The following is a 54,577-nucleotide window of genomic DNA, read 5'->3' on the forward strand; positions in this document are numbered from 1 at the left end:
TCAGAACGCGGCGTAGATTGAAACTACGGCGAGCCTGATCCTCCTAAGCCAATCAAACGCTCGTGTTCCAAATCATTCGATGACGGACAGACCACGTCTGCCGGGCACTCTACGGCTCTTAGACGATCCCGCATTGAGTGCCTGAAACCGTGCATGGTGTATCCCGCTGGGACAAGTTCCCTCATCCACTTGTTCAAGGCGGCACTAGCCGCATTGGCATTGGTGGTATCGGACCTGTTGTATCTTGGGAATGCGAACCGAGACGAGCCAGCTTCTTTGAGTATGCGCTGCGCTGCCCATCTAGCGTTTCCTTCAAGTGGTACATCACGCTCACTGTCCTGCGTCTTCAAACGACGCCATGGATGGTGGCGAACGCGAATTGAGAGAGAACCATCGTCCGCACAAATGAAGTCTTCTTTTCCCAGCCCAGCAGCCTCCGCAAGCCGCATGCCTGTGTCTGAAACCAAAGCCACCAACCAACGCAAGTCGTCATCAAGTTCCCTGCATTTCGCCTGAACGGTCACTATCGCTTCTCTAGGCAATGGGTTGCGGCCAGAGACTCCGGCGGAGCGGTCGTAGTAAACTCCTGAGAAAGGGTTGTGCAGCGAAAACCCCTGCTCACTCGCTGCGAAATTGGTTACGGCTCTGACTGTACCGAAAATCCTTGTGAGGCTGCTACCGGCGAGACCACGCGCGATGAGTGCGTCGCGGAACTTATTCGCGTCCGCTTTGGTATAGACTTCGAGGTGTTTGTCGCCACAGGCATCAATCACGTAGCCACACGCTCTCTGAGCGCCCCGGTGAAACGTCACGGGGCGTCCTTGGCCCTTTTGTGTAAGATAAATCTCGACTGCCTCAGACAACAGTACAGAGGCAGCAGAAGTCTCGTTCAGAACAACTGGTGTTACGGCGGAGTTGGCTGCGCCAAGACGCAACATGTGCTTTCCAGGCAGTTCTGTATCCTGCGACCTCAGGTGAAACCAATACTCATCCAGTTGATCAGCCGCTCTTCTTGCTCTCGTCGCCGCTACGTTTGCCGAGTGAGTACGCAAGGAATATGCGATCCGAGAAGACGAGTAGTAGCGGCAAAGCTCCTTGGGGATGCGGCGACTGAAGTAAAAAACACCCTCTTTCACGAAGGTGTACTTGGGTGAAATGGTCTCTGACATGGTCTGCGGCTCCAACCTGCTGTTAAAAGCTGGAGTGAAACCAAGGGTTTACCTGAGGAAGTGGTGCCCGGGGGCGGAATCGAACCACCGACACGAGGATTTTCAATCAGTCTGGTTTGACCCACATACCGCCACAAGCCGCCTCATCCAGCCACACTAACTTCTTGGCTTGATTGAGCTTCTAACTTGCATATCACCACATGCTGCCACAACGCTCCACACCTAACCACACGGGTGTCTGTCACCCATATGCTACCCAGACGCGCGTTCATAAACCAAAAGCGGACGCTCAGATAGACTGCGGCGAATGACTGCAACGAGCCCATTTTGACCGATGCTGCGCGATGTCCCAATGACAGCAATGCGCAGAAAGCGGACTTCGCAAATTCGAGAATAAAGGCCCGTTGTAGACGTTCCATCGCTGTCCTGGGGCTGCCTGGCATCGGTCGGGTGGCTGTCGTTACAGCACGTTTAGAAGTTTCGAATACTCAGCGCTCAAAACAAGAGCCGCAAGTGACCCTGTTATCGTCGCCGGTATACCCTGCTTCCAAGTATCGTACACTAGATGGCAAAATATCGCTCCGACAGATGTGCTTAGCAACGCAAGTGCTCCTAGCGGCCCGATCCAGGACGATTGAAACCAGATGGCGATTGCCCCGAAAAGTTCTCCGCATCCGACGAGGAACATGATCTGCCTGTTGAGGCCATAGCTTTCGAACATGCCCAACTGGATTTCAAAAATCTTCTTTTGCCACCCAAAAATCTTGATGGATGAAGCAAAGAGAAAAAATGCAGATAGAAGACCGATGGCGATGTTCAGGAGCAATGCTAGTCCTTCCGGTTTGATTTCTTGTAGGCTGCCGGAGATAGGCCCGTCCATTTACGAAACGCCCGAGAGAACGCTGTGGGGTCGGCATACCCGAGCCTTCGCGCTGTTTCGCCTACGGAAGTGTTGCCGTCGACGAGAAGGTTTTCAGCGGCATCCTGTCTTAAACTCGCAATCACCTGCGAGGCCGTCAGTCCATAGGGTTTCAGCCGGTTGTTAAGCGTTTCGCGATGAAAGCCACAAAGGCCGGCCAAGGCATCGACACCAAACTCCGGTTCAGCCAAATGCACCCGTATCAGTCCTTCTAATCCGGCAAGGAAATCCAGCGGCGCAGCCAGATCATCGTCCTTGACCCTGAGGCTTGACGGGTTTTCCAATGCCTCCTGTGTCAGTCTGTGGTTTAACCACTTGGACGGAAACCTGATTGAAAACCCCTGCGGCCCACACTGGATTGCTTTGACGCCATGAAATTGTTCGGGGAGCGTATCCGGATCACTGACTTGCAGAATGATCTGGTGGGGGTCCCATCTGAAATCCAGAACCCGATGCAACAGAGATATCCAGACGCTGGCCAGAAACGCATCTGCCTGTGCCGGCGAAACCGAGACAACAAAGTTTCGTCTGGCGTGGAAATACGCGTGCTCGTCTTCGACAAGCAGCGATTGGGTAACCGCATTGGATTCCTTGGAGACCGCCTGCGTGAACCTTGTGAAGAAGTCTCCGAGAGTCAGCGCGTCCTCCAACATGTCGCCAAGTGGCAGAAACCGAACAAGGTCGACGGATTGACCGACTTTGGCGCAGAACACCGGTGATGTGGCATCGGCCACAGCCTGAAAAATCCGGTAGACAGTGTCGTGTGGTACGAAATTCTGACGGTCCATCACCTGGGCTTCATTTAGTCCCAGAGAATCGAGGACGAACGCCGGTTCGATGCTCACATTGCGAAGGGCAGCGACAACGGGACCCGCAACGGACGCCCTGACGAGCGGCAGTGTCTTGTCCGATTTCTTGATACGTTCGCCGGTCATCGCGCCTCCTGTTCGTTGAAACTAGGACAGAGGCGCTGGAAACTTCCACCGAAAACGCGTCGAACCTTGCAGATTGCCAAAACTAATTTTCAACCGCTGACAAGGTGTCAGGCAATTTTTTGGCTCAGTCCCTAAACTCACATTGGGAACCCGACTTCTTTGATTCGCCGAAAGGAATGCAACGATGCTGTCGAAACTGGCCCAAGTTCTGAAGACGACGATCCTTGTCGCAGGTCTTTTATCTTCAACCCAAGCCGTTGCACAGGAGGAAAGTTTCCCAATCCTGTTTACCAACGTCAACGTTTTTGATGGTGTGAATGAGGCCTTGATCGAAGACGCAAATGTTCTGGTCGTCGATAACCTGATCGCCGAGGTCTCGACTGAGCCGCTTGCCGTCGCCAATGCGCAAATCATCGACGGTGGTGGGCGCACGCTGATGCCCGGAATGCATGACCAGCACGTTCATCTCTTGGTCTTCAATCCGCTCAGCGACGGATTGCGCCAGAACATCACTCCATTCCATCTTGGCGGCGTCGCCACTATCCGGTCCGAGCGCATTCTTATGAACGGGTTCACAACCGTGCGCGACCTTGGAGGACCGGCCAAGTCCATCGCCCGCATCATAGATACCGGAATGTTCCCAGGCCCGCGCATCTATTCCTCCGAAGCGTTTATCACCCAGACGTCCGGCCACGCCGATTTCCGCAAGCTGAACGACCGGCATCCGACACTCTCTGGACAAGGGCCGTCGCATTGGGTCGAAACGGACATGAGCTTTATCGCCGACGGACCTCAGCAAATCCGAATGGCCGTGCGTGAAAACCTGCGTCGCGGGGCAACCCAGATCAAGATCATGGTCAGCGGCGGGGTTACGTCCGAGTTCGACCCGCTGCACTCACTTCAGTACCAAGCTGACGAGATCCAGATGGCGGTCAAGACTGCCGCGCAATGGGGCACCTATGTCACCTGCCATGTGTTCACCGAACAGGCGATCCGCAACTGCATCGACAATGGTGCCAAAACGGTTGAGCACATCCCGTTCCTGACCAAGGAGGCTGCCGAGGTTATGGTCGAAAAGCAGATCATGTTCGCAACGGCGGTGGCCCCGGTCTACTCGGTGACGACTGAGCAGGCAGAAGCCTTTTACACTCCGGCGTCATTTGTGAAATGGAAAAGCGTGCGGGATGCTGCCGCCAATATGATCGAAGTGATCCAGACGACGCCGGGCATGATAGATCTCTACACTCTGGGCACAGACCTTGTGAACAATTGGGACCAGACGCTTGAGCAAGACAAGAAAATGAACGACGAAATCGGGTATCTGCACGAAGCGGGCTTTAGCCCGTATGACATATTGCGCATCGCAACTTCAAACGGCGCGCGCATGAACCGTCTTACAGGTTTGAACAATCCTTATCAGGACGGCCCGTTGGGTGTGGTTGAAGAGGGTGCGTACGCCGATCTTCTATTGGTCGACGGGAACCCGCTGGAGGACATCCTGCTGCTATCCGATCCCGACACCAATCTGAAGATCATCATGAAAGATGGCGTGATCTACAAGAACACACTCGACTGAGTGTCGCGTGGGGTGAACTTACCTCGGCACCCCGCGCACTAAATTTTAAAGGAGAGAAGGACATGAGTATTTCGACAAAGACGGCTGCCGTCGCGAGCCTCGTTTTTTGCACGGCCACTGCCGCATTTGCACAGGATACCCTACCGCAAACCCTGTTCACCAACGTCCATGTCTTTGACGGAGTAAATGAGGCGCGGATCGAGAACGCCAGCGTTCTGGTTGAAGGCAACTTGATCAAAGAAGTGTCCACCGAGGCAATCAACGCGCCTGGCGCGATTGTTGTGGATGGAGGTGGTCGCACATTGATGCCCGGGCTGATCGACAGCCACGTCCACCTGAACCTGACCGGTCTTTTCACAAGCTTTGGCGGCGCGGAATATGCGAGTTGGGACGGCGTCGGCGCGATGGCGGTCGCAAACGCGTGATTACCTAATGGATGGGTACACAACGGTTCGCGATGCCTGTGGCCAAGGCGATGCTATGAAAAAGCTGATCGATCAGGATGTCCTTGTCGGGCCTCGGATTTACCCGAGCGGTGCGTGCATCGGTCCACAATCTGGCCACACGGACTGGCGCAGCCCTCGTGCCCGGGCTGAAGGTGGCCCCGTCGCGCAGGTGGAAGAACTCAATCTCGCGGTCGTTGCAGACGGCGTAGACGAAATCAGAACAGCCGCGCGCCGGAACCTCAGCTATGGGGCCACGCAAATCAAGCTAACCGTCGGCGGCGGTGTTTCCTCGGAATTAGACCCGCTTTGGTCTGTGGGATACGGCGTGGAAGAAATAAAGGCGGCAGTCGACGTTGCGGCTTTTTTTGACACTTATGCTTTCACGCATGCCTACACGGACGAAACTGTCCAAATGGCACTGGATGCGGGCGTCAAGGTCATTGAGCACGGCCAGATGGTCACAGAAGAAACCGTGAAGCGCATGGCTGATGAAGGGATATTCTGGTCCCTCAACACCGCCGGGTTCTCACCGATCCTGTTTGAGCACCCCAACTTTGCACCGGGTACGCCAGCAGGCATCAAGCTTGCGGTTGCACATGACCAAAGCAAGGATCTCATCGCGCTTGTCAAGAAGTACAAACCCAAGGTCGTGCACAACGTTGATACAGTGCTGTCAACGCTCGATCAGGGGCGCGCGCATCGCGATTTCGAAAAGTACCAGTTTGCCGACTGGTTCGGGAATCATGCAATGCTGGTTTCGGCCACCTCGACGGCGGGCGAGTTGGCCCAGCTGACGGGGCAACGCAATCCTTATCCCGAAAAACTGGGCGTGATTCAAGCAGGAGCCTATGCCGATATCCTGATCGTTGATGGCAACCCGTTGGAAGATCTGTCCGTCTTAGGGGCCCAACCGAAATGGTTTGACGCGGAACCGCGTGAAGAAGGTTTCGATACCATCCGTGTCATCATGAAGGACGGCAAATTATACAAGAATACGCTGGAATAAATGGAAAGTAGGCTGGTCTATCTTTGATAACCCCATACGTCAGCCAGGAAACCATCCCTGAAAGGAAAGACTGTGAAACATCTCAGCCTTGGCGTCATTATGGCGTTCTGTGGTTCAATTGCCGCTGCTGAAGACGCCGAAAGCATGCGTACGTTTTTATTCATTGGCACGTCGAACAGTGCGGCCTGGGAGATGCAGATTGCCAATCCGGGGGATCGCGCTGCCTCGGTGAAGGGCGGGATCGAAGCGCTCGGCGGAGAGCTTTTGAGCTATTACTGGGGGCTTGGAAACGGGAAGAACTACATCACCGTTTCCCTGCCAGACGATCCAACCTTTATCCAGGCCTTCTATGTCAGCCGCCTCGGCGATGGCTTGTTGGATGACTACCAGATGATCGAATTGATGAGCAGCGCCGACATGGCTGTGGCGCTGGAACGTGTTCCCGAAATCAAAGCTGTGGATGACGTAGAGTGATTGGAGGTTTGTCGCACCAGAGATCGCACCTTCAACCACGACCGACCCTTGCCGCCGCGTATTTGAGCGCTTTTGCACTTTTTTGTGGTGCTGCTGATGCCCAGGAAAATGCTGCTCAGGCGAAACTGGAGGCCGCAGCCCAGGTTTCGTTGGGTGGCCCGGGATCAGCCAGTGCGCAACAGGAGCAAGACAGGCTGCGCAGACTTGAAGACTCACGATGGCCCGGTTTGGACCGTGCCATTGATCCAACCGAAACCGCTTTGGGTCGATTTCGGGAAAACACCGGATTGGCGCTCAGCTTTGATTACCAGGCGCTATACCAACGCAGTTCTCACAGCCTGACCGGGCAGGACGAATCTGCATCCGGTCAGCTCAGGATGATCGGGACGTGGGAATTGGTAGACCGGGGTGGTGAAAACTCGGGTAGCCTCGTCTTTATTTTGGAGAACCGACACCGGTTGGGCCAGTCCATTGCACCTTCAGCGCTTCCTGCGCAAATTGGATATCAAGGGGCAACCGCGGTCACGTTTGGGGACACGAACACGACCTTGTCGGTAGCTTACTGGCAACAAGCCTTCGCAAACGGACGCGGAGGAGTGGTGGCGGGTCGGATCGATCCGGGCGACTACTCTGACATTCTGGGTTACGTGAACCCACGAACGACCTTTTCGAACTTTTCAATCCTGTTTAGCCCGGTGTTGCCAATCCCCGATCCCGGTTTTGGTGTCACGGTCGGCGGCTATCTGACGGATCAGATTTACGCGTTAGGGGTGGTCAGCGACGCCAATGGGTCTCTCACAGACATTGAGTGGTTTTCCGGGGGTAGCGAATTTTACAAATACGCCGAGATCGGCTGGACGCCCGAAAAATCAAAACGATTTCTGACAAACGTTCATCTGGGGATGTTTCACACGGATGCGCGCCAACAAGTTGGCGTACCGGAAACATACGGAGCCACACTTTCTGCCAACCATACATTCGACAACCAACTGATGATCTTTGGACGGCTGGGATGGTCCAATGGCGGCGGTGCGTTGGCCAGGCGGGCAGTCAACGCAGGTTTGATGTGGCGACCTGGCACCTATGATGATCTCTTTGGCATAGCGGCCACTGTTGCTGAGCTGACGACACCAGGATTGCCCAATCAAACGACACTTGAAGCTTTCTACCGTTTGGACCTGGCTGACAATCTGGCGCTGACGGCAGACGTGCAATACTTGAAAAATCCCGGATCAAATTCGAACGATCCGCTGGTCTTAGGATTGAGACTGAGGGTTAATCTTTGATGCATGCCGCGTAGCAGTTTCCGTTCTGGCTTCATTTTGGTCGGAATGGCAGGGGGCGGCACGTGAGTGGGTTGCCCCCAACTATTAGGGCAATTGTAGGCTCAGCCGTTGCAAACAGAACAGGACGAAATTTCCGCATCTCGAAAATTGCAAAGTCTAGTTTCGAATGTCCGGTTTGGGCTGAGACCAGTCATCAGAAAGCGATGAGCCTACGGCAACTTTGTCCCCTGAAGCGGTCGTTGCAACCAAGCAAAACGACTGTCCGCTTTTGGTGTTCGAAGTCCGACTAATCGCAACAGACAACAATGTTAGTAAAGTCGTATATTGATCAGAATTCTTAGACCGTGACGCCGTGTGGACAAAATACCCCCATTTCTACCCCCGAAATTTTTTGCTTCTACTTTCAGGGGGTTCGGTGTTTAGTTTGATTCCGTGTTTGGGAAACGAATTGAGAGCACTGTTGTCGCGGATAAACTTCGATAAGCGCGCTTATGTTAACTGCTGGAACGGTTTCGCAGAAACTAAACGCACACGCCATTCGGCCCATTGAAACGGCCATTTTTTAAAGGCCCAAAAGTCCATCGAACTCTCCCCACAGATTTGTCCGTAGGTCACGGCAGGAATTTCCAAAATTTGAGAATCGGGTCTTGTTTAGCCAAGGCTATGTCCCTTTTGTCCTGATCTGACGAACTCCACATTCCGCCACATACCACCACATCCCGCCACATCTGCGGCGCAGACAACCCTATGTTTTTTAGAATATAATTTTGACTGTCACCCATGAGATTAGGCGACTGTCAGATTATATATCTTGTATGAAAAAGAAACTCACTGCCCGCTTCGTCGATACCGTCACAGCCCCCGGCCCCAAGCGCCTTGAAGTGTACGATCAAACACTCTCTGGCTTCGGTGTCCGGGTATCGACATCGGGTCACAAGACTTGGTTTTGCGCTCCTCGAGTGAACGGTCGCGTTAAACGGGTGAAGATTGGCACCTACCCTGCCCTGTCGCTGTCCGAGGCGCGTCAGAAAGCGCAGGAAACACTGCGCGACATACAGCTTGGGATCGTTCAAGAGCCTGCATGCCCAACGCTCGGTGAAATCGTTCCACAGTTCATCGATCTTTATGCAAAGCCGCGTAATCGAGGCTGGCTCACGCAACAACGTCTGCTGACACACCACTGGAAACCACTATTCGACATGCCGGTAGATCAGATCAAACGCCAAGACGCAGTACGTGTTTTGGACAATCTTGTTGCCGGTTCATCGGCTGGCTCCGCGAACAATGCGATGGCCGTTTTCAAGAAGCTTATGAACTGGTGTGTCGATCGTGGCGTTATCGCGAGCAATCCAATTGCTGGTCTGAAAACACCGCGCAAACCAGTGGCGCGCGATCGCGTGTTGACCGACGACGAATTGCAATTGCTTTGGGCTGCAACAGAACGCGATCAATATCCATTCGGCCCGCTTGTGCAGTTGCTCATACTCACCGGCCAGCGTCGCGCCGAAGTCTCCGAGATGCGATGGTCTGAAATCAACCTGAACGATGCGATGTGGACGATTCCTGCCGAACGCGCGAAAAACGGAATTGCGCATGATGTACCACTGTCGCCGCAGGTCATTAGCATTCTTCACGGCTTGCCCCGCTTCACCGGTTCCGACTATGTGTTTACGACGACTGGCACCACTCCTGTCTCGGGGTTTGGGCGATTGAAAAAGCGCCTCGATCGCGAAGTCGGCTTCGACGATTGGTGGTTTCACGATCTGCGCCGAACGGCTGCTTCAGGCATGGCGCGCATCGGCGTTGCGCCACATGTCATCGAAAAAGTGCTCAACCATAAATCAGGTATCATTTCTGGCGTCGCTGCCGTGTATAACCGTTACTCATACGCAGATGAAAAACGCGAGGCACTCGAGCAATGGGCTCAACAGGTAATGCAGCCTTTCCCAAACTCTGGAGGCAAATCTGCGCGCAACATGTCAACGAATATCGCGTTCGACTCCGCGTGGCCGCAAACCTAATCGGGTTCTTTGAATTTCCATACGGGTGGACGTGGGATGAGTACCGTAGCCTTAGTAGAGAAGACTCGGCGAGCTACGAAGAAAATGCCCGGAAAACTCTGAGAGACATTTTAACTGCAGAGACGAATACTGCGCGAGACGATCGCCTGGTAACCAATGCTAAGCACTTCCGCCGACATCGGGCGGAGCACATATTGAGGAAAGCATTTGATCGAGGATCCACAAGAATCTACGAGGGTTCTCTTGCCGTTCCTGATGCGCCCTCGGAATTCGGGCGAAAAGTGCAACCGCTTGATGCAAAGGATCGACAAGTCTTCCGCATCGAGGAGTCCCAAATTGGGTTCCGCCAGTGGTCACGTCGAGTTTGCCTAGTGGATGCGATCGACTTGATCGAAATGCTAGAATCTTCCCACGAAAAACGTGGTACTCCGAAAAGGTTTGATCATGCGAGCATAGAGTTGTGGCTGCGGCGATCAATTGAGGCTTGCGGCGTACCGGTCAACGGCGCGGAACGAATTCGCGCGCTGCAAGAATGGTATGCGGCAAAACTTGACCGGGAGGGCAGAGAGCCACCTGAGAAGCACTGCCGCGAAACGCTGACTCGGCTCGGCAAGGAGTACAGTTACGTCAAAAAAAATAACACTTTTCGACTTTGATCTTAAGCCGACCACCGACGCATCCTTGTGCCATGGAAAATTGGAACTGGCACAGCATGGGAGAAGGTGAACACCACCCACTTACCCTCATCGATCACGACGGTCTTCGCGCGCTTGGGCTCAAGTACTCTAAGTGGACGCTCAAGAGATGGGAAAACCAAGGAATGTTCCCGAAGCGCTATCGAATCAACGGTGGCAGAGCACACTGGCGGCTCTCGGAGATCGAAAAGTGGATGGCGTCGCTGCCAACTGAGTGATCGCAAACATGCGTCCTGATGACTGGTATATGGCACATCATGGCACTGCGCATTTCATCGAGTTGAGTGGTTAATCGTCATTGATTAACGTTTCAACGTCACATCGACACTAATCTCGGGCGATTACCCTGTAAGTCACTGAAACTAAAGGAGTACGAACATGCCTCGGCGCATGAACAATGAAGCTCGTCTTCGTGGCTGGAAAGCCAAAGCGTCCGAATTCTTGTTGTCTACCTGGGAGGATCACGAGAATGGCAACTGCGTTTTTGTTGGGACAAAGGACGTGCATTTTGGAAGGTGGCGCGAGCATGCATTTGAGCTTCCAGTCAGTCGTCAAAAACTCAAAGACTTCCTAGACAAATATCCACGCTCGGAGTTCGATCTTTATTTCTGTGCCAATCCGTTTGACCGTAATGCGCGCAATCGTGCGAATGCCCTGCCAACGTTCTATGCTTGTGTCGATGTCGATGAGGCTCCGCTCGAGAGCTTTGAGCCACCACCATCAATCGCTTGGAGTACTTCGCCGGGGCGCACCCAAGCGATATGGAAGTTTGAGCGACCGTTAGCTGTCCCTCACGCAGAACAGATTGCCCGTAATCTCGCCTATGACTTTGGTGCCGATCGGAACGGCTGGAGCGTCACGAAGTACCTCCGCATACCAGGCACGTTCAACCACAAACCGCAATATGCAAAACCAACAGTCCAGCTTGTCAAAGGTCTGCATGCTTTACCCAAAGATGGTCTCAAGCCCCCAGATTTTGTCGAAGGGCCAACCCGGATGATCCGCAAAAGTAAACCCACTGCTCGCTCCAGTGGAAAGTATCGGGCCCTTCCCGAAGGCGACCAGTATCGCCGAAAGGTTCAGGCAAAACACTCCGGTGCTTTGACCATGATGCCACGCGTGCTTCTTGGGCACGACAAAGTGCTTTACCCAGACAAAAGCGACGCCATATTTGCAATGGTAGTAGGTCTCTTTGAAGCCGGTGCCAAGCGGCGCGAGATTGCAACCGCAATCTGGAACAGCGTCTACTTCATCAACAAGCATGGTCGCAACCGGCCGGCTCTGGAGGCCGAGCTTACCCGTATCATTGATAAGCTGGGCTCAGATAAATGACAAAGCCGAGCCATTCATCGAGCGCGCGCCCAAAGGCAACAACGCGCCAAAAACGAAAGCGCAAAAAGCCAGCGCAAACAGACCTACAGCAATACGGATTCGAACCGACGTCCGCACAGCAACTGCAATCAAAGGAGTTTCCTCCTTTGCGGTTTGCGGTCGATGGTTTCATTGCAGAGGGGGTAACTATCTTGGCGGGTAAGCCCAAAGTCGGCAAATCTTGGATGGCGCTTGACCTAGGCCTGGCCATTGCATCCGGGAGAGATGCATTTGGGTCGGTAAAATGTGATCATGGCCACGTGCTTTATCTCGCATTGGAGGACAACGAGCGACGTCTCCAGCGGCGCATACAAGATCTCACAGAAAGTGGCGAGGTTTGGCCATCGAAATTGGAGCTTGCAACGGTTGCCCAACGCCTCGACGAAGGCCTGATTGAGGGCATCGAAAGCTGGATCGTCGCCCATGATCCGGCACTGATCATCATAGACACGTTTGCGAAAGTCAGGCCTCCGACGGGAGGTGAAGGAAAGTACGACGCTGACTACGCCGCGCTTGCCCCGCTCCAAAAACTTGCCGGAGAAACGGGAGTTTCCATTCTTGTCGTGCATCATCTGCGAAAACTGCCCGGCGAAGATCCCTTTGACATGATTTCAGGCAGCACCGGCCTAACTGGTGCAGTCGACGCTGCGCTCATACTCTATAGAGGTTCGCAGGGAACAACGCTTTACGGTCGCGGACGAGAGATCGAAGAGATCGAGAAAGTGGTTGAGTTCGATCGCGGCAAATGGCGCGTCTTGGGTGATGTCGACGACGTCAGACGCTCGGCGGAGAGAAAGGAAATCATTGAAGTTCTAGAGAACTCCGACGAGCCACTTGGACCCAAAGAAGTTGCAGAAGAGTTGGGAAAGGATCCAGGAAACATCAAGCAACTCCTCTTCAAGATGGTTAAGTCCGGCGAAGTCAGTAAAAAGGGACACGGGAAATATGTCACCGCCGCAACGTCTTCGAAGCAGTGATAACATCGATAACTTAGTAACTTTCGCGTCGAATATTCGTTATCAAGTTATCGAAGTTATCGGGGTTCAATCGGCATTTGGTGCAAGGATTCTTGCCGGTACTTTTGAACCCGAAGCGTCTAAACGATGGCATTCCAGGGCCAATTTCAATACTGGCAAACGGTTTAGAGCGCACTAGCAATCGCTTATCATCCCTTCAATTCCTTTTGTGGTCACAAAGTAGGGACACGCGGGAGATGGCGATACCAGCGCATGAACCGACCGACGATCAACGGCACATTGTCGAAGTGCTGGTGGCGGGCGGCACACCCAAGACGATCATCGCGAAGGCACTGGGTATTGGTATGAAAACGCTACAGCGGCACTACCGAGAGGAATTGGACAGCGGTTTGGAACTAGCAAACGCCAAGGTCGTGCGGCGGCTGTTTCGGTTGATCGAACAGGGGTCAACGCCAGCGGCGATATTCTGGCTGAAGACTCGCGCGGGGTGGAAAGAAGGGCAGAAGGTCGAGATCGAGCAGAAAGAAACACCGCAAGCGTACGATTTCACAAAGCTATCGCATCAGGAACGCGCTGATTTACGCGCAAAGTTGGAAGCCGTTGTCGGGCGGAGGAACTAGGCATGAACGATTTCATTCAGCACATTATCTTGCCAGCCACAACGGGCGGCGACGTGATCCTTATCGCACAAGTTGAGAGTAATGAGTCCAAAACCAGCGTATCACTTGTTACAGCGGACAACCGGAAACCTAAAGTGAAGGCTACGATTGAGCGCGTATTGGTGCACTACCCTTTTGCGAAGAGGATACGCGTTATGTGTCCTACCGATCTCGGCCTTGTAGCTCGCTACACTTTTAAATTGATTGGCGGTACGTGGGTGGAACAAGCGCCCGCTCCAAGGAGATCGATTCGTCGGATAAGTTCATTAGAGCAACGAGAATTCGTGCTAAATCTTTTGCTTGGCGCAACTGAGCCGACGAACAGCGATTAATCTTTGGCAAATCTGCTGTTTAGCTATAGGCGCTGAGATCGCCGCTGAGACGCATCCCGGCAATTTGACGATCATACTCCTGCAAAGCAACGCTCCGGCGATCCTGGCGCGTTGGGATGGCGCAGATCGTGTAATCCGGTGGTTATATCGCTTCGCGCGCGACGACGTGCAAACGTTAGATCCACGTGCCGCTAATTGAGCGCATTCAATTTATCCATTAAAGGTACGCTACCCCTTACGCGCCATAATCTTTGCAAAACAGTGCGCTAGCGTTTCAAATCAGAATATCCGTTCGAGTCGCCGACTTTACTCGTCATTGGCTCGAAGCTTCATAGAACCAACCGCATAAGCCAACAGCGATAACAGTCAATCATGGACAAAGACGCAGAGAAGATCCTTAAATACTGGCGTGTTTCGCTGGCCGACAGTGCGTTGGGGGACGGCAAGTTCACCCAAAGAGACCGAAAGCGGTTCATTGAGGTATCCGGCGAGACGGTCCGTTCCGGAAAACTCCCGGACCAGGTGCTAGATAGGGTTTTTGGTGGACAGAAGTCAGCGAAGAGCGTCGCGGTACGATTTTGGCCACTTGTGATGGCTCGAAAGTCCTCTCACGCATCTTCGCGTGTCGATGGGCTGCCTGAGATCGTCGCGCCAGTTGTGACGGAAGCAACAGTTGAGCGTGATGGGCATATTATACCATTGCGAAACGCTCTCGCCCGAGATGTCTTGTCACCCCTTCCATCCGGCGAGTTCTCAATCGGTAGCGTCGAAGACCTCGATGATTTTCTAACCGAGACGCCATTGCCGGACATGATCGCAGAAGGTGCATGGCAAGAATACTTGGGCCATTGCCGTAAGATGGTTGATGCGGTTGCAGAGGGTTGGCCGAATGGCGACGAAGATTACCAGTCAATGGGCTTTGGTTTCCTCGAGTTAGCCGAAGATGCCAGTGCCACGATCCGCAATATTGTTGATCTGTACGACAAGTTGGCGAGTGACAAGCCGAACTTACCACTATTGAGACAAGTCGCTGCGCCTCGCACAACGGTATCCCCTGCGGACTCTAAAGTAGAGAGTGAATTCGGACGCCGCCTTGGCCATTCCAATCCGCACTTCCCACTATCCGAGCATCAGCGCCAAGTTTTGGCCTACCTTGATGCATCATCCACTGGAGAAGTTATCGCAGTAAACGGGCCGCCTGGGACGGGCAAAACGACAATGCTGCTATCCGCGGTCGCAAGCCTCTGGATCAAGGCAGCGCTCAAAGGCGGGGATGCTCCGATCATCATAGCAGCATCCACCAACAACCAGGCGGTAACAAACATCATTGACGCCTTTGGGAAGGACTTCGCCACGGGCGATGGACCATTTGCCGGGCGATGGCTCCCGGGTATCGAGAGTTTCGGAATCTTCCTTCCGTCGCATTCTCGCAAGTTGGAAGCAGCGAGGAAGTATCAAACAGAGGATTTTCAGACAGCATGCGAGAGCGTCGAGTATTTTACCCAAGCTAAGGAGAAATACCTTGAGGCGGCACAGGTCGCTTTTCCTGATCTGTTAGAAGCTCGCGTAGAGCTCGTTGTCGACGCCATTCAGTTTGAAATGGCAAAAGAGGCAAAGAAGCTGTCTGACCTGGACCAGGCCGCCGAAAACTTCACAGAGGCAAAAGAAGAGGTGAAGACTGTCCTGGGCGAGAACCCTCAAGAAGCGGAAAAGGGTCTAGCTGAAGTGGCTGCCGAAGCACAGCAATATGGCAAACGGCTCAAGTCAGCCAAAACTGCCTTGGAAGCGCATCTCGCAGCAGAGTCTACATTCTCAGCGCTTATCAGTTTTCTGCCAGCGATCAAAAAGAAGCGGGTGCTATCAGCCCAACAATCGATCCAAGAATTCATGCCGGATGCCGGCGGATTCAATCGTGTTGCGGATTTAGAAACTCATGTCACTCAAAGCCTTCGCTCTGCCGAGCTTTCTACGAAGCAGGCTAAAACAGACCTAGAAAAGGCTCGTCGTCTTCGTTCAGCGCTCGCGAAAGCTGATAACCAATTGGATCGCGCAAAAAAAGCTGTTGGCGATACCTTGGAAGACTTTAGTTTGGAGAGCGCCGCCGATCTCGGCATTCGCTTTAGGCTCTTTCTGTTAGCGACCCACTATTGGGAAGGACGTTGGTTGCTCGCTATGGAAGAAGACCTCGCGGGCATCACTGGATCATCAAACAAGAGGGGCAAGGCGACGCTTGTTCCTCGTTGGCACAGACGCATGATGCTAACACCTTGTGCCGTTGCTACATTCGCCAGCTTGCCAGGAAAACTAACGTACAGTCGCAAGACCGGAGGAAAATGGGCGAAAGACTATCTGTATGACTTCATAGATCTGCTGATTGTGGATGAGGCTGGGCAAGTCTTGCCGGAAGTCTCCGGGGCTAGCTTTTCTCTTGCGAAACGTGCTCTTGTGATTGGAGACACCCAGCAGATTGAACCCATCTCATCCGTACCGAAGCCCGTAGACGTCGGGAACCTACGCGAGGTTGGGCTGCTCCAAAACGATGAAGATTGGAGTGAGTTGTCGGATAGAGGCTTTTGCACGACATCTGGCAGCACCATGCGGATTGCACAGGAAGCCTGCAAGGTTTCACCATATGCCGAACTTGAGAAAGGACTGTACCTCTTTGAACATCGGCGCTGCTATGACGAGATCATAGGCTACAGCAATGCACTTTGCTACAAAGGCAAACTGCGTCCTCTTCGAGGCCCCGTTCCCGCTGACGCCAAATTGCCGGGATTGGGATACTTGCACGTAGATGGACGAGCAATTCGACTGGGAAGTAGTCGCGCAAATTTGCTTGAAGCTCGGACGATTGCTGCGTGGCTGAACGCCAATAGATCGGAATTAGAAAGCCGCTACCAGGCGCGCCTTGAGCAAATCGTAGGTGTGGTGACGCCATTTGGCCGACAAGTACGTGAAATTCGAACAGCCTGTGCGAACAGAGGTATCTCCGTCGATTTGCGCGATGGTATGACAATCGGCACGGTTCATTCACTACAGGGTGCCGAGCGACCAGTGGTTATTTTCTCCCCTGTTTACTCGAAACATGCAGATGGCAATTTCATCGACACCTCGGCTAGCATGCTCAATGTTACTGTGTCTCGCGCCAAAGACAGTTGTCTTGTCTTCGGCGACATGGACGTTCTGGCGACTGCCGCTCCGGGATCACCCCGCTCGATGCTTGGGGATTTTCTGTTCCGCTCAACAGACAATGCGCTTGAGTTTGAGACAGAGCCGAGGAGCGATCTGCAGGAAGAAAGTGGCGAGCTCCAGATGCTTCGCGATGCTGCTGAGCACGATGCGTTCCTAATAGATGCCCTCGCTGGTAACGGGCACCGATACTCGATCGTCAGTCCGTGGATCATTGCGCGTACAATGGAGAATGTCGGCTTTTTAACAGCATTCGAGAAGGCGGTAAGTCGAGGTGCTAGCATAGATATATTCTCAGACCCCCTTCTAAACTCCAATACAGCGAGTGATGGTCAAACCCAGATGTCATTGGCAAAAGATACCCTAACCAAGATCGGTGTACGACTTCACGAAGTACCTCGGTTGCATAGCAAGATTGTTGCAGTAGACGACGACTTGTTGGCAATTGGCTCCTACAACTGGCTCAGCGCAGATCGCCACGGCAAGTACGCGCGCCATGAGACTTCATTTGTTTACAGAGGTCAGCACTTGGAACCTGAGATCAAAACGATCTTTCAAAGCCTCGGAGGCCGAGAAAATAGCAACATGGACCGATAGGACCCATTGTTTTGATAAGCATTCGAGTGGAGACACGAAAATGTTAGATCCACGTGTCGTTAGATAGCCGAACCCCATTTACCCATTCTATTCAACCCACTAAGAAAGATAAGGTAGCTTCGCTGTTTCTCGTTGGGTGACGTATGGGTGACAATCTCTAGATTTCGATTGTCGCCAATTGCCAGCATTACAGACCGCAATAACCCGAACGCCTAGCCAAGATCTGACATTAGCCCTTGGCCAATGTATAAGCACCAGAAAGAAAGGCGTTCTTTAAATAGACCGGCAGCTTCTCGGGATACTCTTTCACTTCCTTCTTGGCGAAATTGGACAAAGCCACCGGATTGACGAACCTAGTGCGACATCCTTCTGTAAGTTGGATCAGAGTCTCGATTTTGAAAGAGACCGCACCGCCTGCCATACGGCCTTTCTTTGCGCGCGTTTTGATCGCAAATGTTCCAACCTCGTTTTCGCGAGCAAACTCATCAAGTGCGGCCATGAATGAACGCAAATCTGCCTCGGATGTATCATCCTCGAGTTCAATCCTTGTGGTCTTCGGTCGGAGCATCTTCACCTTGCCCTCGTCATCCAGGTCGACAACGGCAAGCCGAACCTCTTGTGCCGATATCTCGCAACCGCATACTCTCATACGTCATTCCTTTGTTTGACAGTTCCTCACTACCACCTTCCGGACCAGAATATATGCCACCGATACCGGTGTCCGCGCCTTATCGCAGTCTACAAGCTAAGTCACTCAGATCCGCAATGCCTGGCATAGGCAAGACGGTTGAAGGCAGTCATGCCGCGCCTAAGAGCCCAAAAGTCCAGCCCCCCCCCTACAAGGTTTTCCGTAGGTGCCGAGAGGATTTTCTTAGGCTTCGTAATCGAGCCCACACAAGCGAGTTTTAGGTTGGGTGTAGCTCGGAAGTCCGCGAAACAACAAAAACATCAAAGCAGACGTCAAAAAACCACATTTCGACTTGCACTAAGCCAACCTAAAAATTGCTAATTACACAGCATTGTCACAGTGTTTCTAAAATGATGTAAACGGCTTAGTGTGTGAGAAATTTGGAGAAAATTGAAACGTGTCCTTGTCGCCTGAAGAAAAGAAGAAGCTAAGCGAGTCGGACATTTGTGATTTGTACATTACCCCGGCTCTCAAGAAGGCGGGATGGGATCCTTTTACCCAGATCCGACGAGAGGTTACGCTAACTCCTGGACCCATAATTGTTCGCGGGAACATGTCCTCACGCAACAAGAAGAAGAAGAAGTTCGCCGACTATGTCTTGTCTTGGGAGCCATCCTTGCCGGTGGCCGTTTTAGAGGCGAAAGACAATAATCATTCGATCGGTCAGGGAATGCAGCAGGCTCTCGGCTATGCCGATATCATGAAGATTCCGACCGCATTCAGCTCAAATGGCGACGGGTTCGAACAGCACAACAAGAGCCCTGCGCATGGTGAAAGTATTGAGACTACGCTAGAACTAGGCCAGTTTCCGGGCCCAAAAACCCTTTGGGACCGATATCGATCATTTCGTGGAATTGAAGATGATGAGCAAGAACTGCTCATGGAACCTTACCACGACGACGGTTCCGGAAAAGAGCCACGATATTACCAGGCCGAAGCGATAAACCGGACAATCGAGGCGATCGCAAAAGGGGAAAGGCGTGTCCTCCTCGTCATGGCGACAGGAACGGGAAAGACCTACACCACGTTTCAGATTATCTGGCGGCTTTGGAAAGCTGGGGCCGCCAAACGAATTTTGTTCCTAGCGGACAGGAACATCTTGGTCGATCAAACGCTCGTCAACGATTTCAAACCGTTTGGCTCCGTCATGACCAAAATTGGCAATCGCAAGATTGACCCCTCATACGAAATCCACTTGGGTCTTTACCAATCGCTCACGGGACGAGATGAGATCGACAAGGCATTCAAAACGGTATCACCAGATTTCTTCGATCTTGTCGTGGTCGATGAATGTCATAGGGGCAGCGCTTCTGAGAACTCAGAATGGCGAGAGATTCTGGCGTACTTCAACGGCGCAATACAAATCGGTCTGACAGCCACGCCAAAGGAAACGAAAGACGTTTCAAGCAGCACCTATTTTGGAGAGCCAGTCTACACATACAGCCTCAAAGAGGGCATCGAAGATGGTTTTCTTGCACCCTACAAGGTAGTGAAGATTGATATCGACAAAGACGTTGAGGGGTGGACTCCGCCGCACGGCGCGATCGACGATTTGGGTAACCCGCTTGAAGTCCGCCAATACAACCAAAAGGATATGGATCGTATCCTAGTCCTGAACCAGCGGACCAAGCTGGTTGCGTCACGCGTTATGCAGCTGCTTAACGCCACTGACCCATTCAGCAAGACCATCATCTTCTGTGAAGATATCGACCATGCGGAACGGATGCGTAAGGCGATTGTCAACGCAGCTGGGCAGCTTGCAATCGACCACCCTCAGTACGTTCGCCGCATCACTGGAGACACGAAGGAAGATGGCAAAGCGGACCTAGACAACTTCATTGATCCCGAAAGCAAATTTCCGGTGATCGCCACAACCTCTGAGATGTTGACAACTGGCGTCGACGCGAAAACATGCAAGCTGATCGTTCTTGATAAGACGATTACTTCGATGACGACGTTTAAACAAATTATTGGGCGTGGGACCCGTGTCGATGAAGAGCACGGCAAATGGTACTTCACGATTATGGATTTCAAGAAAGCGACAGAGCTCTTCAATGATCCAGAATTTGATGGTGAAGCGGTCGTAATATACGAGCCAGATGACGACGATCCACCTGAGCCCCCCGATCCACCAGAAGACACGGATGATGATGGGAGCGACGAGTCAGACATACCCGGCTCGACCAAGCTAGTCGTTAGTGGCGTCGAAGTGGAGATCGTCGCTGAACGCGTCAGCTTCATTGGCCCTGATGGTACTTTGATCACAGAGTCCTACAAGGATTTTGCCCGAAAGCAGATATTGACTGAATTTGCCTCGCTCGACGACTTCATCCGCAAGTGGAATGACACTGACAAAAAGGCTGCGATCATCCAGGAACTGGAAGAGCATGGTATCCTAATCGAAAATCTCGCTGAAGAGGTCGGCAAGGACTTCGGCGACTTCGATCTGCTTTGTCACATAGCCTATGATCAGCCCCCGCTGACGCGCGCAGAACGCGCGAACAACGTCAAAAAACGTAACTACTTCACCAAGTACGGGGATCAGGCCAAAATGGTTCTCTCTGCGCTTCTGGACAAGTATGCGGATGAAGGCGTGAGAACCATCGAGGACGCCACCGTCTTGCGTCTCGAACCCTTCGATGAAATAGGAACACCTGTCGAAATCATCCGCGATGTCTTCGGCGGTAAAGAACAATATGAACAAGCCATAAGAGAGCTTGAACAACAAATCTACAAACAGGCGGGCGGCTAATGGGAGACCTGACGAGTATCATCAAAGCAATCCAGGACATAATGCGGAAGGATGTGGGTGTTGATGGTGATGCGCAGCGCATTGGTCAGATGGTATGGATGTTTTTTCTCAAGATCCTCGATGATCGCGAGCAGGAACTTGAACTCATTGATGACGACTTCGTATCGGCTTTACCCGATCACCTGCGCTGGCGGAATTGGGCAGGAAAACGCGAGGGCTTAACAGGCGAAGGGCTTTTCGATTTTGTCCAAGACACTCTGTTTCCCAAACTGAAAGCCCCTGTGCAAGTTCAGGGTCCGCAGCGCCAACAAGCGCTGATCATCCAGCGCGTGTTTGAGAACGCCTACAACTACATGAAGTCAGGCACGCTTCTCCGTCAGGTCATTAACAAGATCAACGAGATCGACTTCAACAACCGCGAAGATTGGCACACTTTCGGCAGCATCTATGAGCAAATCCTGCGCGACCTACAGAGCGCTGGCAACGCTGGAGAATTCTACACACCGCGTGCTGTGACGCGCTTTATCGTCAATCGTGTCGATCCAAAGCTCGATGAAATCGTGTTTGACCCTGCTTGTGGAACCGGCGGCTTTTTGACCTGCACCATCGATCATAAGAAAGAGAGATACGCTAAAACCAACGTTCAACGTAAGCTGCTTGCCGAGACCATAAGGGGCGTTGAAAAGAAGCCGCTGCCGTACATGCTTTGCATGACCAACATGATCCTCCACGGGATCGATACGCCATCAAGCATTCGGCTTGATAACACGCTCGCCAAGCCCTACCGCGACTATGGCGACAAAGACCGCGTTCACTGCATCATCACCAACCCTCCCTTTGGCGGGATCGAGGAAGACGGGATCGAGCAGAACTTCCCGTCGGGTTTGCGCACCCGCGAGACGGCCGATCTGTTCATCGCTGTAATCATCAAGCTGCTCAAGAAGCATGGCCGCGCCGCTGTCGTTCTGCCGGACGGCTTTCTCTTTGGCGAAGGCACCAAGACGCGGCTGAAAGAAATGCTGCTCTACGAGTGCAACCTGCACACCATCGTCCGTCTGCCCAATGGCGTCTTCAACCCCTACACGGGCATCAAAACCAACATCTTGTTCTTCACTAAAGGCGAGCCAACGACCGATGTCTGGTTCTATGAACACCCCTATCCGGAGGGCGTGAAGAACTACAACAAGTCCAAACCTATGCGGTTTGAGGAGTTCCAACCCGAGATCGACTGGTGGGGGGATGAAGCCGATGGGTTCAAGGCACGCAAAGAATCCAGGCAGGCGTGGAAGCGTAGCGTTGAGTACTTCGAACAACGTGGTTTCAATTTAGACGACAAGAACCCTTTTGAAGAGGCGAAGAAAGATCTGAATCCCGATCACCTTCTTGAAGAGTATCAGGCCGCGCAGGACGACATCCAAAATCTTCGCGATCAGTTAAAGGCCATCTTGGCAGATGCCCTGAACGGTACCCGAACATGACGGATGCGAACCAGCTCATAACAGAGCATCTGGATATCTGGACAGCAGCAACCGTGAAGAAATCCAGCGCAGGGCGTGGGGCTGGCGGTTCAGTCAGTTTGTACGGTGTCAAAAAACTGCGCTCCCTAATTCTCGAACTCGCAGTGCGGGGCAAACTGGTCCAACAGGATGAGCAGGAAGGTGCGGCCGAAAAGCTTCTTAGAGACTTGGGTCGGGGCAAGGCAGAATTGGTTGCAAAGGGCGAAATCAAGAAGCCGCGCCAGATCGAACATAGGAAAACACAAGAGCGCCATTCGTTGCCAAGTAGCTGGCTGTGGGTTCATCTGGACCAAGTGGGGGCTGTTGTAGGCGGAGGCACGCCGAAAGCGAGTGACCCTAAAAGCTTCAAGGAACCTGGCGACGGATTTCCTTGGCTGACACCTGCCGATCTAAGCGGGCACACCGAGATCTACATTGAAAGGGGTAGTCGAGACCTTAGCGAAATCGGACTTGCCAAGTCTTCGGCGACGCGGATGCCTGCGAATACAGTTCTCTTTACCAGTCGTGCCCCCATCGGATATGTCGCCATTTCAGCTTGCCCAATGGCAACGAACCAAGGCTTTAAGTCTGTGGTTCCTTTTCATATTGAAATGTCCAGGTACATTGCTCTGGTCTTACGTTGTTTCGCTCCTGAGATCGATGCTGCTGCACCAGGTACCACCTTTAAGGAAGTCTCTGGAAAGATCGTGGCTGGGCTTTCATTTCCTCTGCCACCACTCGCCGAACAAAAACGTATCGTGGCCAAAGTGGATGAGCTGATGGCGCTGTGTGATGCGTTAGAGCGGCAGGCCGAGGACAGCCTCAAGGCGCACCAAACCCTCGTCGAAACCTGCCTCGCCACCCTCACAAACAGCCAATCCCCAGAAGACCTCACCCAAAATTGGACCCGCATCGAAACCCACTTTGACACTCTCTTCACGACCGAGGAGAGTATAAAAGCGCTTGAAGAAGTAATTATCCAGTTAGGAGTATCTGGCCTAATGGGAACAGGAAATCCCGCCGACGAGGCCGCAGATAGCATCCTAAAGGAAATCGGTAGGCGGAATCCCAAGTCCAAGAATGGAAAGCGATCTGGGCTAAGAGGGCAAGTGTCGTTGAACCAATCTAACGGGTTAAATGGTGAGCTGCCCAAAGGTTGGGAACTCGTGGAGTTTTCCGAGCTTATCGAACCAAGTAAGCCAATTTCTTATGGAGTGTTGGTGCCTGGCAAAGACACCGATGGGGGGGTGCCATTCGTAAGGATCGCTGATCTTTCTATCTATAGTCCGGCAGAGCTCCCTGACAAATCCATCTCGCAAAAAGTAGACGATCAATATGCTCGCACTCGGCTAGAAGGTGGAGAGATACTGATGGGCGTCGTGGGGAGCATTGGAAAGCTCGGAGTCGCACCGAAAAGCTGGCGCGGAGCGAACATAGCGCGTGCGGTTTGTCGGATAGTTCCTGCGCAGGAGCTTTCGAAGAATTTTGTTCTCCTTCTGCTGAGGAGCAGAATGATGCAGGAACGTTTTCGTGGTGACACTCGTGTCTTGGCTCAACCGACTTTGAACATCGGCTTGATACGGTCTGCGCCAACGCCGTTGCCGCCGTTGGCCGAGCAACATCGAATTGTCGAGCGAGTTGAAGAGCTGCTCAAAGTCAGCGCCAGACTGCGCTCATTGATCGAAACTTCCCAATCAACCTCTTTGATTCTTGCAGACACACTTACCTCAAAAATTCATTGATAAAACATGCGCTTAAAATCTATTGAACCACGTAGCCCGAAAACTCCTTGCGAACGAGCCCTTTATGCCGTGGCCTGACTTCACCGAACTGACCTTCGGCTTCGCTTTCCTGCGCGAGCTGGAACAAAACTACGTGCTTGGTGGCAAATTTCCAAAAGCACCGGATTTCATCAGCCAAGGTGCCGAGGCGACGAAAGGCTATGATGTCGAGGTTACCCTCGATGGATCGACTCCGGTCTTTATCCAGCTGAAGCGCTCTTACGTTCTGGTACGCAATAGCGCACGCGAGATACAGGACGGTCTTTACGCGGCCCCGAAGGTTTACCGCATGAGCCTGCATAAAAATGGCAAATACCGCCAACACAAGGCCCTACAAGGGCTCGAAGCGCTCGGCAATGCTGTGTTTTATGTGACCAGCCAGGTCCATACGCCCAAGGAATTCTCAGACGCCTACAGCGCCGGAATGGTCATTTCTCAGGCTTCGGCAATGTTCGCGCCTAGTGAGATAGTTTTGCCAGACGATACCAAGGATCATCACGTCAGCTTCAAGCCCAACGACGGGTTCGGGTACGTCTACTCCCGAGAGCCACATCCGTTTGAGCGAAAGTTCCAGAGCTTTGATGGCTGGCTTCCGTCTGTAGGGCAACGCGCGCGTAGTGCGAAGGAGAACCGACAAATGCTTGAAGAGACGGTTGAGTTCTTGAAGAAGAAACGAAGGCCTCGAGATCCGGTTTTGCAAATGATCCGCGAGCAACCGCTTGAAGCCCAAGCCGCGATCCTCGCTTATTTCATCCTTGATGCTCAATTGACTTTCGTGAAGATCTGAAGATTTACCACCATGCGCCTGAAACATGTTTCGATCAAAGAATACAAAAACCTAAAAGACCTTGAGGTCGATTTTGCCGGTGACGGTTTTCTCGATGTTTTTGTCGGCAAGAACGGCTCCGGCAAGTCCAACTTCCTCGAGGCGCTTCTCGAGATTTTCAACCATCTCTATGAATTTGACCCAAACGAGCCCGGGCCGGGTTTCGAGTATCGGCTGATCATCGAAGTCCGTGGGGGCGAACACGTCTACCATTGGTCGGAAGGCAAACTTCGGGATGGTGAAGGCAATAATACCACTCCAAATGAAGTTGCGCTGCCGGATCATGTGATCACCTATTATTCCGGCCAGAACGGAACGATGGACGCGCTTGGCAAAGACTATGTTGATCGGTTCTTGCGTAAGATCAGAACCGCGAGTTTCGGTGACCGTCGCAAGATCGTTCAGATCGGACCCGACTACAAAGAACTCCTGTTGGCGGTGCTTCTGTTGCAGCGAGAAGAATGCACGGCGCGTCAGTATCTGCTTCAAAAGCTCAGGATCGACGCTGTGGGAGACGAGCTGCGGCTCGTATTCAAACGCCCACGGTATGCGAGTGGAAGCAAGCCTGAACGCTTCGACGTTGACACGGACGACCAAACAGCCGGGCGTTTTTGGCGAGCTGAAGGCCCAACGAGAGAATTTTTGGAAAGACTTTGGTCCTGTAGAAGCGACGGCCCGGCAGGTGGAGCGGTCAGGGCCGAAGGGTACTTAAGCGATGACGACGAGCATATCGTCTACTTGAACGTTGCCAAATTCCAGCATGAGTTCGCAGAAGATAGCGCGGAACAGCGCTTTCACATGTTCGACAACTTATTGCTGATCGACATGCTCAAGGAAGTGTCGTGCTCACTTCAAATGGAGGATGGGATCAGCGGGGGGATCAGTCACTTCAGCGATGGTCAGTTCCAGTCGATATACATCCTGGCGGTGACAGAACTCTTCAAGAATTCGGATTGTGTGACACTTCTGGACGAGCCAGATGCCTTTCTGCATCCCGAGTGGCAGTATGAGTTTTTGCAGCAGGTTTTAGCGGTTTCTTATGAAGCGGCTCAGACCAATCATGTTCTCATGAGCAGCCACAGCGCTTCAACGATAGCGTCTCGCGTGCAGAGCCGAATTCGTCAGTTCGACATTGCGACAGGGTCAGTGCAGCTCAAAGAACCGGCGAAAGCTGCCGCTATTGATGCCCTGTCCTGCGGGATGATTTCATTCTCTGACGCGGATGCAAAGATTAGCATTTCAGACAACTTAAAAGACTATGACGGTTCGGTTCTCTTCACGGAAGGCCTTACAGATCAGATCATTCTTGAGAAAGCGTGGCAAAAGCTCAATCCTGGTATCACGCAACCTTTTGCAATTCAGGCCACGTTTGGGTGCGATTTCCTAAGGCGTTTGCTGCTTGATGAAAAGTTTTGCTCGGAAAACTCCGAACGGCATCTCTTTGGCCTGTTCGACTTCGATGAAGCCTTTAAACAATGGAATATCAAATCAAATTTTTCGCGACATCTGCAGGAAGACGTGACCTTAGGCTTAGTGAGACAAAAGCTGGCCAATGATCAGGCCACCCCTCTTAACGTCTATTTCATGCTGCTTCCTATTCCTGACCCCCACCCGCTAAGAGATCAGGTTGTAAACCCCGCTACGGGCCACCACTATTACGCCGAGTCCAGGTTCAGCATTGAGATGATGTTCAATGGCCTTGAAGGTACAGACGAGTTCTTCGTACCTGACAGCAAGCGTCCAAGGTCGCAGTGCTTGAAGTTTTCAGATCGCCAAAAAAACCGTTTCGCAACAGAGATAGTTCCGGAACTCCCCGAGGTGGCTTTTGAGCCATTCCGGCCAATTTTCGACTTTGTGCTTTCTAAAATCGAGAACCGCGAAGAAGTGGCTGAAGAGGCATAACTTACTATAAAAAAGCGTTAATGAGGCAAACATGCAATTGATATTGGGCGGCATCAACGGAAACTATTTGACCAACATCACGCTGAACGCAGCCGCCGAAACACAAGAAGTTTTGGCTGCAGTTGCTTATGCGACGGAAATGGACCTGCTTTTCGACTGGTGTTGGAACAACGGCATACCACTCAAGTATTATGGTCGACTAGACGAAGGAGTGGCCGTCAAACCCTCTGTCATTTCTAATTTTCTTTCGCGCCGATCCGCGCGGTTCCAATGCCGCCTTGTCCAGCATCACCACGCGAAGGTTATCTGGTGGCGCGGATATGGCCTATACATTGGCTCTGCTAATCTGACCGCTAGCGCTTGGTATAAGAACGTCGAGGCTGGCTGCTTCTTTCCGGAAGCGGAAATCACTGACGACATGGCAGGAGATATCCTCGACCTTATCGACGTGCTCGATCACAATTCAACCCCGCTGACGGACGAGTTGCTCGCAGTTATGCAGAAACGCGCAAAACAGATTACACGTACAGAGCCTTCTGCCGAAGAGTTCTGGAACAGCCCAAGCTTCAACAAATGGTCCGGGCTCGTTCAGACCGGAAAGAAAAAGGCGACTGACCGTCGACGCGAGGCGTTTCTTGAGGAATGGCACTCGACTCTTCAACAGCTCCGAGACATCGGAAACTTGGTGAGCAAGCCAGAAAACAGACCCACCTGGGTTGACGCCAATGCCCCTGCAGGTGCCCAAGGCGACCAGTTTCTCCACGCACATTACTACCAGCGCACCTTCGATGGGCGCAGAGCTCTCTACGCCGACCATTTCGAACAAAACAAGAAGAACCCCGATTCTGCCTTAGCTGATGCCATCAATTGGTGGCGCAGCCTGCCCAAAGCCCCGTCCGAAGAGGACGTAATGTTGAATGCCACAGCGCCTAAATTGCGAGAGGCACTCACCGCTGAAGCCATAGACATGATGGACTATGAGGGTTTTCGCGAGATCTGCATGGGCGTCCATTCTATTAAGGACTACGCTCGACGCGTGGCCAACAAGGCCGTTGGTCTCCGAGAGGATGGGACGAAGTACACGATACCTGATAAGGTCGATGCGCTTTCAAAGCGGATATGGGTAGACAAGTCAGCAGGCGGCAACGACGTGAAACAGCTTCTTAAGTTCATCCTACTTGGCGGCCCCGAGGGGCAGTTGCCGGAGCGGTTCTGGACAGCCGTTCATGACCCAAAATGGAAAATCGAAGGTCTCGGCATCAGCGCGTTAGGTGAACTCGTCGGCTGGGCACTTCCGGATCGCTTCCCACCGCGGAATGGGAGAACGTCGAAATCTCTCAAATCTCTAGGTTATGACGTGACGGTTCACGTTGGCTAACCTTAGTCACAACGGCTCATCCAAGGACTCATACATTTTCAAATGACTGCTTTGCCTCAACTGCGTTGCGGTGTTGGGTTGCGTCATCAACGGCTGGTTTGGGCAATATGCGCAATCAAAGAAAGCATATGACGCCCAAAGAAATTGTTTGCTGTGTCCGAAATTCAAACTCCACAAATTCCAGCCGAATTCGTTTTGCAACTTATCCACAAGTGCCAAGAGGGAACTCTTGGGTTTGAATTCTGATCTTGGGAATTGCCCAGCGGCACAACAACTGCAGTAACATGCCTGCAGGGCGGAAAATCTGTCAGCTGTCACCCAAATTGTCACCCAAAGGCGAAAACGCACTTCGGCGCAAGCGCGTCAATTCTAGTAAATACATGTTTTCATTTAATTTTAATGGTGCCCGGGGGCGGAATCGAACCACCGACACGAGGATTTTCAATCCGGCGCTAATTCTAGCAAATCAAACACTTACAAAACCGGGGTGCGTCAAACCCCCGACGAAACATCAAAGACTTACCGCGAAAGTGTCAAACCGGCTGAAGCCGAACTGACAAACGAAAACCCCGGCGCGACGGCAATCGCAACCGGGGTTAAAGACGTTATGGAAGGCGTCTGTTCTTACAGTGAACATATCGCGGCTTTCCCCATATTGGCAATGCATTGGGGGGTGCTGCTGTGAATATTTCGACGCAAATCCCCGACAATATCAAACGTGTTTGCCGCTCGATCGGATACGCCGCTTGGCTGGATGGCACTGACGCATGGTTCGGCCTTACGGTAATCCTGCGAGCACGTCTGGATGCGCGGCAGCGCGTGGCCCTGGCATTCGTGGCTCTCAAGGCTCTGGACCGTGACGACGCGGTAAATGCGGCTGAGGCGTCGCTAGGCACTGGTGCGGGACGGCCCCCTGCCCCGTTCTTTAACTTCATGGATGAGGCAGCGTTCTGGGCGGATTATGCCGACCCGGAAGAACTATACGCTTATTGCCTTGCCAGCTTTAAGCGCATGAAACCCGCGCGGCAGGCAGCATTCCTTGAACATGTGCAAAGGAGGCAAGCGGCGTGATGCGTGATTTTGCTGACATGGCGTTGAAACTGGATGCACACGGCGCCGAGTTTCCCAATGAACGGTCGGATCGTTTGCCTACAGAGTTCGTCTGGCGCGACCCTTCCACTATTCCGCCCCGTCCTTGGCTCTACGGGCAACACCTGATCCGCAAACAGATATCGGTGACGGTCGCACCCGGCGGCGTCGGGAAATCGTCTTTGACGATCTGCGAAGGGCTGGCAATGGCCTCCAGCCGCGACCTACTGGGTGATTGGACCGCATCAGACCTAAATGTCTGGATATACAACCTGGAAGACACCCGAGACGAGATGAACCGGCGCATCATCGCGGCCATGCAACATCACAACGTCGCCTCCGAGGAAATCTCAGGGCGTCTATTTGTGGACACGGGCCGGGAACGCGAACTCAGTACCGCCATTCAAACTCGTGAAGGCGTCCAGATCGTCAAGCCGGAAATGGAGGCCTTAGCCCAAGAGATCGAAGCGCGCGAAATCGATGTTCTGATTATCGACCCGTTCGTGTCGTCGCATCAGGTGGGCGAGAACGACAACGGCGCAATCGACCTTGTGGCAAAGGAATGGGCGCGGCTGGCAGACCGTTGCAATTGTGCAATCGAACTTGTGCACCACACTCGCAAAACCAACGGTGAAGAAGCAACAACCGAAAGTGGGCGAGGTGCAACCGCGCTTTTGGCAGCGGCGCGTTCCGGTCGGGTGCTTAACAAGATGACAGAGAGCATGAAGGCTGAAGCGGGTGTGAAAGAGGACCCGTCTACCTACTTTGCAGTGACCCGCGACAAGGCAAACCTTGCCCCCACTGCTGGTCGTGTCTGGCGGCGCTTAGCTTCAGTCCACTTGTCAAACGGTGACAGCGTAGGCGTAGTCGAAGTCTGGAATTGGCCCGGTACCTTTGATGGAATTTCATTGGCCGACCTTCTTGCTGTGCAGAAAGCTCTGGATGGAAAAGGACTACGGTATTCAGACCAGGCTCGTGAGGACTGGGCAGGCCTGACTATTGCGGAAGTCTTGGCACTTGATGCCTGTTCAGACCGCATACGCATCAAAAAAATGATCGAGGCATGGTTGAAATCTGGTGCCTTGAAGAAGGTCAAATTGTTGGATGCAAAACGTATGGAACGCCCGTGTTTGGAGGTAGGTGAATGGGCAAACACATAAGTGCGACACCCACCCCGAAAGCGGAGGTGTGGTGGGGTGTGGCAAACATGCAGAAAACAGTCGCCACACCACCGCCCCCCTAAAGGGGGCGGGCGGTGGTGTGGCGTGCCGCACCTCCATTGAGCGAGATACGGTGCAGTACTCAATGATATTTGTGAGAACCGAACACCAAACACTACGCGCATCATGGGGTTTGCCGAGTATGTTAACAATTGTTGGGGTTTTTGATGGGGCGACCGACAAAGCTAGAAGTTGAGTTACGCTCGCTCTTTCAAAGCGATCCCATTGATTGGCGTGAAATTCGGTCACGTTGGCGACCATGCCCAGCAGAGGCGCACAAGCATCCAGACTATCGTAGGGATTGCTCACAGTGCCACGGCGTAAATTGCAAACGGATGGCTGAGCTGGGCTTGAATGATGCCAGGGAACCCTTGCCTAAGACAGAGCGCCCAACATGCGGCGCTAGGACCCGAGCCGGTGGCCAATGCCAAGCCCGGGTAGTACCTGGAAAACGGCGTTGCAGGTTGCATGGCGGCCTCAGCACCGGCCCAAAGGGGAAGCGAAAAGCTAGAGCCAAAGTTGAAACAGAGGATGACTAAAGGGAGGCGGTGCAATACCTCCGTTGCACTGCCGGTGGAGCACGCAATCCGTACCCATCAGATTCCACAACATCGCTCACAATGGCGATGCCCCACGAGGCATCACCCAGACTGCGAAGAGAAGCGTGACCCGGATGAGCGACAGTGATCCGATACAATGAAAGAAAACGAGCTTGACCCAAACGCCCAATTAGAGAAGCGGACATTTCAGATCTGCGGTTCGAATAGAGAGCCGAACTTTGTTGCGCGCACAGACCAAATTGAACGCCGGCAAGTAAGCCGACATTCAAAGGGTAGGTGTCTCAGGATCTTAGCTGCGCTAACGCAAGTCGGTTCTACATCCAATCCAAACAGAAATTAGAGAACTATCGATCGGGAGATTCATCGCGGAGAAGATTGTAGACTCTAGTAACTCAAGGTTTATAGAGCCAATATTGGCACCTGAAGCAAGCGAGAAGACTATGTGGTTGCCTAGTCTTCGCTTGGCCTACAGTGTTGTTGGCAAACACTCCCACCGAAAAAGGAGCACCTATGTCTCGACTTTCAGGACGCAGAGACTTTGCCACCGAAGTCTGCGAGGAGGCTGGGCTACTTGCCAAAAAGTTCTTTGCAGATCGGGTCAATCTTATAGTTGATCAAAAAGGCGCTCAGGACTGGGTGAGCGAGGCGGACAAGAACGTCGAGACTTTCATTCGTCAAAGGATAGCGGAGGCGTGGCCCAACGATGGCGTATACGGTGAAGAGCATGGCGCGGTAGCGGGAGAGAGTGGCTTTGACTGGGTTATTGATCCAATTGATGGGACCACGAATTTCGTGAACGGTATTCCTGCATGGACCATTGTTCTGGCTGGTGTCACCGAGGGCCAAACGGAAATTGGTGTGATCCACGATCCAAACTTGGATGAAACTTTTGTCGCAACTCGCGGAGAAAGTGCGACACTTAACGGATCACCGATAAGCGTCGCGTTAGGAGTGCCGTTGCAAGATGGAACAGTGGCTGTGGGATACTCGAACCGGATTGAGAGCCATCATGTCTTACCTGTTATCGAGGATCTGATCGAGCACGGGGCGATGTTTCACAGAAACGCCAGCGGAGCGCTTTCATTGGCTTACGTCGCTGCCGGGCGCCTTTTGGGTTACGTGGAGGAGCACATGAATGCATGGGATTGTCTGGCTGGGCAATTGCTGGTCTCGGAAGCGGGCGGCGTTGTCGAGGATCAGGACGCCGATGAGATGATCCGAGACGGCGGGCGCGTGATCGTGGGGACACCAGATGTGTTCGAGACGTTGCGTGAGATCGCAGAGAACGCTTGGAACGCTTAGCTCCTACGTCAAAGAGACCCAACATGAATCAGGCTTGAGCGTAGCTAAATCTGCCTGCCAGAAATGGCCTTGTGAGGGTTGGTCGTGCTTGCGGTCTATCGAACAATTCGAGAGTGCGCACCAAAGCAATGTGCCCACTGCTCCGTGCGTTACAATTGCAAGATCCCCGGCATTATGCGACCGGATAATCTTAGTGACTGTCCGAAGAATGCGTATCTGTGCTTCGATCGCTGGTTCCCAACCGCGATAGCTACTTTCCGGCTGAGCAAAGAAAGCATCGGCCGCGGCTTCGAAATCTTTCAGCGGCAAGTAACCGGTTGCGCTGCGGTCATTCTCACCAAGATCCAAGTTGCATTTCACTGATAGCTTTCGTAGTGCAGCAAGAATCTCGCCTGTTTCACGGGCCTTCCGCTCGTCGCTGGTCCATATCTGAGTGACGGCGGACAAGATTCCACTGGATGCAAATTCAGTAGCCCGCTTGCGGCCCACAGCATTCAAGCCCCACTCAGTTATCGGGACGGCCGGATCGATAGAGACCTCGGGGTGAGTGATGATAATGAGTTTCGGCATTTAATCCGGCAGAAGAACGGGCCCTTTGTCAGCAAAACCCATTTTGATTTCGGCGCCGGGATCAAGCGGCGCATCGACGTCGTCATGTACGGCAAAAACCTGACCGAATGTACCGATCAGCGTATATTCCATTCGAACGCCAACATAGGTCGCCTTCGCCACCTTGGCTGTTATGCCTTGGTCTGAGCCGATAACCAAACGCGAGGGCCGCACTGCAATGGTTGCGTTTCCTTCGGACAAACCGCGACGTGGCAGCGTATGTCGGTAGCCTTCTATTTCTATCGTTGCCACGTCGCCATTGATATCGACGATTTGGCAATCCAATAGGTTTGCCTCACCTATGAAATCGGCGACAAAACGATCGTTCGGGGCATCGTAAAGCTGGCGTGGTGTGCCCATTTGGGCGATCGCTGCGTTGCGCATGACGACAATCTCATCAGAGACTGCCAGTGCCTCCTCCTGATCGTGGGTCACGTAAACAACTGTCAAACCAAGATCTTGCTGGATTGCCCGAATATCCTCTCGCACCTGACGGCGAAGCTTGGCATCGAGATTGGACAACGGCTCGTCGAACAACAGAACCTGAGGCTCAAGAACCAGCGCGCGGGCGACGGCAACACGCTGTTGTTGGCCCCCTGACAGTTCCGAGGGAAGACGGTTGTCGAACCCCTGCAGGCCAACCAGTTCCAATCCATGCATAGCGCGGCTGCGGGCTTCGTCCTTTGCAAAGCCTGAGAATGTGAGGCCATACATCACGTTTTCCAGCACGCTCATGTGAGGGAAAAGCGCGTATGACTGGAAAACCATGGATACGTCGCGGTCGGTGGCAGGCAAGTTGGTCACGTCCTGATCACCAATTAGGATCTTGCCCGAGCTTGCCATTTCCAACCCGGCAATCATGCGCAGAGTCGTTGTTTTCCCACAGCCTGACGGACCAAGCAGTGTGACGAGTTTTCCTGCATCGACATGCAGGTTGATGTTGTCGACGGCGACGACGTCTTTACCGAATACTTTCGACACGTTCTCAAAGCGCACCGGGGCGGCCTTGGAACCGATTTTGGCGTCGGTCATCGCGATGCCTCCGTTCCGTGTTGCGTGCGTCGACCAATCTGGACCCGGCCAACGAGTAGTTGCAGTAAACCGACCGCCGCGAGCATCACAAAAATCAGCGTCGTCGAATAGGCGATCGCAAGGCCATAGTCATTATTCTCGACCCGACCGATAATGTAGCTGGTCGCCATGTCATATTCTGCGCTGACCAGAAAGATGACAGCCGAGATCGCGGTCATGGCACGGACAAAACTGTAAACAAGCGCAGCAAGTATCGCAGGGCGCAATAGCGGCAGGATGACGTTTCGGAACGTCTGCCACGAGTTTGCACCAAGGGTCAGCGACGATTCATCAAGGCTGCGGTCAAGCTGCGACATGCTCGCGATCCCCGCACGAACGCCAACCGGCATATTACGGAAGATAAAGCTGACAACGAGAATGACACCAGTACCCGTGATTTCAATTGGCGGAACGTTGAAGGCTAGGATGTAGCTGACGCCTATCACTGTTCCGGGGATAGCGAAGGATAACATTGTTCCAAATTCGAAAGCGTTCTTGCCTGCAAAACTTTGCCTGGTCAGCAGATAAGCGGTCACCAGACCTACGGCGGCAGTCAATGGGGCAGCAATGGCCGCGATCGTTATGGTGGTCCAGAAACTGTCCCAAGCGGCTCCGGTCCAGCGAATGCTATCTTCTTCGAAACGTGCGGAGAATGCGGTGACATAGTGTTTGATAGTCAGCGAGTTATCGACACCCCACAACTCGACGACACTGCCGTAAATGATCATCGCATAAACAACAATTGTGAACAGCGCCCAGCCCAGAGCGATGAGTAGTACCGGAACTGAAAGGCCAGTTGGCATCAGAGGATGAACGCCGGCATCCCCTTTGCCGGTGACGGTTGTGTAGCTTTTCTTCCCCAGCCAGACACGCTGCGCATAAAAGGCGGAAAGAGTAAAGAACAGCAGCACCATGGCCAGAACTGCGGCTCTGCCTTGATCGTATTGAGCGCCAACGATGGCAAAGAATATTTCGGTCGAAAGCACGTCGAAATTGCCGCCCAATACAAGCGGATTCCCGAAATCGGCCATGCTTTCGATGAAGCCCAGAAGAAATGCATTCGCAAGACCGGGCCGCATCAGGGGCAATGAAACCGTCTTGAATGTCTGCCATCTACTGGCGCGGAGGGTTTGGGCCGCTTCTTCCATCGACGGAGAGACGCCTTCAACCACACCGATCAGAACAAGAAACGCGATTGGCGTAAACGCGAGTGTCTGCGCGATCAGGATGCCTGGCATTCCATAAAGCCAGCGTGTCGGCTGGGTGCCGAGAAGCTCGGCAAAGAACCGGGTGACCGACCCAGAAAGGCCAAAAAGCAAGATCAGCGCCAGGCCGATCACGAATGGCGGAGTGATTATTGGCAGAACGGTCAGAGCCCGCAGCGCGCGTTTATGGCGAAAGCCTGAGCGCGTCACGACCAGTGCAAAGCAAAGCCCCAGGACCGTGGTGATGACGCCGACTAAGATGGCTAGGAACAGTGAATTCCAGGCGGCACCACAGCGCGCGCCATGAAAACACCCCAAACCCCACAGTCGATCATCGAAAAACTTCGAGAAGAATACCGCGATGGAGTACGCGCCTTCTTCGGTGATGAAGGCAGCGAATAGCATCTTCGCGATGGGAAAAAAGACAAAAGCGGTGACAATTGTAATAACGCCACCGATGGCGCTTACGACAAAGACGTCACCGTTAATGGCGCCCCTTGCCGCGATCCCCTGAGTAAGCAGGAACAGAAAACTTGAGGCACATATCATCGCACCGTAGCCCATTCCGAACTGACGGTCGCCGAGTTCGCCAAACATCGCCTGCAACCAATTGAAGTTGAAGCCTCTGATGCCAATGCTGAACCCCTGAGCGATCAGCCAGCCGAAGCCAAGCGCCCCTGACAGGATCAGTATTCTGGCGTAAAGTGGATCAGATTTGGGGCGCTTCAACACCAGAAGCGGCAGGGCGAGTGCGATCAGGAGCGGAGCGAGCCATAGTTTTTCACCCTGTCCAATCAGAAACGCAGCGGGGGCATAATCCTCATCGAATGGGTAGCCGTCCAAAAGCCACTCGAACGACCAAAGGCCACCGTCGACCATATACCAAGGCAACAGGCAGAATCCGACCCACCCGGCCGTGATCCAGAAGATCAGGACCGGATGGGTCGTTTTTGAAGTCCGGTCAGTCATTTACTGCGGCAGAGTCGAAACCTCTTCGTCCCATTTCTGCAACAGACGCTTCCGTTCGTCTGACGAACCATACTTTTTGAAGTCATAGTCAATCAGCTTGATCTGACTCATGTCTGGCGCGCTATCCGAAGTTTCCGCGCTCTTATTCGAAGGTACCTGAAACGCGTTGACCTGAAGAGCAAGGTTCTGGGCCTCGGGTGACAGTGCCCAGTCATAGAACTTTTTCGCTTCTTCTTCGTTGCGGGCTCCTTCAATAATCGACATCGAGCCAATTTCGTATCCTGTGCCCTCGCACGGTGCGACGACCTTAATCGGGAATCCTGAAACGGCCTGCTTCACAGCGTCATGCATGAAGACTATACCAATGGTGTTCTCACCACGACCGGCGGCCTTGATCGGCGCAGAACCAGACTTGGTATATTGGTTGATGTTCGAATGCAGACCTTTCATGAACTCAAAGCCTTCATCTTCGCCAAAGATCTGCACCATCGACGCAAGCGTGGTATAGGCCGTACCTGATGAGTTCGGGTTCGCCATCTGAACGTGGCCCTTGTATTCGGGCTTCAGCAGGTCTTTCCAGCAGGCTGGTTCGGGTAGGTTATTGGCAGCGATGAGATCGGCATTATAGCCATAACCGAGAGCGCCTGAATAGATGCCGATCGTCTTGTTGCCCGCGCTTTCTGCTTGGGATATCGCCCAATCGTGAAGCTGGTCGCGCACTGGCGACATGTATTCCATCGTCAAGCCTTCTTCGGCGGCCTGCAAATGCGGATCACCGGTACCGCCCCACCAAACGTCTCCTTTCGGGTTCGAGCTTTCGGCGCGGATTTGTGCAAAAGTTTCACCTGATGACTTCCGGGTCATGTTGACGTCGATGCCCGTCGCGTCTTCAAAGCTTCGCGCCATGAGTTGGCACCAATCTTCTTGCGCCGAACAATAGAGTGTCAGCTTATCGGCCTGTGCCGCCGACAGTGACGCAGCCAGCGCAATCACCGATCCAACCGCAGTGGATGTCAATTTCCTCATTTTTTCCTCCCTTTGAGCTTAGTGCGTCCGGGTTTCCCGGTTCTTTCATGCCCTTCCTCATGCAGCCTTTCGAGGTTTCTTTATGACAATTTTGACTTCTGGATCGTCCGCTAGATTATGCAGCAAATCTGACAGGTCTCTTTCTTGAACTAACTTTGCGGCCTTTGCCGGTGAGAACCAATGACGCGTTCGTTCACCTTCTTCCTTCCAGCGTCGCTTCAACTTTTCGACGACCAGAGGATAAAGGGTAACGCGGCAGCGAACGCTGTTTCGCCCCTTGTATCGTTTATCATAGAAAAAATGACCGATCGGCCGTTTCGATATGGTGCCGACTGCGCCTGCTTCTTCTTGAGCTTCTATTTCTGCGGCATGCCAAGGTTTTTTGCCGTCCATTAGCCATCCTTTTGGGATAACCCACCGGCCGGTATCCCGCGAAGTGACCATAAGAACGCGCAATTTGCCAGTCTTATCCCAGCGCATCGGAAGCGCCGCAATCTGATCTGCCGTTTCGCTGTCGCCCATGCCACCCCTCAATGCCACACGATCAAGAACCAAAAGGAAGCTGTCTGATTGGCAGGTTGGCCGGTTAACGCTTTGCCTTGGCTCGTATTCTGAATTTGATCAACCTGTGCATCTTCGCTTTGCGCTTTGAAATACTTGTGTTCGCTCGAATTCTCACAACCTTCCGAGGGTTATGCAACAAAAAATATTGCAATATGACCGAAAGCCCACAAAAGTAGCTTTCGAAGCCTAGTCGGGTCGTCGGATGTCCAAAACAAAAACGCGCGGCAAAATGTCTGAAAAGAACCAGAGCCGGGTAAAGAAATCCGACCGGCGCCAACAGATATTGTTGGAGCTGAAGCTGCGCCCGCACGTTCGCATCAACGAACTGGCACAGCGGTTCAACGTCTCCAACGAGACGGTACGTAGAGATTTCGATGCTCTATCGAATGACGGCTTGATAGCGCGGGCACACGGGGGGGCCTCAGCCGCAGCGCAAGGGCACTATCCGGGTTTGGATGAACGAACGAACGCTCAGGTTGAAGAACGCGAACGGATAGGTGCCATTGCGGCAGAACTGATCCAGAGCGGCGAAACCGTCATGATCGATTCCGGCTCGACCACAATCGAAATGGCACGTGCACTGGCTTATATTGGTACCCCTTGCACGGTAATCACCAATTCCATTCCTGTAGCTATGACCCTTGGCCATGGGGCTGCGCAAGTCCTGTTATGCCCGGGGGAATACTTGGCAACTGAGTCTGCAACTATCGGAACCGAGACGCTGGAATTTCTGTCCCGTTTCAACGTCGACAGGTGCATGATCGGTTCCTCTGGGTTCTCGACGGATGGTCCTTCAGAAACAGTGCGGGGTTTTGCGGCAGTAAAGAGGGTGATGCTGATGCGTGCCGAGAAACGGCACCTTCTTGTTGATTCCGGGAAATTCGGCCGGAAAGGCTTGTCTCAAGTAGGAGGCCTTAACGACTTGGATTCCATAGTCACCGACAAAAAACCGACAGGAGAATTGCGTAACGCTATTGAGGGCGCCGAGGTCGACGTTCTCGTCGCCGGGTAGACATAAAATGATTGATTAACAGCGGACAAAAAGCACCGCACATGACTGGGAGGAAAACATGAAGATCGATATCAAACTATTGCTTGGGGCATCTGCAATCGCACTCATGTCGATGAGTGGAATAGCGTCGGCGCAGGATTGTCCACGCGGTGACTTGGACGAGCGTTTTTGTGATGCCGACGGGGATTTGATCGCGGATATCCCTGCAGATCCTTCCGAGCAAATAGATCCAGACACCTTGATCTTTGCTTACACGCCGGTTGAAGATCCCGCCGTATACAAAACTGCGTGGTCAGACTTTCTCGACCATTTGAAAGCAGAAACGGGCAAGGACGTTGTCTTTTTTCCAGTCCAGAACAACGCAGCTCAGATCGAGGCGATGCGCTCAGGGCGCCTGCATATTGCGGGATTCAACACCGGCTCCAACCCACTTGCGGTAAACTGCGCAGGGTTCCGTCCATTCACAATAATGGCTTCGAAGGACGGTAATTTTGGTTACGAGATGGAAATCATCACCTATCCGGGTTCGGGCATCGAAAAGGTTGAAGACATCAAGGGAAAGCAACTGGCTTTTACATCCCCCACATCGAACTCGGGATTCAAAGCGCCTTCCGCGATCCTGAAAAGCGACTTTGATCTTCTGCCCGAACGCGATTTTGAGCCTGTCTATTCGGGCAAGCACGACAACTCGATCCTAGGTGTTGCCAACAAAGACTACTTAGCGGCCTCAATTGCGAACTCGGTTAAATCGCGGATGATCTCTCGTGACGTGATCAATGAGGATGATGTCATTACGATTTATAAGTCGCAGACTTTCCCGACCACTGGGTTTGGCACCGTCTACAACCTGACACCCGAGCTGCAGGAAAAGATCCGCAATGCCTTCTTCAATTTCGATTGGGAGGGGACGACACTTGAGGCTGAGTTCTCAAAATCAAACGAAGGCCAATTCCTGGAGATGACTTATCAGGAATTCTGGGACGTCATTCGTAAAATCGACGCAGCAAATGGCGTTTCCTACGCCTGCCAATAACCTTTCACTAATCCGGCGGGCCTGAATGGGCCCGCCGTTCACCCTAATCTGGGGCATTTCATGCTGCGTCTTCAGAAGCTAACGAAAACATACAAGACCGGGGATCAGGCGCTGAAGGCAATCGATCTTGAGGTTCCAAAAGGACAGGTTCTTGCGTTGATTGGGCCCTCGGGCGCGGGCAAATCGACGATGATCCGCTGTGTCAACCGGTTGGTTGAACCTACAAGCGGCGGTGTCCTTTTGGATGATGTGGACCTGACCAAACTCGGATCGGGGGCATTACGGAAGGCACGCCGCGAAATGGGCATGATCTTTCAGGAATATGCCTTGGTCGAACGCCTGACAGTGATGGAAAATGTATTGTCCGGCAGGTTGGGCTATGTGGGGTTCTGGCGCAGCTTTCTACGGCGCTATCCTCAGTCGGATGTGGACGAAGCCTTCCGGCTACTCGATCGGGTGGGGCTGTTGCACATGGCGGATAAACGGGCGGACGAACTCTCTGGCGGTCAGCGCCAAAGGGTCGGCATCTGCCGGGCACTGATACAGAACCCAAAGCTGCTGTTGGTCGATGAACCAACTGCATCGCTGGACCCAAAGACCAGCCGTCAAATTATGCGTCTCATCACCGAGTTATGTCAGGAACGCGGATTGGCAGCCATTATCAATATCCATGACGTGGCGCTCGCTCAGATGTTTGTTCCCCGTGTCGTAGGACTCCGATTCGGCGAAATTGTGTATGATGGGCTTCCTACAGGCCTTACCCCTGAGAAGCTGACCGAGATTTATGGGGAAGAAGACTGGGAAGCAACCATCGAAAAAGTTGACGAAGATGACGATGTCGAGGCTGCAGAATGAGCCATCGAGAGTTAGACGACATGCTGGGAAAAGGCTGGCGTAAGCCTGCCTTTGTCAAAAATCCATTACTCCGCTGGGCATTGCTCCTTGGCTTTTTCGCCTACCTGATCGCGGCGTTCATGACCATCGAAGTTGATTGGGGTCGTGTCTATGAAGGGTTGGATCGGGGTTGGGCGTTTGTGCTTGCGTTCACCAGCCCAGACTTCATTTCACGGTGGACCGATATTTGGAGCGGCCTTCTGGAAAGTATCGTGATGACCGTGGCCGCGTCGGTCGTGGGCATCCTGATTTCGATCCCGATTGGGTTGGGGGCTGCCCGCAATATCGCGCCATTGCCAATCTACATGATTTGCCGAGGCATTGTCGCGATAAGTCGGGCATTGCAAGAGATTATCGTTGCCATTTTGCTTGTGGCTATCTTTGGCTTTGGCCCGCTGGCCGGATTTCTGACGCTTTCTTTCGCCACAATCGGATTTCTCTCAAAACTTCTGGCCGAAGATATCGAAGCCATGGACAAGGTTCAGGCCGAGGCGATTAAGGCCTCTGGAGCGCGTTGGCCACAATGGATCAACTATGGAGTTCAGCCCCAGGTTATGCCGCGACTTGTGGGCCTTTCCATGTATCGGATCGACATCAATTTCAGAGAAAGCGCGATCCTCGGGCTCGTGGGGGCTGGTGGAATTGGTGCAACTTTGAACACCGCATTCGACCGCTATGAATACGACACTGCGGCAGCCATTCTCATTCTTATCATCGGCATCGTGATGGCACTTGAATACCTTTCGGGAATTATTCGAGCGAGGGTTCAGTAATGCCGATACTTGAACGCGACGATGCGCAAATCTGGCGTCGCCGGACAACGGGTCAGAGCTTGGTCCGTTGGTTCGGTTGGTTGCTGGGCGTGGCAATCTTTGTTTACTGCTGGCAGCTGATCTCGGAATCGACGACTTGGTTTTTCGTCTGGGATGCGCCCCGCATCGCCAACGATATTTGGACCCGTGCAACGCCTCCTAAATGGGATTACATCACCCAGTTAGGTCGCCCGATTTGGGACACGCTAAACATTGCTACCTTGGGGACCATAATTGCACTGTGCATGGCAGTGCCAGTTGCCTTTTTGGCGGCCCGCAACACCACACCATCGGCCTTGTTCATCCGTCCGATTGCCTTGTTGGTCATTGTCTCGACCCGCTCTATAAACTCGTTGATCTGGGCGCTTCTTTTGATCGCGATTATTGGTCCCGGCGTATTTGCTGGTGTCATAGCAATCGCCATTCGTTCAATCGGGTTTTGCGCAAAACTTCTTTACGAAGCGATCGAGGAAATTGATCACACGCAGGTCGAAGCAATCACGGCAACCGGTGCTTCACGCTGGCAGGTCATGGCCTATGGGATCGTACCGCAAATCCTACCCGCTTTCGCGGGCATTGCCGTCTTCCGTTGGGATATCAACATCCGCGAATCCACGGTGCTCGGGCTGGTTGGAGCCGGGGGTATCGGGTTGCAATTGTCGGCCTCGCTCAACGTACTGGCTTGGCCGCAAGTTAGTCTGATCCTGATTGTAATTCTGGTCGCGGTTATGATCAGCGAATGGGTTTCGGCGAAAGTAAGAGGGGCCATCATTTGACCGGTTTCTCTGCGCAAGAGGCTTTTGACGCCTACGAGGCTGTAAGACATCGCCTTCCGCAACCCAGATCAACTGAAGTGAGCTATCGTCAGGCGGACACGCTAGAGGACATAGCTCACGAGTTTGACGTGTTCCTCCTCGATGCCTTCGGGGTTCTCAATATTGGTGATACGGCAATCCCAGAAACACCAGATCGGGTCAGGTCGCTGACAGCCGCCGGCAAACGTGTTCTGGTCGTATCGAATGCTGCAGGGTTTCCCCACACAACTCTTATGGAGAAATACTATGGGCTTGGCTACAACTTCGCGCCACAAGACGTGATCACCAGTCGGGCCACGTTGTTGTCTGAGCTAAACGGCCAAAATGAGTTGCATTGGGGATTGATGGCAACTCCAAGTGCCGGCCTTCGCGATCTGGAGGAGTTGAAGCTATCCTACCTGGAGGATGACCCGAAGCCCTACGAAACCGTCGACGGATTTTTGATGATTGGGTCAGCTGTTTGGAATGAAGCGCGACAAGCCATGTTAGAGGCCGCTTTGCTGCAACGTCCCCGCCCGGTATTGGTCGGCAATCCTGACATTGTCGCTCCGCGCGAGTATGGTTTCTCCAAAGAACCCGGTCTTTACGCGCACCGGCTAGCAGACCGGACAGGCGTCACCCCTCAGTTCTTTGGAAAACCTTTCGCCAACATCTATAATCTTGCATTCAATCGTCTGGGGCACATCGACAAGTCCCGGGTTCTGATGGTTGGCGACAGCCTGCACACCGACATTCTAGGTGCACGAAATGCAGGCATAGCTTCCGCGCTCATCTCTGGATTCGGTTTCTTCGCAGGGCATGATGTTGAAGCAGCGATCATGAAGGCAGGGATAGTGCCAAGCTTTGTTGTAAACCGACCTTGATATTAGGGCGTTCCGCTTGGACACGTCTTTCTGTTAACTCGAACGTCTGGTGAATCAGCGTTGCGCAGATCCCGACCATGTGAACGAAGCTCCGCGTGTGAACGGCAGCTTTGGAAAACCCTCCGCAACAATTTAACTCTAAACTCATGTCCGGCTTGGGCCGCATTCCGAACTATGCAAAGCCCGCTTTCTGCGCATAGCCGTCGTCGGTTGATCGCGCCGCATCGTTCACTGAGGGCTCGAAACGGTCATACGCTGCGCTGCTCACGAACGTCGGGTAAGCTGATGACACCTGCCATTTTGCTCCTTGATAGAGTCAGTTGGTCGACATGGTGTCGGTGCCTGGAGAGGGAGGGAAGGATGGAGGACAATCGATGTCCATTATTCAACTTCCTGCCATCACACCGAAGCGCCCGCCGTGGAACAAAGGTCGCCTTATAGGCCAGAAACGCCCGCTTCTCGCGAAGCAGGTCTGGGCCATCCGCGCCCGGCTTGAACTCTCGGACAATCTCAGGGATTTGGCACTCTTTAATCTTGCGATCGATAGCAAGCTGCGAGGCTGCGATCTCGTTCGATTGAACGTAGCCGATCTTGTTACTGGTGATCGTGTCCGCGAACGCGTGACAGTTGTCCAGAGCAAAACAAAACGGCCGGTCCAATTCGAGGTCTCGGAAAATACCCGCCAGTCCGTCTGGACCTGGATATGTCGCCCGGAGATGCTTGGACGCACTTTCCTTTTCCCAAGCCGCTTCCACGAAAGGCCGCATATATCGACACGACAGTACGCGCGTCTGGTCCTCGATTGGGTGTCGGCGATTGGTTTGGAGCCGAGCGGTTACGGCACGCATTCGCTGAGACGCACAAAAGCGGCACTGATCTACCGGAAAACAGGCAATCTACGCGCGGTGCAGCTTTTTCTTGGCCACACCAAGGTTGACAGCACAGTTCGATATCTTGGCGTTGAATTAGAAGACGCGCTGAGTATCGCAGAAAAGATCGACGTGTGAAGATTGAGCGGGCGGCAAGAGTCGCCCGCTTTTCGTGACTGGCGATTGTCGCATGAGTGTTGACCATCCACTGGGCTTCTGAGCCGAGACGAGCGTCACCATCGTTGTCGATTGAGTTGAAGCTCCCGCCCGGATCGCCGGGCTCAGGTCAGTAGCTGGGGCGTCATCACTCCCATGTGACTGCTTGTGCGAAGTAAGCAGTCACTCCTGTAAAGTACGGCGAACGTCCTCTTCGAGCCCAAAGCAGACGCCCGATTTTGGACTGAAGCAATTTGGTTGTATCATAGAATGCATCAGAAAATCGGGGAAGACTGTGCGCTTAGGATTGTTGCTGCCATTGAGTTTTGTATTTGCGTCGATTTGCTGCGGCGCAGCTTCAGCTGGTTCATCCGGAGAGAGAAAGTTCTATTATCCGAACACAGAGCCGCTCGGTGAAGCAGAGATGCGAGTTATCTCGCTGGGAACTGGAACACCTAATTTTCGACATTCCCAAGCGTCAGCGTCGTGGTTGGTTGAACTTGGCAATGGCGACAAGTTCCTATTCGATGTCGGAACCGGTTCGTTAGCCAATTTGGCCGCATTGGAAATCCCATACACTTATCTCGACAAAGTGTTCATTAGCCACCTGCACGTAGATCATATTGGAGACCTCGATGCACTTTTTGTGGGCGGCTGGGTGTCAAACCGAACGGTTCCACTACGGGTTTGGGGGCCAAGTGGCTTAGAGCCAGAATACGGGACCGCAACAGCCATGGATGGCCTCCAGAAAATGTTGGCTTGGGACGTGGCAGGACGGCGCGGGAATATGCCGTCGGCAGGTGGACACCTGTCGGTGACTGAGTTCGACTATTCTCAGACACAAGTAGTTTATGAAAGCGATGGTGTTGTTATTCGATCTTGGCCCGCGATTCACGGCATAGACGGTTCAGTTTCCTACAGCTTGGAGTGGAAAGGACTTAAATTCGTCTATTCTGGTGACACCAACCCGAACAAGTGGTTCGTGGAAAACGCTAAAGAAGCTGATCTTGTCATTCACGAATGCTACTTAACGATCCAACAATTCATCGATATCAAAAACTACGACCCTGAACGCGCCAGACTAGTGGCAACGGTGGTTCACACGCCACCAAACGCGTGCGGAAAACTATTCTCGATGATCGAGCCGCGGCACGCGATTGCCTACCATACATTTGCCGATTTCGATATTGCTCCTGACACAATTGCAGCAATCCGAAAGACCTATGACGGACCGCTCACTTTGGCTCGGGACATGCTCGTTTGGAATGTTTCGGAAGATGCCGTAGGTGTTCGAGAGATCGTTGGATCAGACAATCCATTGCCTGTTGACCCTCCAACTCCTGCGGGCCCACCTGACCCCAGCGAAAGGACAGAGTTGTCAGATTGGCTTAATGCAGGTCGCCTAGATCTTAGCGGAGACTAGTCCGCACTGCGCTACAGTGAATTTAGCGGCTGCTTTGTCCGCAAGGCAGACATTTAGTTGCGTTCAAGGAACATCTGCATCAAGCTGGCGGGATACTTTTTGACTGTAAAAGTTGTCTCCGTGTGGCTACGCGGAAATTTAGTAAACAGCAACTTACGATCAAGGATCATGGGCTCCAATTTAGCTGCCGCCTCGCAATACGGCCCCAAAATCTGCGAATCTAGGTACTGAAAACCAATTTAAAAGTTAGAGATTCAATGCTTGCACTGGACATTGCCTTTCTGAACAGGAAAGCATCTCAATAAATACTGTTTGCGAAAGCGGTCCTCGCTGTTGCAACTTCAAACACGGCCGGGCAAATGCATCCGGTGTCAGTAGAAAACAACATGGGGGGAACTTATGACGTATAAATCGATTGCCATTGCCGCATCCATCGGGATGCTGGCCACAGGCGCATTCGCTGAGACCAAGATCGGTATGATTACTACTCTGTCTGGTGGCGGAGCCGGCTTGGGGATCGATGTGCGCGACGGTTTCATGCTGGGCATCAAGCAATCCGGGCGGGATGACATCGAAGTTGTCATCGAAGATGATCAGCGAAAACCCGATGTCGCCGTGCAGCTTGCTGACAAGATGATCCAATCCGAGAAAGTGGATATCCTGACGGGCATTATCTGGTCGAACCTCGCAATGGCGGTTGTTCCAGCGGCAACGGCCCAAGGTAAGTTCTATTTGTCGCCGAACGCGGGACCGTCGGCGCTGGCCGGTCAGGGCTGTCATGAAAATTACTTCAACGTCGCCTGGCAGAACGACAACCTGCACGAAGCAGCCGGCGCCTATGCCAATACAGCAGGGTACGGCAACAGCTTCATCCTCGCCCCGAACTATCCGGCAGGTAAGGACGCATTGACTGGGTACAAGCGGTTCTTCCAAGGCAATCTTGCCGGTGAGATTTATACCGAGCTTGGCCAAACGGATTATGCGGCCGAGATTGCTCAAATCCGTGCGTCTGGCGCAGACAGTGTCTTTTTCTTCCTTCCCGGTGGAATGGGGATTTCGTTTCTCAAGCAATACGCGGACAGCGGGGTTGATCTGCCCGTGGTGGGTCCGGCGTTTTCGTTTGATCAGGGCATTCTTCAAGCCGTCGGGCCCGCAGCACTTGGGATTGTTAATACCAGCCAATGGAACAAGGATATCAACAATCCAACAAATTCCGCATTCGTAGAAAGCTTTGTAGCCGAGTACGGGCGGCTTCCGTCTCTCTACGCAAGCCAGGGCTTTGACACGGCGCAGTTGATTGTTTCGGCGCTGGGATCGGCTGATGTCTCTGATCAAGACGCGTTCCGCGATGCATTGCGCGCCGCCGAGTTTGACAGCACGCGAGGCGACTTCGCATTTGGTCCAAACCACCATCCGATTCAGACTATCTATGCGCGCGAAGTCATTCAGGAAGGTGATGTATTCACCAACCGGATCATTGGTGTGGCGTTGGATAACCACTCGGACGCCTACGCGGCAGACTGTAAAATGTAATCGGAGGGCCGCGCCCAACTCCAGAGCGGCGGCCCGTTTTTGCTCGAACCGTGACTTTAATCCTTATTGCCGAGCAGATTCTGAATGGAATACAGTTCGGTTTCATGCTCTTTCTCATGGCAGCCGGCTTGACGCTGATCTTCGGCGTGATGGGCCTGATTAATCTTGCGCACGGATCGCTCTACATGGTCGGTGCTTTTGCGGCTGCGGCGGCCGCTGCGGCGACGGGGTCTTTCCTAGTGGCTGTTGCAGCCGCCATTGCTGCGGCGGCTATGGCCGGGGTCATCGTCGAATTGGCAGTCATTCGTCGGCTCTATGCCCGCGATCATCTCGAGCAAGTGCTTGCGACTTTTGCGCTGATACTGATTTTCTCCGAGGGTACGCGATGGATCTTCGGTTCATTCCCGCTGTTTCTCGATATTCCGAGCTATCTGTCCGGTCCCGTTTCATTGCCAGGCGGCATTCAGTATCCGCTATATCGCCTCGTACTCATCCTTGTAGGGCTTTTGGTGGCGGTTGGACTGTGGCTTTTCATCTCACGGACCCGCATTGGCATTCAGATTCGTGCCGGAGAAAATGACCGCGAAATGATTGCAGCACTCGGCGTTGATATTGGCAGCTTGTACACGTTTGTCTTCGCGCTCGGAGCGGCGCTCGCCGGATTAGCGGGCGCACTTGTAGGTGCCATCCAATCGGTCCAGATCGGAATGGGAGAGCCGATCCTGATCCTTGCTTTCGTCGTCATAGTGATCGGGGGCATCGGGTCCATTCGGGGGGCGCTTATCGGCAGTTTGCTGGTTGGACTGACCGATACCCTGGGCGGCATCTTCCTGCCAGAACTGTTCAAACTGCTCGTGGCGCCGGATGTTGCGACGTCGACTGGGTCGGCATTGGCTTCGATGTCAATTTACGTTCTTATGGCTGGCGTGCTGATCTGGAGACCCACCGGGTTGTTCGGGGCGCGCGCATGATCTCGGAAAAAGCACTAAACGCCATTCTCATGAGCCTGCTTTTTTGCGTGCCGCTTTGGGCTTGGGTCTCGGACGAACCCTTCACAATTACATTGGCGACCCGCGCGGTCATCTTCGCTCTGGCTGCGGTTGGTCTCAATGTCGCGCTTGGGCTAGGAGGACTCGTGAGCCTCGGACACGCGGTCTTCTTTGGGATTGGCGGCTATGCGATGGGTATTCTGGCGTTTCACGCGCAGACGTATTCGCCATTGATGGAATGGCCGTTCACGATTTCTGGAACCAAGCTCATGCCTGTGATCTGGTTGATGGCAATACTGTTTTCAGGTGCTGCCGCCTTTATTATAGGGCTTCTGTCGCTTCGAACTACCGGCGTTTATTTCATCATGATCACTCTGGCCTTCGGGCAGATGTTTTTTTTCTTCGCAATCAGCTGGCCCGCCTATGGCGGAGAAGACGGCCTTTCTATCTACATTCGAAATTCGTTCCCGGGGATGAACACGCTTGATCCCATTCAGTTCTTCGGAATCTGTTTTGCAATTCTGAGCCTAGTCCTTTGGCTAAACGTTCGGCTCGTAAAATCGCCCTTTGGGCTTGCGTTAAACGCTGCGCGGCAAAGTTCCGAGCGGGTGGAGGCCGTCGGGCTTGATCCGTTTCGGCTGAGACTCATCGCATTGGTGATTTCTGGCATGATCTGTGGGTTGGCGGGGGCGCTTTTTGCCGATCTTAATCGCTTCGTCAGTCCGACGATGTTCAGCTGGCAGATGTCGGGTGAACTGATCGTTTTCATAGTCCTCGGAGGGCTGGGCCGGACGTTTGGGCCGGTCGCGGGCGCGACTCTGTTCGTCGTACTCGAGCATGCGCTTGGAGGCATTGGCGAATACTTCCTATTCTTTCTTGGTTTGCTTTTGTTGGTGGTCGTCCTTTTCGCCCGCGGCGGCCTTTACGGCGTCATAACGGGAAGGGCCGACCGATGATGCGGCCCGTGTTGCAAGTTGAAGGTCTCACTCGACGCTTTGGCGCCCTGATTGCAAACGACGACGTGACGTTGGACCTGAGGCCCCGAGAAGTTCACGCCGTGATCGGCCCGAACGGGGCTGGTAAATCAACACTCATTGCTCAGATCTGCGGCGGCCTGAAGTCTGACGCGGGCTCGATTCGCCTTCTGGGCCAGGATATCACGCACGAGACTACGAAAAACCGGGCAAGGCTGGGGCTCGGACGCACCTTCCAGATTTCCTCTCTTGCGTCAGAGGACACCGTTTTGCAGAATGCCATGCTGGGCGCGCTTGGGGCCAAAAGCCGACCCTGGCAATTCTTCCTACCCGTTCTTGGCGACAAAAACCTGCGCGATCACGCAGAGAATGCTTTGCGTCGCGTGGACCTGATCGACTTTGCAGACAAGCGAACAGGTGAACTCAGCCATGGTCAGCGCCGCCAACTGGAAGTCGCAGTTGCGCTGACCCTTGAACCAAAGGTGTTCATACTGGACGAGCCAATGGCCGGTTTAAGCGCGGAAGGCACGCAGCTACTCACGGACCTGCTGCGCGACTTGCGAAATCAGGCCCCAATACTGCTTGTGGAACATGACATGGATGTCGTCTTCAAATTGGCTGACCGAATTACGGTTCTTGATTACGGGCGTGTGATTGCCACCGGTTCAGTCGAAGATATTCGCAAAAATCCAATAGTTCAGCGCGCTTATCTTGGAGAGAACCTATGAGCCTTCTTTCCATCTCCGGCCTAGTCGCAAGCTATGGCAAAAGCCAAGCCCTCTTTGGCGTTGATCTGACGATCGAAGCGGGCCAAGTCGTCGCTCTTATGGGGCGTAATGGCATGGGCAAGACAACCACCGTACGCGCTATTTGCAGAATGATCGGAAGCAAAGGCTCTATGGTTTTTGCCGGCACCGACATTCGCAGACTGGCGAGCCACCAAGTGGCAAGGTTGGGCATCGGCCTTGTCCCCGAAGGCCGACGCGCATTTCGCGATCTGACGGTGCGTGAGAATCTCATAGCTGTGTCCCGGCCTGGCCATTGGGATATAGACAAGGTCGTTGCGCTTTTCCCGCGTCTCAGCGAACGCGCCGACCAGCTTGCGGGCTCATTGTCAGGCGGGGAGCAGCAAATGCTGGTCATCGGGCGCGCGTTAGTTACCAATCCGCGCTTGCTCATTTTGGATGAGGCAACTGAGGGGCTTGCGCCAAACATCAGGCGTGAAATCTGGGTGACCGTGGAGCAATTAAAACGTGAATCTGGTCTTTCAATTCTGGTAATCGACAAATCGCTTAGCGAATTGCGAGCGGTCTGTGATCGAGCGACAATCCTTGAACGAGGCAGATCGATCTGGTCAGGCGCAATGGGCGATCTGGATAGTGAAGTCAGCCATCGGCATCTCGGCGTCTAGTTGGTACAAATACCCAAGCCTTGATGGCTAACACGCGGCCACCAAATCATTTTTGATGGCTCGACGCGAAATCAGAACAGTTGTCAAAAAGCGAACCGCATTACTTTCGTCGGGATGAGATGGCTGCTTTGTCCGCAGAGCGGTCATTGCTGCACCGTGCATCACTGTCGACAGTGCGCAGAATGCTGACTTTTTAAACTTCGGCGGACCATCATAGCAATCGTTTACCGAGACCTTTTGGAGCAACCGCTACTAGGAACCGGCTGGACAGGCTATTGATAATAACTTGCTGTCCTGTCGAAATCTCGCGCCAGTTGCAGGTCGCTTTGATTTCAAAGTCAGGCGATGGTCACTGTCCCGAATTGGTTTTCGCGATACTGCAAAGCAGATCGACATGTTTGTCCAACCATTCTTCGTTCAGCGCCTCGTGACGTATGAGCTTGCGGAAATAAGGTACTGCGACAGCTAGTTCTAAAAGCTGTTCAACCGGAACATCTGCGGCAATCTCACCTCGGTCTATTGCGGCTGCAAATACTGCTTCAACACTTGCGAACCTGTCTTTCATGAATTCAGTGATCACCAACCGCGCTTCTGCATCGGTGGACGCAGCAGCGACTACCTGAGGTGCAATTTGACCCCATGGTGTGTCATTCAAGGCTCCCATCAGTACGCTGAGTAACCAACGCAGGTCAGATCGCAGCGGGCCATCGGTTTTGGGCGGTATGTTCGGTGGTGTTGCGATGCGCCGGAATGCTGCATCACGCAGACTACGCGCATCTGGCCAGTGCCTGTAAAGTGTACTGCGCGAAATGCCCGTTGCCTTTGAAACTGCGCCATGAGTTACGTGCAGCACGCCTTCATCCATAAGTATCTTTTGCGCCGCATCAAGCGCCGCCTGTCGTGTGGCGATCAGCCTAGGATCTTCTTTCAATCACCTCTCCTATAGAACATTTTGTTGCATAGTAGAACTATTTGCTCTAAAAGCTTGGTCGGTCAAAACCTAAATCCCACAAACACGTCTTGTCAAAACGGGAGCGTATCAATGTTCAAAGTGGCAGCAACCCCGCTGGCGGTACTCTTATCGATGGGCGCGACAAACGCATTGTCCGAGAGTGGCACCTATGAGCTGGATCCTGGACATAGCCAGGTATTGTTCAGCTACGACCACATCGGTTTTTCAGAAACATTTGGAATGTTCTCAGGTTTTAGCGGTGAGATAGAGTTCAACGAAGATGATCCGTCATCATCATCTGTCTTAGTGTCTATGCCTGTAAAATCCATGATCACGGGCTGGGATGCCCGTTTGCAACACTTCATGTCCGATGACTTTTTTAGCGCGACTGACGGTGACGTAGTCACATTCGCCTCGACCAGCATTGAAGTCACCGGGGACAATACCGCGAATATTTCTGGCGACCTGACCATGAATGGCATCACCAAACCTGTTGTTTTGGAAACAACGCTTAACAAGTCAGCTCCATACCCGTTTGGCCCAAAAGAGGGCACGCCGACCCTAGGCCTGGCAGCCACGGCGACCATCGTGCGGTCTGAATTCGGACTTGGGGCATTTGCGCCAGCGGTGAGCGACGAGATAGAGCTCTTGATCAATATCGAAGCGTTAAAGGCTGAATGATGTGTGCAAGGGCACCGATACTGCGCTGAACGCTCATTCCTTGATTTTGGCGGATGGTCAACATGATGAATGAAATCCTGAGAGCATTGGCGGTTGCTGCAACGGCGGTGGCATTGACGTGCCCGTTGGCATCCGCACAAGAGCGCCCCTTGCCGGAGCGCACCTCACCCCGTCCTGAAACGACAAGCGGCGTACCGCATACTCAGATTGGTGTCGAAATTGATACCGACTTGGCCAAGCTATTGCTGGAGCGTGTTGCGCAACTCCCAGGGGTCACACTTGGCCCGACACGCATATCGCTACCCGGCGCGATTGGTTTTCAGCTTGATCCCGACATGCTGCTGTCTCAACCGAACTCTATCGTGGGTGGGTTTGAGTTTGCGCATATGCATCCTGATGGCAGCTTGCACGCGTCTCTGCATCCGGCAATCGCGCGACGGGCAATTGAGGCCGGCTGGGCCGTAGCTCACCCTTGGGCCAGGCAACGTCCTGGGTGGGGTGGCTTTGTCATGATATATACACCGACCACACCAGAAGAGTTGGATGTCGTCATCGATCTGGTAGAAAGCTCGTACACCTTCATCACCGGCAACACCTTGGGCTAAGCTCGAATTGCGCGAAAGTGTGCGGGGACGCCTGCTTCCTGTCAGAGAGCAGTTTCAGCCACCTAGTTTCTCGCAGTCATTTTTTTAAATAGTCGCCGTGGCGAAGCGCTCGATACCTTCAAGCCATTCACACTAATGGTAGCTGCCGTCCGCTTGTTAGATTTTGCAAAGCTCAGAGTCGAAGTTCCGCTTCGGGCTGCCGTCGGTCACAGATGAGAAGAACTACGGACTGACACCTTTAGAATTGATATTTCGAAGTGAACCTTAGTTAGCATCGCGAAATGCGTTAATCATTCACCTTAATTCTAGGTTTCGCCAGCCAGTAAGACATTTTGCTCGGCTGTGTGTTTCAACGCAAGTTTGGGAACTTGCAGGCTTAGCAAAATGTCCAGGCACAAGTTTTGGTCACAAAAATCTATTCGTCTGTTAATTTTGGTTCAGAGGAATTGGTTTAGCTATAAGGATCACATCGACTGATGAAGCGGAAAATTGCTGCGATCCTAAGCCTCGATGTCGTCGATTATACCAAGCGCATGTCAGAGGATGCTGAGACCACGCTGAACACTCTACAACGCATTTTGGACGATGTGATCAGACCATTGGTCCATGAAAACAAAGGACGAATATTCAAGCTGATGGGAGATGGTGCTTTGGTTGAGTTTGTTGCAGCCACAGATGCAATTAATGCTGCCAGCCAGATTTTCAATCAGATGAGAGATGAAGACGTAACACTTCGAGGAGGTCTCCACGTTGGTGACGTAATGCCAAATGGCACAGACTTGTTCGGAGAGGCCGTGAATGTTGCGTCGCGCCTTCAGTCCAGCGCGCATATTGGAAGTTGTCTCATCAGCAAGACAGCTGCTGAAGTTGCGGGAACTTCGCTGGCGGTTGCTTTGCGACCAGAAAGCTCGATACGGTTGAAGGGAATTCCAAATCCAGTGGAAGCCTACTCTATTGATTTAGATGGTGACAAAAGACGCGCAAAGAACAAGCTGCTGGCTAGCTCTCAAGACGTCCGCTTTGCAAAATCAAAAGACGGTACAACGCTTGCCTGGACATCCACTGGAAGTGGTAGAAAGTTGCTGGTCACACCAAACTGGCTTAGGCATCTGGAATACGATTGGACGATGAACACCATCGCCGGGTGGTTGCCGCTGCTTTCTGAAAATCACTGCCTTTATCGGTTTGATGGTAGAAACAATGGCTTGTCCCAGAGGGGCGTGCAGGATGTGTCTTTGAATCGGATCGTCGAAGATGTTGAGGCCGTACTGGACGCAGCAGGGATCGAAAAAGTTTCATTGTTTGGCGTTTCTTTTGGGGCAACCATTGCCGCGGCTTTTGCCGCAAATAATCCTGACCGTGTTTCGGGGTTGGTGTCCGTCATCGAATGATTTGGAACACGAGCGTTTGATTGGCTTAGGAGGATCAGGCTCGCCGTAGTTTCAATCTACGCCGCGTTCTGATG

The 54,577-nt window shown here is 53.0% G+C and carries 49 protein-coding genes; 39 read left to right on the forward strand and 10 right to left on the reverse strand.

Going from position 1 to position 54,577, the window contains the following annotated elements:
- Window positions 1-23: 23 nt before the first annotated feature.
- The 3 genes from ACR0C5_RS18470 to ACR0C5_RS18480 all read right to left on the reverse strand — a co-directional run bounded on the left by ACR0C5_RS18470 (window position 24) and on the right by ACR0C5_RS18480 (window position 3,023).
- A complete protein-coding gene (locus tag ACR0C5_RS18470; protein WP_480878324.1) occupies window positions 24-1,169 on the reverse strand; it encodes a DUF6538 domain-containing protein in 1,146 nt (381 codons plus the stop codon).
- 460 nt (window positions 1,170-1,629) lie between these two features.
- Window positions 1,630-2,049 (reverse strand): DoxX family protein, encoded by a 420-nt coding sequence (locus ACR0C5_RS18475; protein ID WP_170495826.1) that lies wholly within the window; start codon window positions 2,047-2,049, stop codon window positions 1,630-1,632.
- Window positions 1,998-3,023, reverse strand: coding sequence for a helix-turn-helix domain-containing protein (locus tag ACR0C5_RS18480; protein ID WP_170536273.1), 1,026 nt, complete (start codon window positions 3,021-3,023; stop codon window positions 1,998-2,000). The genes ACR0C5_RS18475 and ACR0C5_RS18480 overlap by 52 nt, the downstream gene beginning before the upstream one ends.
- A 184-nt stretch (window positions 3,024-3,207) precedes the next feature.
- Here ACR0C5_RS18480 and ACR0C5_RS18485 point away from each other — a divergent pair, with 184 nt between their 5' ends.
- From ACR0C5_RS18485 to ACR0C5_RS18545, 13 genes are all read left to right on the forward strand, one after another.
- Complete coding sequence (locus ACR0C5_RS18485) at window positions 3,208-4,599, forward strand: amidohydrolase family protein (RefSeq protein WP_170649422.1); 1,392 nt, start codon at window positions 3,208-3,210, stop codon at window positions 4,597-4,599.
- A gap of 62 nt (window positions 4,600-4,661) precedes the next feature.
- Entirely contained in the window at window positions 4,662-5,024 is a 363-nt protein-coding gene (locus ACR0C5_RS18490; protein WP_480878326.1) for an amidohydrolase family protein, read from the forward strand.
- A 7-nt stretch (window positions 5,025-5,031) separates the two neighbouring features.
- A complete protein-coding gene (locus tag ACR0C5_RS18495) occupies window positions 5,032-6,051 on the forward strand; it encodes an amidohydrolase family protein (RefSeq protein WP_480878328.1) in 1,020 nt (339 codons plus the stop codon).
- 72 nt (window positions 6,052-6,123) lie between these two features.
- The gene (locus tag ACR0C5_RS18500) at window positions 6,124-6,525 is read left to right on the forward strand and encodes a hypothetical protein (protein ID WP_170536279.1); all 402 of its coding nucleotides are present in this window, start codon (window positions 6,124-6,126) and stop codon (window positions 6,523-6,525) included.
- Window positions 6,526-6,752: 227 nt separating this feature from the next.
- Window positions 6,753-7,811 carry a carbohydrate porin gene (locus tag ACR0C5_RS18505; RefSeq protein ID WP_170649421.1) on the forward strand — a complete coding sequence of 353 codons (1,059 nt, stop codon included), beginning with the start codon at window positions 6,753-6,755 and terminating at the stop codon, window positions 7,809-7,811.
- A gap of 815 nt (window positions 7,812-8,626) precedes the next feature.
- Window positions 8,627-9,832: a tyrosine-type recombinase/integrase gene (locus ACR0C5_RS18510; RefSeq protein ID WP_480878331.1), complete on the forward strand. Its 1,206-nt coding sequence runs from the start codon at window positions 8,627-8,629 to the stop codon at window positions 9,830-9,832.
- Between the two features lie 194 nt (window positions 9,833-10,026).
- Complete coding sequence (locus tag ACR0C5_RS18515) at window positions 10,027-10,488, forward strand: hypothetical protein (protein ID WP_170682525.1); 462 nt, start codon at window positions 10,027-10,029, stop codon at window positions 10,486-10,488.
- 56 nt (window positions 10,489-10,544) lie between these two features.
- Window positions 10,545-10,745 (forward strand): AlpA family phage regulatory protein, encoded by a 201-nt coding sequence (locus ACR0C5_RS18520; protein WP_170682526.1) that lies wholly within the window; start codon window positions 10,545-10,547, stop codon window positions 10,743-10,745.
- Between the two features lie 160 nt (window positions 10,746-10,905).
- Window positions 10,906-11,859, forward strand: a complete 954-nt coding sequence (locus ACR0C5_RS18525) for a DNA-primase RepB domain-containing protein (protein WP_480878333.1) — start codon at window positions 10,906-10,908, stop codon at window positions 11,857-11,859.
- A complete protein-coding gene (locus ACR0C5_RS18530) occupies window positions 11,856-12,875 on the forward strand; it encodes an AAA family ATPase (RefSeq protein WP_480878336.1) in 1,020 nt (339 codons plus the stop codon). The genes ACR0C5_RS18525 and ACR0C5_RS18530 overlap by 4 nt, the downstream gene beginning before the upstream one ends.
- Before the next feature lie 236 nt (window positions 12,876-13,111).
- Complete coding sequence (locus tag ACR0C5_RS18535) at window positions 13,112-13,495, forward strand: hypothetical protein (protein ID WP_480878338.1); 384 nt, start codon at window positions 13,112-13,114, stop codon at window positions 13,493-13,495.
- Window positions 13,496-13,497: 2 nt separating this feature from the next.
- Entirely contained in the window at window positions 13,498-13,866 is a 369-nt protein-coding gene (locus tag ACR0C5_RS18540) for a hypothetical protein (RefSeq protein ID WP_480878340.1), read from the forward strand.
- Between the two features lie 372 nt (window positions 13,867-14,238).
- Window positions 14,239-17,652: an AAA domain-containing protein gene (locus tag ACR0C5_RS18545; protein WP_480878342.1), complete on the forward strand. Its 3,414-nt coding sequence runs from the start codon at window positions 14,239-14,241 to the stop codon at window positions 17,650-17,652.
- A 229-nt stretch (window positions 17,653-17,881) separates the two neighbouring features.
- Here ACR0C5_RS18545 and ACR0C5_RS18550 read toward each other — a convergent pair whose 3' ends face one another.
- The gene (locus ACR0C5_RS18550; RefSeq protein WP_480878344.1) at window positions 17,882-18,301 is read right to left on the reverse strand and encodes a DUF3010 family protein; all 420 of its coding nucleotides are present in this window, start codon (window positions 18,299-18,301) and stop codon (window positions 17,882-17,884) included.
- Between the two features lie 436 nt (window positions 18,302-18,737).
- On the opposite strand from ACR0C5_RS18550, the gene hsdR reads away from it, so the two are divergent.
- The 10 genes from hsdR to ACR0C5_RS18600 all read left to right on the forward strand — a co-directional run bounded on the left by hsdR (window position 18,738) and on the right by ACR0C5_RS18600 (window position 32,646).
- Window positions 18,738-21,092 (forward strand): EcoAI/FtnUII family type I restriction enzme subunit R, encoded by a 2,355-nt coding sequence (hsdR, locus tag ACR0C5_RS18555; protein WP_480878346.1) that lies wholly within the window; start codon window positions 18,738-18,740, stop codon window positions 21,090-21,092.
- Window positions 21,092-22,570: a type I restriction-modification system subunit M gene (locus ACR0C5_RS18560; protein WP_480878348.1), complete on the forward strand. Its 1,479-nt coding sequence runs from the start codon at window positions 21,092-21,094 to the stop codon at window positions 22,568-22,570. Before hsdR ends, ACR0C5_RS18560 begins: the two co-directional genes overlap by 1 nt.
- Window positions 22,567-24,330 carry a restriction endonuclease subunit S gene (locus ACR0C5_RS18565; RefSeq protein ID WP_480878350.1) on the forward strand — a complete coding sequence of 588 codons (1,764 nt, stop codon included), beginning with the start codon at window positions 22,567-22,569 and terminating at the stop codon, window positions 24,328-24,330. The genes ACR0C5_RS18560 and ACR0C5_RS18565 overlap by 4 nt, the downstream gene beginning before the upstream one ends.
- 64 nt (window positions 24,331-24,394) lie before the next feature.
- The gene (locus tag ACR0C5_RS18570; protein WP_480878352.1) at window positions 24,395-25,156 is read left to right on the forward strand and encodes a hypothetical protein; all 762 of its coding nucleotides are present in this window, start codon (window positions 24,395-24,397) and stop codon (window positions 25,154-25,156) included.
- A 12-nt stretch (window positions 25,157-25,168) separates the two neighbouring features.
- Entirely contained in the window at window positions 25,169-27,097 is a 1,929-nt protein-coding gene (locus ACR0C5_RS18575) for an ATP-dependent nuclease (RefSeq protein ID WP_480878355.1), read from the forward strand.
- Between the two features lie 31 nt (window positions 27,098-27,128).
- Window positions 27,129-28,475: a phospholipase D family protein gene (locus ACR0C5_RS18580; RefSeq protein WP_480878357.1), complete on the forward strand. Its 1,347-nt coding sequence runs from the start codon at window positions 27,129-27,131 to the stop codon at window positions 28,473-28,475.
- A gap of 681 nt (window positions 28,476-29,156) precedes the next feature.
- Window positions 29,157-29,546 carry a hypothetical protein gene (locus ACR0C5_RS18585; RefSeq protein ID WP_480504781.1) on the forward strand — a complete coding sequence of 130 codons (390 nt, stop codon included), beginning with the start codon at window positions 29,157-29,159 and terminating at the stop codon, window positions 29,544-29,546.
- Window positions 29,546-30,724, forward strand: coding sequence for an AAA family ATPase (locus ACR0C5_RS18590; RefSeq protein WP_480878359.1), 1,179 nt, complete (start codon window positions 29,546-29,548; stop codon window positions 30,722-30,724). Before ACR0C5_RS18585 ends, ACR0C5_RS18590 begins: the two co-directional genes overlap by 1 nt.
- A 395-nt stretch (window positions 30,725-31,119) precedes the next feature.
- Window positions 31,120-31,323, forward strand: coding sequence for an HGGxSTG domain-containing protein (locus ACR0C5_RS18595; protein WP_272871086.1), 204 nt, complete (start codon window positions 31,120-31,122; stop codon window positions 31,321-31,323).
- Window positions 31,324-31,854: 531 nt separating this feature from the next.
- The gene (locus ACR0C5_RS18600) at window positions 31,855-32,646 is read left to right on the forward strand and encodes an inositol monophosphatase family protein (protein WP_170774147.1); all 792 of its coding nucleotides are present in this window, start codon (window positions 31,855-31,857) and stop codon (window positions 32,644-32,646) included.
- A 3-nt stretch (window positions 32,647-32,649) separates the two neighbouring features.
- Here the strand turns inward: ACR0C5_RS18600 and ACR0C5_RS18605 are convergent, their stop codons facing one another.
- From ACR0C5_RS18605 to ACR0C5_RS18625, 5 genes are read right to left on the reverse strand one after another with little or no spacing between them, the layout of a single operon-like run.
- Window positions 32,650-33,216, reverse strand: coding sequence for a histidine phosphatase family protein (locus tag ACR0C5_RS18605; RefSeq protein ID WP_480878362.1), 567 nt, complete (start codon window positions 33,214-33,216; stop codon window positions 32,650-32,652).
- Complete coding sequence (locus tag ACR0C5_RS18610) at window positions 33,217-34,287, reverse strand: ABC transporter ATP-binding protein (protein WP_170787716.1); 1,071 nt, start codon at window positions 34,285-34,287, stop codon at window positions 33,217-33,219.
- The gene (locus tag ACR0C5_RS18615; RefSeq protein ID WP_170774141.1) at window positions 34,284-36,500 is read right to left on the reverse strand and encodes an ABC transporter permease; all 2,217 of its coding nucleotides are present in this window, start codon (window positions 36,498-36,500) and stop codon (window positions 34,284-34,286) included. Before ACR0C5_RS18615 ends, ACR0C5_RS18610 begins: the two co-directional genes overlap by 4 nt.
- On the reverse strand, window positions 36,501-37,526 hold the full coding sequence (locus ACR0C5_RS18620) for an ABC transporter substrate-binding protein (protein ID WP_170774139.1): 1,026 nt from the start codon (window positions 37,524-37,526) through the stop codon (window positions 36,501-36,503).
- 57 nt (window positions 37,527-37,583) lie between these two features.
- A complete protein-coding gene (locus ACR0C5_RS18625; protein WP_480878365.1) occupies window positions 37,584-38,048 on the reverse strand; it encodes an NUDIX hydrolase in 465 nt (154 codons plus the stop codon).
- Window positions 38,049-38,292: 244 nt separating this feature from the next.
- On the opposite strand from ACR0C5_RS18625, the gene ACR0C5_RS18630 reads away from it, so the two are divergent.
- The 13 genes from ACR0C5_RS18630 to ACR0C5_RS18690 all read left to right on the forward strand — a co-directional run bounded on the left by ACR0C5_RS18630 (window position 38,293) and on the right by ACR0C5_RS18690 (window position 50,874).
- Complete coding sequence (locus tag ACR0C5_RS18630) at window positions 38,293-39,102, forward strand: DeoR/GlpR family DNA-binding transcription regulator (protein WP_170375211.1); 810 nt, start codon at window positions 38,293-38,295, stop codon at window positions 39,100-39,102.
- Between the two features lie 58 nt (window positions 39,103-39,160).
- A complete protein-coding gene (gene phnD / locus ACR0C5_RS18635) occupies window positions 39,161-40,135 on the forward strand; it encodes a phosphate/phosphite/phosphonate ABC transporter substrate-binding protein (protein ID WP_170353304.1) in 975 nt (324 codons plus the stop codon).
- Window positions 40,136-40,195: 60 nt separating this feature from the next.
- A complete protein-coding gene (gene phnC, locus ACR0C5_RS18640) occupies window positions 40,196-40,990 on the forward strand; it encodes a phosphonate ABC transporter ATP-binding protein (protein WP_170353305.1) in 795 nt (264 codons plus the stop codon).
- A complete protein-coding gene (gene phnE, locus ACR0C5_RS18645; protein ID WP_170375209.1) occupies window positions 40,987-41,802 on the forward strand; it encodes a phosphonate ABC transporter, permease protein PhnE in 816 nt (271 codons plus the stop codon). The genes phnC and phnE (ACR0C5_RS18645) overlap by 4 nt, the downstream gene beginning before the upstream one ends.
- Window positions 41,802-42,617: a phosphonate ABC transporter, permease protein PhnE gene (gene phnE, locus ACR0C5_RS18650; RefSeq protein WP_170327399.1), complete on the forward strand. Its 816-nt coding sequence runs from the start codon at window positions 41,802-41,804 to the stop codon at window positions 42,615-42,617. The genes phnE (ACR0C5_RS18645) and phnE (ACR0C5_RS18650) overlap by 1 nt, the downstream gene beginning before the upstream one ends.
- Entirely contained in the window at window positions 42,614-43,519 is a 906-nt protein-coding gene (locus ACR0C5_RS18655; protein WP_237215996.1) for an HAD-IIA family hydrolase, read from the forward strand. The genes phnE (ACR0C5_RS18650) and ACR0C5_RS18655 overlap by 4 nt, the downstream gene beginning before the upstream one ends.
- Window positions 43,520-43,893: 374 nt before the next feature.
- Window positions 43,894-44,526, forward strand: coding sequence for a tyrosine-type recombinase/integrase (locus ACR0C5_RS18660; protein ID WP_480878369.1), 633 nt, complete (start codon window positions 43,894-43,896; stop codon window positions 44,524-44,526).
- Window positions 44,527-44,839: 313 nt separating this feature from the next.
- Complete coding sequence (gntH, locus tag ACR0C5_RS18665; protein ID WP_480552440.1) at window positions 44,840-45,967, forward strand: guanitoxin biosynthesis MBL fold metallo-hydrolase GntH; 1,128 nt, start codon at window positions 44,840-44,842, stop codon at window positions 45,965-45,967.
- Window positions 45,968-46,366: 399 nt separating this feature from the next.
- Entirely contained in the window at window positions 46,367-47,500 is a 1,134-nt protein-coding gene (locus tag ACR0C5_RS18670; RefSeq protein WP_170774081.1) for an ABC transporter substrate-binding protein, read from the forward strand.
- Between the two features lie 50 nt (window positions 47,501-47,550).
- Window positions 47,551-48,471, forward strand: coding sequence for a branched-chain amino acid ABC transporter permease (locus ACR0C5_RS18675; RefSeq protein WP_480878371.1), 921 nt, complete (start codon window positions 47,551-47,553; stop codon window positions 48,469-48,471).
- Window positions 48,468-49,445 (forward strand): branched-chain amino acid ABC transporter permease, encoded by a 978-nt coding sequence (locus ACR0C5_RS18680; RefSeq protein ID WP_480552439.1) that lies wholly within the window; start codon window positions 48,468-48,470, stop codon window positions 49,443-49,445. The genes ACR0C5_RS18675 and ACR0C5_RS18680 overlap by 4 nt, the downstream gene beginning before the upstream one ends.
- A complete protein-coding gene (locus ACR0C5_RS18685) occupies window positions 49,442-50,191 on the forward strand; it encodes an ABC transporter ATP-binding protein (RefSeq protein ID WP_170787782.1) in 750 nt (249 codons plus the stop codon). Before ACR0C5_RS18680 ends, ACR0C5_RS18685 begins: the two co-directional genes overlap by 4 nt.
- Window positions 50,188-50,874 (forward strand): ABC transporter ATP-binding protein, encoded by a 687-nt coding sequence (locus tag ACR0C5_RS18690; RefSeq protein ID WP_170774073.1) that lies wholly within the window; start codon window positions 50,188-50,190, stop codon window positions 50,872-50,874. Before ACR0C5_RS18685 ends, ACR0C5_RS18690 begins: the two co-directional genes overlap by 4 nt.
- A 349-nt stretch (window positions 50,875-51,223) precedes the next feature.
- Here the strand turns inward: ACR0C5_RS18690 and ACR0C5_RS18695 are convergent, their stop codons facing one another.
- Window positions 51,224-51,805, reverse strand: a complete 582-nt coding sequence (locus ACR0C5_RS18695) for a TetR/AcrR family transcriptional regulator (RefSeq protein ID WP_170774072.1) — start codon at window positions 51,803-51,805, stop codon at window positions 51,224-51,226.
- Window positions 51,806-51,916: 111 nt separating this feature from the next.
- Between ACR0C5_RS18695 and ACR0C5_RS18700 the strand changes: the two genes are divergently transcribed.
- The 3 genes from ACR0C5_RS18700 (at window position 51,917) to ACR0C5_RS18710 (ending at window position 54,503) form a co-directional block, all read left to right on the forward strand.
- On the forward strand, window positions 51,917-52,507 hold the full coding sequence (locus tag ACR0C5_RS18700; RefSeq protein WP_170774070.1) for a YceI family protein: 591 nt from the start codon (window positions 51,917-51,919) through the stop codon (window positions 52,505-52,507).
- 62 nt (window positions 52,508-52,569) lie between these two features.
- A complete protein-coding gene (locus ACR0C5_RS18705) occupies window positions 52,570-53,112 on the forward strand; it encodes a luciferase domain-containing protein (protein WP_237216004.1) in 543 nt (180 codons plus the stop codon).
- 476 nt (window positions 53,113-53,588) lie between these two features.
- Window positions 53,589-54,503, forward strand: coding sequence for an alpha/beta fold hydrolase (locus ACR0C5_RS18710; protein WP_480878375.1), 915 nt, complete (start codon window positions 53,589-53,591; stop codon window positions 54,501-54,503).
- Window positions 54,504-54,577: the final 74 nt, after the last annotated feature.

Source organism: Ruegeria sp. N8, from assembly GCF_056531325.1.

Bases quoted from the DNA above. Each gene is read 5' to 3' on its own strand.
- ACR0C5_RS18470 (WP_480878324.1), bottom strand. From the start codon at position 1,169: ATGTCAGAGACCATTTCACCCAAGTACACCTTCGTGAAAGAGGGTGTT.
- ACR0C5_RS18475 (WP_170495826.1), bottom strand. From the start codon at position 2,049: ATGGACGGGCCTATCTCCGGCAGCCTACAAGAAATCAAACCGGAAGGA.
- ACR0C5_RS18480 (WP_170536273.1), bottom strand. From the start codon at position 3,023: ATGACCGGCGAACGTATCAAGAAATCGGACAAGACACTGCCGCTCGTC.
- ACR0C5_RS18485 (WP_170649422.1), top strand. From the start codon at position 3,208: ATGCTGTCGAAACTGGCCCAAGTTCTGAAGACGACGATCCTTGTCGCA.
- ACR0C5_RS18490 (WP_480878326.1), top strand. From the start codon at position 4,662: ATGAGTATTTCGACAAAGACGGCTGCCGTCGCGAGCCTCGTTTTTTGC.
- ACR0C5_RS18495 (WP_480878328.1), top strand. From the start codon at position 5,032: ATGGATGGGTACACAACGGTTCGCGATGCCTGTGGCCAAGGCGATGCT.
- ACR0C5_RS18510 (WP_480878331.1), top strand. From the start codon at position 8,627: ATGAAAAAGAAACTCACTGCCCGCTTCGTCGATACCGTCACAGCCCCC.
- ACR0C5_RS18520 (WP_170682526.1), top strand. From the start codon at position 10,545: ATGGGAGAAGGTGAACACCACCCACTTACCCTCATCGATCACGACGGT.
- ACR0C5_RS18525 (WP_480878333.1), top strand. From the start codon at position 10,906: ATGCCTCGGCGCATGAACAATGAAGCTCGTCTTCGTGGCTGGAAAGCC.
- ACR0C5_RS18530 (WP_480878336.1), top strand. From the start codon at position 11,856: ATGACAAAGCCGAGCCATTCATCGAGCGCGCGCCCAAAGGCAACAACG.
- ACR0C5_RS18535 (WP_480878338.1), top strand. From the start codon at position 13,112: ATGGCGATACCAGCGCATGAACCGACCGACGATCAACGGCACATTGTC.
- ACR0C5_RS18540 (WP_480878340.1), top strand. From the start codon at position 13,498: ATGAACGATTTCATTCAGCACATTATCTTGCCAGCCACAACGGGCGGC.
- ACR0C5_RS18545 (WP_480878342.1), top strand. From the start codon at position 14,239: ATGGACAAAGACGCAGAGAAGATCCTTAAATACTGGCGTGTTTCGCTG.
- ACR0C5_RS18550 (WP_480878344.1), bottom strand. From the start codon at position 18,301: ATGAGAGTATGCGGTTGCGAGATATCGGCACAAGAGGTTCGGCTTGCC.
- ACR0C5_RS18560 (WP_480878348.1), top strand. From the start codon at position 21,092: ATGGGAGACCTGACGAGTATCATCAAAGCAATCCAGGACATAATGCGG.
- ACR0C5_RS18565 (WP_480878350.1), top strand. From the start codon at position 22,567: ATGACGGATGCGAACCAGCTCATAACAGAGCATCTGGATATCTGGACA.
- ACR0C5_RS18570 (WP_480878352.1), top strand. From the start codon at position 24,395: ATGCCGTGGCCTGACTTCACCGAACTGACCTTCGGCTTCGCTTTCCTG.
- ACR0C5_RS18575 (WP_480878355.1), top strand. From the start codon at position 25,169: ATGCGCCTGAAACATGTTTCGATCAAAGAATACAAAAACCTAAAAGAC.
- ACR0C5_RS18580 (WP_480878357.1), top strand. From the start codon at position 27,129: ATGCAATTGATATTGGGCGGCATCAACGGAAACTATTTGACCAACATC.
- ACR0C5_RS18590 (WP_480878359.1), top strand. From the start codon at position 29,546: ATGCGTGATTTTGCTGACATGGCGTTGAAACTGGATGCACACGGCGCC.
- ACR0C5_RS18595 (WP_272871086.1), top strand. From the start codon at position 31,120: ATGGCTGAGCTGGGCTTGAATGATGCCAGGGAACCCTTGCCTAAGACA.
- ACR0C5_RS18600 (WP_170774147.1), top strand. From the start codon at position 31,855: ATGTCTCGACTTTCAGGACGCAGAGACTTTGCCACCGAAGTCTGCGAG.
- ACR0C5_RS18605 (WP_480878362.1), bottom strand. From the start codon at position 33,216: ATGCCGAAACTCATTATCATCACTCACCCCGAGGTCTCTATCGATCCG.
- ACR0C5_RS18610 (WP_170787716.1), bottom strand. From the start codon at position 34,287: ATGACCGACGCCAAAATCGGTTCCAAGGCCGCCCCGGTGCGCTTTGAG.
- ACR0C5_RS18615 (WP_170774141.1), bottom strand. From the start codon at position 36,500: ATGACTGACCGGACTTCAAAAACGACCCATCCGGTCCTGATCTTCTGG.
- ACR0C5_RS18620 (WP_170774139.1), bottom strand. From the start codon at position 37,526: ATGAGGAAATTGACATCCACTGCGGTTGGATCGGTGATTGCGCTGGCT.
- ACR0C5_RS18625 (WP_480878365.1), bottom strand. From the start codon at position 38,048: ATGGGCGACAGCGAAACGGCAGATCAGATTGCGGCGCTTCCGATGCGC.
- ACR0C5_RS18630 (WP_170375211.1), top strand. From the start codon at position 38,293: ATGTCCAAAACAAAAACGCGCGGCAAAATGTCTGAAAAGAACCAGAGC.
- phnD (WP_170353304.1), top strand. From the start codon at position 39,161: ATGAAGATCGATATCAAACTATTGCTTGGGGCATCTGCAATCGCACTC.
- phnC (WP_170353305.1), top strand. From the start codon at position 40,196: ATGCTGCGTCTTCAGAAGCTAACGAAAACATACAAGACCGGGGATCAG.
- phnE (WP_170375209.1), top strand. From the start codon at position 40,987: ATGAGCCATCGAGAGTTAGACGACATGCTGGGAAAAGGCTGGCGTAAG.
- phnE (WP_170327399.1), top strand. From the start codon at position 41,802: ATGCCGATACTTGAACGCGACGATGCGCAAATCTGGCGTCGCCGGACA.
- ACR0C5_RS18660 (WP_480878369.1), top strand. From the start codon at position 43,894: ATGTCCATTATTCAACTTCCTGCCATCACACCGAAGCGCCCGCCGTGG.
- ACR0C5_RS18670 (WP_170774081.1), top strand. From the start codon at position 46,367: ATGACGTATAAATCGATTGCCATTGCCGCATCCATCGGGATGCTGGCC.
- ACR0C5_RS18680 (WP_480552439.1), top strand. From the start codon at position 48,468: ATGATCTCGGAAAAAGCACTAAACGCCATTCTCATGAGCCTGCTTTTT.
- ACR0C5_RS18685 (WP_170787782.1), top strand. From the start codon at position 49,442: ATGATGCGGCCCGTGTTGCAAGTTGAAGGTCTCACTCGACGCTTTGGC.
- ACR0C5_RS18690 (WP_170774073.1), top strand. From the start codon at position 50,188: ATGAGCCTTCTTTCCATCTCCGGCCTAGTCGCAAGCTATGGCAAAAGC.
- ACR0C5_RS18700 (WP_170774070.1), top strand. From the start codon at position 51,917: ATGTTCAAAGTGGCAGCAACCCCGCTGGCGGTACTCTTATCGATGGGC.
- ACR0C5_RS18705 (WP_237216004.1), top strand. From the start codon at position 52,570: ATGATGAATGAAATCCTGAGAGCATTGGCGGTTGCTGCAACGGCGGTG.
- ACR0C5_RS18710 (WP_480878375.1), top strand. From the start codon at position 53,589: ATGAAGCGGAAAATTGCTGCGATCCTAAGCCTCGATGTCGTCGATTAT.